The 57671-nt window shown below is 61.8% G+C and carries 49 protein-coding genes, 1 rRNA gene and 1 other RNA gene; 10 read left to right on the top strand and 41 right to left on the bottom strand.

Going from position 1 to position 57671, the window contains the following annotated elements:
- Positions 1-308 precede the first annotated feature (308 nt).
- The 14 genes from VJ923_RS11220 to VJ923_RS11155 form a co-directional block, all read right to left on the bottom strand.
- Positions 309-2021 carry a helix-turn-helix transcriptional regulator gene (locus VJ923_RS11220; RefSeq protein ID WP_326441510.1) on the bottom strand — a complete coding sequence of 571 codons (1713 nt, stop codon included), beginning with the start codon at positions 2019-2021 and terminating at the stop codon, positions 309-311.
- A gap of 175 nt (positions 2022-2196) precedes the next feature.
- Positions 2197-3066 carry a 4Fe-4S binding protein gene (locus VJ923_RS11215; protein ID WP_326441509.1) on the bottom strand — a complete coding sequence of 290 codons (870 nt, stop codon included), beginning with the start codon at positions 3064-3066 and terminating at the stop codon, positions 2197-2199.
- 3 nt (positions 3067-3069) lie between these two features.
- Positions 3070-3696 (bottom strand): 4Fe-4S dicluster domain-containing protein, encoded by a 627-nt coding sequence (locus VJ923_RS11210; RefSeq protein ID WP_326441507.1) that lies wholly within the window; start codon positions 3694-3696, stop codon positions 3070-3072.
- Entirely contained in the window at positions 3696-4472 is a 777-nt protein-coding gene (locus VJ923_RS11205) for a TorD/DmsD family molecular chaperone (RefSeq protein WP_326441505.1), read from the bottom strand. The genes VJ923_RS11210 and VJ923_RS11205 overlap by 1 nt, the downstream gene beginning before the upstream one ends.
- A 66-nt stretch (positions 4473-4538) precedes the next feature.
- Complete coding sequence (locus VJ923_RS11200) at positions 4539-5351, bottom strand: DmsC/YnfH family molybdoenzyme membrane anchor subunit (RefSeq protein ID WP_326441504.1); 813 nt, start codon at positions 5349-5351, stop codon at positions 4539-4541.
- Between the two features lie 9 nt (positions 5352-5360).
- Positions 5361-5987, bottom strand: coding sequence for a 4Fe-4S dicluster domain-containing protein (locus VJ923_RS11195; protein ID WP_326441502.1), 627 nt, complete (start codon positions 5985-5987; stop codon positions 5361-5363).
- A complete protein-coding gene (locus tag VJ923_RS11190; protein WP_326441500.1) occupies positions 5977-8688 on the bottom strand; it encodes a molybdopterin-dependent oxidoreductase in 2712 nt (903 codons plus the stop codon). Before VJ923_RS11190 ends, VJ923_RS11195 begins: the two co-directional genes overlap by 11 nt.
- A gap of 65 nt (positions 8689-8753) precedes the next feature.
- Entirely contained in the window at positions 8754-9458 is a 705-nt protein-coding gene (locus VJ923_RS11185) for a hypothetical protein (protein ID WP_326441498.1), read from the bottom strand.
- Between the two features lie 290 nt (positions 9459-9748).
- Complete coding sequence (locus VJ923_RS11180; RefSeq protein ID WP_326441496.1) at positions 9749-11677, bottom strand: MDR family MFS transporter; 1929 nt, start codon at positions 11675-11677, stop codon at positions 9749-9751.
- A 536-nt stretch (positions 11678-12213) separates the two neighbouring features.
- On the bottom strand, positions 12214-13203 hold the full coding sequence (locus tag VJ923_RS11175; RefSeq protein WP_326441494.1) for an acyl-CoA dehydratase activase: 990 nt from the start codon (positions 13201-13203) through the stop codon (positions 12214-12216).
- Positions 13200-14399: a hypothetical protein gene (locus tag VJ923_RS11170; RefSeq protein WP_326441492.1), complete on the bottom strand. Its 1200-nt coding sequence runs from the start codon at positions 14397-14399 to the stop codon at positions 13200-13202. Before VJ923_RS11170 ends, VJ923_RS11175 begins: the two co-directional genes overlap by 4 nt.
- Positions 14392-15408 carry an acyl-CoA dehydratase activase-related protein gene (locus tag VJ923_RS11165; RefSeq protein ID WP_326441490.1) on the bottom strand — a complete coding sequence of 339 codons (1017 nt, stop codon included), beginning with the start codon at positions 15406-15408 and terminating at the stop codon, positions 14392-14394. Before VJ923_RS11165 ends, VJ923_RS11170 begins: the two co-directional genes overlap by 8 nt.
- Positions 15409-15550: 142 nt before the next feature.
- Positions 15551-16891: a hypothetical protein gene (locus tag VJ923_RS11160; RefSeq protein WP_326441488.1), complete on the bottom strand. Its 1341-nt coding sequence runs from the start codon at positions 16889-16891 to the stop codon at positions 15551-15553.
- Between the two features lie 91 nt (positions 16892-16982).
- Positions 16983-17399, bottom strand: a complete 417-nt coding sequence (locus tag VJ923_RS11155) for a hypothetical protein (RefSeq protein WP_326441486.1) — start codon at positions 17397-17399, stop codon at positions 16983-16985.
- A gap of 142 nt (positions 17400-17541) precedes the next feature.
- On the opposite strand from VJ923_RS11155, the gene VJ923_RS11150 reads away from it, so the two are divergent.
- Entirely contained in the window at positions 17542-18726 is a 1185-nt protein-coding gene (locus VJ923_RS11150; RefSeq protein WP_326441484.1) for a putative ABC transporter permease, read from the top strand.
- 9 nt (positions 18727-18735) lie between these two features.
- Positions 18736-19515, top strand: coding sequence for a DnaJ domain-containing protein (locus VJ923_RS11145; protein WP_326441482.1), 780 nt, complete (start codon positions 18736-18738; stop codon positions 19513-19515).
- A 248-nt stretch (positions 19516-19763) separates the two neighbouring features.
- On the opposite strand, the gene VJ923_RS11140 is transcribed toward VJ923_RS11145, so the two are convergent.
- Complete coding sequence (locus VJ923_RS11140; protein WP_326441479.1) at positions 19764-20591, bottom strand: DUF4013 domain-containing protein; 828 nt, start codon at positions 20589-20591, stop codon at positions 19764-19766.
- Positions 20592-20764: 173 nt separating this feature from the next.
- A complete protein-coding gene (locus VJ923_RS11135) occupies positions 20765-22099 on the bottom strand; it encodes an MFS transporter (RefSeq protein ID WP_326441477.1) in 1335 nt (444 codons plus the stop codon).
- Between the two features lie 235 nt (positions 22100-22334).
- Between VJ923_RS11135 and VJ923_RS11130 the strand changes: the two genes are divergently transcribed.
- From VJ923_RS11130 to nrdD, 3 genes are all read left to right on the top strand, one after another.
- Complete coding sequence (locus VJ923_RS11130) at positions 22335-23219, top strand: methionyl aminopeptidase (RefSeq protein ID WP_326441476.1); 885 nt, start codon at positions 22335-22337, stop codon at positions 23217-23219.
- 148 nt (positions 23220-23367) lie between these two features.
- Positions 23368-24153 carry a hypothetical protein gene (locus VJ923_RS11125; RefSeq protein WP_326441474.1) on the top strand — a complete coding sequence of 262 codons (786 nt, stop codon included), beginning with the start codon at positions 23368-23370 and terminating at the stop codon, positions 24151-24153.
- A gap of 305 nt (positions 24154-24458) precedes the next feature.
- Complete coding sequence (nrdD, locus tag VJ923_RS11120) at positions 24459-24779, top strand: anaerobic ribonucleoside-triphosphate reductase (RefSeq protein WP_326441472.1); 321 nt, start codon at positions 24459-24461, stop codon at positions 24777-24779.
- A 299-nt stretch (positions 24780-25078) separates the two neighbouring features.
- Here the strand turns inward: nrdD and recR are convergent, their stop codons facing one another.
- The 5 genes from recR to ffs all read right to left on the bottom strand — a co-directional run bounded on the left by recR (position 25079) and on the right by ffs (position 29531).
- Positions 25079-25675 carry a recombination mediator RecR gene (recR, locus tag VJ923_RS11115; protein ID WP_326441470.1) on the bottom strand — a complete coding sequence of 199 codons (597 nt, stop codon included), beginning with the start codon at positions 25673-25675 and terminating at the stop codon, positions 25079-25081.
- A 33-nt stretch (positions 25676-25708) separates the two neighbouring features.
- Positions 25709-26017: a YbaB/EbfC family nucleoid-associated protein gene (locus VJ923_RS11110; protein ID WP_326441468.1), complete on the bottom strand. Its 309-nt coding sequence runs from the start codon at positions 26015-26017 to the stop codon at positions 25709-25711.
- Between the two features lie 55 nt (positions 26018-26072).
- A complete protein-coding gene (gene dnaX, locus VJ923_RS11105) occupies positions 26073-28598 on the bottom strand; it encodes a DNA polymerase III subunit gamma/tau (RefSeq protein WP_326441466.1) in 2526 nt (841 codons plus the stop codon).
- 3 nt (positions 28599-28601) lie between these two features.
- Entirely contained in the window at positions 28602-29402 is an 801-nt protein-coding gene (locus tag VJ923_RS11100) for a VTT domain-containing protein (protein WP_326441464.1), read from the bottom strand.
- Between the two features lie 35 nt (positions 29403-29437).
- An RNA gene (gene ffs, locus VJ923_RS11095) (signal recognition particle sRNA small type) lies at positions 29438-29531 on the bottom strand.
- 238 nt (positions 29532-29769) lie between these two features.
- Here ffs and VJ923_RS11090 point away from each other — a divergent pair.
- Complete coding sequence (locus tag VJ923_RS11090; RefSeq protein WP_326441462.1) at positions 29770-31449, top strand: serine hydrolase; 1680 nt, start codon at positions 29770-29772, stop codon at positions 31447-31449.
- Positions 31450-31571: 122 nt separating this feature from the next.
- On the opposite strand, the gene VJ923_RS11085 is transcribed toward VJ923_RS11090, so the two are convergent.
- The 10 genes from VJ923_RS11085 to VJ923_RS11040 form a co-directional block, all read right to left on the bottom strand.
- Positions 31572-31853, bottom strand: coding sequence for a molybdopterin-binding protein (locus tag VJ923_RS11085; RefSeq protein WP_326441460.1), 282 nt, complete (start codon positions 31851-31853; stop codon positions 31572-31574).
- 62 nt (positions 31854-31915) lie between these two features.
- On the bottom strand, positions 31916-32653 hold the full coding sequence (locus VJ923_RS11080) for a hypothetical protein (RefSeq protein ID WP_326441458.1): 738 nt from the start codon (positions 32651-32653) through the stop codon (positions 31916-31918).
- Positions 32650-33495, bottom strand: coding sequence for a cysteine hydrolase family protein (locus tag VJ923_RS11075; protein ID WP_326441456.1), 846 nt, complete (start codon positions 33493-33495; stop codon positions 32650-32652). The genes VJ923_RS11080 and VJ923_RS11075 overlap by 4 nt, the downstream gene beginning before the upstream one ends.
- Positions 33496-33519: 24 nt before the next feature.
- Positions 33520-34062, bottom strand: a complete 543-nt coding sequence (locus VJ923_RS11070; protein ID WP_326441454.1) for a rhodanese-like domain-containing protein — start codon at positions 34060-34062, stop codon at positions 33520-33522.
- A 216-nt stretch (positions 34063-34278) separates the two neighbouring features.
- Positions 34279-35292 (bottom strand): NrfD/PsrC family molybdoenzyme membrane anchor subunit, encoded by a 1014-nt coding sequence (nrfD, locus tag VJ923_RS11065; RefSeq protein WP_326441452.1) that lies wholly within the window; start codon positions 35290-35292, stop codon positions 34279-34281.
- A 4-nt stretch (positions 35293-35296) separates the two neighbouring features.
- Positions 35297-35953, bottom strand: a complete 657-nt coding sequence (locus VJ923_RS11060) for a 4Fe-4S dicluster domain-containing protein (protein ID WP_326441450.1) — start codon at positions 35951-35953, stop codon at positions 35297-35299.
- 67 nt (positions 35954-36020) lie between these two features.
- Positions 36021-36830 (bottom strand): molybdopterin-dependent oxidoreductase, encoded by an 810-nt coding sequence (locus VJ923_RS11055; protein ID WP_326441448.1) that lies wholly within the window; start codon positions 36828-36830, stop codon positions 36021-36023.
- 43 nt (positions 36831-36873) lie between these two features.
- Complete coding sequence (locus VJ923_RS11050; RefSeq protein WP_326441446.1) at positions 36874-38472, bottom strand: molybdopterin-dependent oxidoreductase; 1599 nt, start codon at positions 38470-38472, stop codon at positions 36874-36876.
- Positions 38473-38642: 170 nt separating this feature from the next.
- Entirely contained in the window at positions 38643-39575 is a 933-nt protein-coding gene (locus VJ923_RS11045) for a slipin family protein (protein WP_326441444.1), read from the bottom strand.
- 61 nt (positions 39576-39636) lie between these two features.
- Positions 39637-40017, bottom strand: a complete 381-nt coding sequence (locus VJ923_RS11040; protein WP_326441442.1) for a GntR family transcriptional regulator — start codon at positions 40015-40017, stop codon at positions 39637-39639.
- 184 nt (positions 40018-40201) lie between these two features.
- Between VJ923_RS11040 and VJ923_RS11035 the strand changes: the two genes are divergently transcribed.
- A complete protein-coding gene (locus tag VJ923_RS11035; RefSeq protein ID WP_326441440.1) occupies positions 40202-42280 on the top strand; it encodes an FAD-dependent oxidoreductase in 2079 nt (692 codons plus the stop codon).
- 126 nt (positions 42281-42406) lie between these two features.
- Here the strand turns inward: VJ923_RS11035 and VJ923_RS11030 are convergent, their stop codons facing one another.
- From VJ923_RS11030 to VJ923_RS11010, 5 genes are read right to left on the bottom strand one after another with little or no spacing between them, the layout of a single operon-like run.
- Positions 42407-42688, bottom strand: coding sequence for a molybdopterin-binding protein (locus tag VJ923_RS11030; RefSeq protein WP_326441438.1), 282 nt, complete (start codon positions 42686-42688; stop codon positions 42407-42409).
- Positions 42689-43498, bottom strand: coding sequence for a molybdopterin-dependent oxidoreductase (locus VJ923_RS11025; protein WP_326441436.1), 810 nt, complete (start codon positions 43496-43498; stop codon positions 42689-42691).
- Positions 43499-43523: 25 nt separating this feature from the next.
- Entirely contained in the window at positions 43524-45098 is a 1575-nt protein-coding gene (locus tag VJ923_RS11020; protein ID WP_326441434.1) for a molybdopterin-dependent oxidoreductase, read from the bottom strand.
- 52 nt (positions 45099-45150) lie between these two features.
- Positions 45151-46152 carry an NrfD/PsrC family molybdoenzyme membrane anchor subunit gene (gene nrfD, locus VJ923_RS11015; protein WP_326441432.1) on the bottom strand — a complete coding sequence of 334 codons (1002 nt, stop codon included), beginning with the start codon at positions 46150-46152 and terminating at the stop codon, positions 45151-45153.
- A gap of 36 nt (positions 46153-46188) precedes the next feature.
- Positions 46189-46524: a 4Fe-4S dicluster domain-containing protein gene (locus tag VJ923_RS11010; protein WP_326441525.1), complete on the bottom strand. Its 336-nt coding sequence runs from the start codon at positions 46522-46524 to the stop codon at positions 46189-46191.
- A gap of 465 nt (positions 46525-46989) precedes the next feature.
- Here VJ923_RS11010 and VJ923_RS11005 point away from each other — a divergent pair, with 465 nt between their 5' ends.
- From VJ923_RS11005 to VJ923_RS10995, 3 genes are all read left to right on the top strand, one after another.
- On the top strand, positions 46990-47937 hold the full coding sequence (locus VJ923_RS11005) for a MerR family transcriptional regulator (RefSeq protein ID WP_326441430.1): 948 nt from the start codon (positions 46990-46992) through the stop codon (positions 47935-47937).
- A gap of 223 nt (positions 47938-48160) precedes the next feature.
- Positions 48161-49579: an ATP-binding protein gene (locus VJ923_RS11000; protein WP_326441428.1), complete on the top strand. Its 1419-nt coding sequence runs from the start codon at positions 48161-48163 to the stop codon at positions 49577-49579.
- Between the two features lie 21 nt (positions 49580-49600).
- Complete coding sequence (locus VJ923_RS10995; RefSeq protein ID WP_326441426.1) at positions 49601-50638, top strand: tyrosine-protein phosphatase; 1038 nt, start codon at positions 49601-49603, stop codon at positions 50636-50638.
- 37 nt (positions 50639-50675) lie between these two features.
- Here VJ923_RS10995 and VJ923_RS10990 read toward each other — a convergent pair whose 3' ends face one another.
- The 5 genes from VJ923_RS10990 to rrf all read right to left on the bottom strand — a co-directional run.
- Positions 50676-52076 carry an ATP-binding protein gene (locus tag VJ923_RS10990; RefSeq protein WP_326441424.1) on the bottom strand — a complete coding sequence of 467 codons (1401 nt, stop codon included), beginning with the start codon at positions 52074-52076 and terminating at the stop codon, positions 50676-50678.
- Positions 52077-52292: 216 nt separating this feature from the next.
- Positions 52293-54074 carry an aspartate--tRNA ligase gene (gene aspS / locus VJ923_RS10985; protein WP_326441422.1) on the bottom strand — a complete coding sequence of 594 codons (1782 nt, stop codon included), beginning with the start codon at positions 54072-54074 and terminating at the stop codon, positions 52293-52295.
- Between the two features lie 16 nt (positions 54075-54090).
- The gene (acnA, locus tag VJ923_RS10980; RefSeq protein ID WP_326441420.1) at positions 54091-56748 is read right to left on the bottom strand and encodes an aconitate hydratase AcnA; all 2658 of its coding nucleotides are present in this window, start codon (positions 56746-56748) and stop codon (positions 54091-54093) included.
- 19 nt (positions 56749-56767) lie between these two features.
- The gene (locus tag VJ923_RS10975) at positions 56768-57367 is read right to left on the bottom strand and encodes a HEAT repeat domain-containing protein (protein WP_326441418.1); all 600 of its coding nucleotides are present in this window, start codon (positions 57365-57367) and stop codon (positions 56768-56770) included.
- A gap of 202 nt (positions 57368-57569) precedes the next feature.
- A 5S ribosomal RNA gene (gene rrf / locus VJ923_RS10970) occupies positions 57570-57671 on the bottom strand; the annotation flags it as partial.

Genomic DNA, 57671 nt, shown 5'->3' with positions numbered 1-57671 from the left:
GAATACTCCGCCACCATGCTAGATACTCACGCGTATTTGCCGGCACAACTCCCCTCTCCGTCCTAAAGCTGAACCTCGCCTTAGTCGAGGCCGCGCTCTTCGCGCATGATGTTAAGCCACGCATCCGGGGACACCGCCGGATGCGTTGACCGCGCGAACCCCTTGGCGTCGCGGGTGATGAGATGGTCGGCCCCCTCCCTCTCGACAGCAAGGGCACTCAGACAATCCTCGAAGTCATCCCAGCCGAGACGTGCCGCCCTCTCAAGGGAGGCGCCAGGGTCAAATCACTAGCCTGCAAGACCCAGCGCCTAGCGCTCGCGGTCGATGAGATCGAGGAGCTCCTGACGGGAGTGGACGTCGGTTTTCACGTAGATATGACGGATATGAGATTTTGCGGTATTGAAGGAGATGGTGAGACTCTGGGCGATGTAGTCGATGGAGCGGCCGCGCACCAGAAGATCAAACACTTCGCGTTCCCGGGGCGAGAGCTCGTAGCGCTCGGCCACCGCATCGCAGCGCATCCGATAGGGACCGGGACGCCGCTCCCCCATCGCAGCATCTCCCGAGCTGTCACCGACAAGGGAGGCGCCAGCCTCCCCCATCTTGCTGGACCTATCCATTTCGCCGATTTCGCCGCAGCCGACTCCGCCATCCAAGGAGACCTCGCCGTCAACCGCCACGTTCCTGCGATCCTCGGCGCCTTGCCGGCCGGCGAACGCCGCCTCCCCTGCCGACTTCGCACCTTGCGCCGGCATCCCCGCGGCATCGCCGAGAATTTGCTCCCCCGGACGCAGCGCGTCGCCGATCAGACGGTCGTTCAGCACCAGCATCGATACCACCAGAAGTGCGAAGACCATGGCAACCGAGATAACCTCGAGCGACAAGCTGCCGCCACCCTGAGTCCGCACGATCCCCAGACCGCCAAGCCATCCGAAGGTCGTTCCCAATGCTGACGCCCCACGCCCCAGTCCGAACACTAGAATTGGAGAAAGGCGCGACGAGTAGGCAACGTAGGCCAACAGGCACCAGATTACCAGCATGAAGCAGTTGTAGGCCACGGTGACGAACTGACTGCCGAAGCCCGTTCCGCCCACAAGCGGCGTAACAAGGATGCCAGCCGCCACAGCGATGATGATAGGATAGTACAGGCGGCTCACATCGAACTGCCGGCGCAGCAGCCCTATGACGGCGAACAGCACCGCAGCCACCACCGCCGTGCTGAAGATGATGAGCGCGCCATCGTCGTTGAGCGAGCTGATGGAGGAATGGGGCACCGAAAACCCGCGGGATACCCCCACCACCGTAGAGAAAACCACCACGGCCACCAGCAGTCGCACGAAAAATTCCCGCATCGATGAAGGCCCTTCGGGGCGCGGCGCCTCATCTTCGGACGACCACTCGGGATTGGTAAGCGTAGAGGCCACGGCCAGGACCGGGAGAAGGGCCGTGAACACCATGCCCACCGGATCGGGCAGGCCCACGGCCATGAAGTAGATCATGGCGGCAAATACGAAGGAGGCCGCCGTGTACATAGCCGCCTCGCGTGCCGGCACCTTCGAATACACGACGCCGAACCTCAGCACGACAACCGACGTCCCCACGCCAGTCAGCGCGGCACTCGCGATGAGGAACAGGTTCGCATCGGCTCCCAGACTCGACGATGCGTAGGTGCCCACGGTGGCCAGACCCACCACTGTCGCTGCCGCGATAAGAAACCCGTTGCTGCCCATGAGCCGCCGCGTAAACGCACGCACCAAAGACAGCAGCACCAAAGCGATACCTAAGGCGAGCGTCGAAACCAGATAGGTAAGGGAGATGGTATCGGGAGGCAAATCGTAGGCAGCCGAGGGAAAGACGAGCACGTTGCTGTTGTAGGACACCCAAATCCAGGCGTAGTAAAAGCCGAAGCCCACCAACTTAAAGGCGGGCCACTGCTCTTCTATGGTCATGCCGAGACGCGTCGGCGCCAACTCGCTGTTGGACGCGAAAGCCTCTTGATTGTCGCCGAACCGCTTGCGCATGCGCTCCCCCCATGATTGACGGTCCACGCTCCGCATGGCCGCATTCTCAGCTGAACGGGTGCCAACGCCCCGTTCGCCCCACGGCCCATATTGTATACCCTCAGCTATCGGCACAAGCCTTCCCCCTGTTCGAATTCCCATGGCGACAAAGCTCGTCGCCCGTTGTAGCGACGCTCTAGCGCTCGACGATAGCAACCGCATCCTCGGCGCAGCCGATGGACGGCGCGACGGACGGTTCGGGCTTCCCCGCCCGCCTGAGGAACGGGAAGCTGATGGCGTGCGCGGGGCAGACATCCTTGCACTCGCCGCACTTCGTGCACTCGGCCAGGGAAACTGATTGCTCGGGATGGTGAAGATCGATCCCCTCGGGGCACACATCGGCGCAGCGCGAGCAGCTACCCCCTGAGCACTGCAGACAGGACTCGGGAGCCACCTTTGGCCGAAACGTGCGATTCAGCCGCGACATAAGCCCGAGCAGAGCGCCGAGCGGGCAAAAGCGATGGCACCATTTTCGCAGAAGCACGATCTCCAGCACGAGAATGACGGGGAACACTACCAGCGACAGCGTGGCCTCGCTGAACTGGAACAGGCGCCAAAGCGCGATGAACGTGGCGACCGACAGACCAACAGGACAAATCAGGCAGAACACCGGGAAGCCAAAGGCGGCCGTGGTGAGCACCGTGGCTCCCAACACCCAGTTGCGCGAGTCGTTGGCCCCGTCACGCTCGGCCAACGTCGGCTTGTCGGCCTTCCGCTCCTTGATACCGAACACACGGCGCAGAAGCGGCACGGGGCAGCCCCAGGCGCAGAAAGCTCGGCCCGCCAGGGCCACCAAGGCCACGACAATGGCCAAGCCAATCAGCAGCGGCGGCACAATGGTGCGCGAGGCGATGGCCGCCTCGATGCCGCCCAGCGGACAGATGGCAGCGATATCGCCGATGCCCCACGCCGAGGGCGTGCCGGTACCCGTATGCACGGCCAGCCCGACGCCGACCAGACCCAGCACGCCAACGGCAGCCAGGGTTCGCTTCGTCTTCAACTTCATGGGCTATACCCCCATCTCGCTGCCGTCTTCAACCACCGTGCTCCCGAGGCGCTCAGCGGTCTTCGGAGGCACCACTACGATGCCCCGTCGCGTGCCGCCAGCAAAGGTGCCGTACACCAGCGCCGTACACTCGAACTCGCACTGGCCGCAGCCGTTGCACAGCTCGGCATCTACCACCGGATGGCCGTCGACAAAGGTCAGCGCCTCGAAGGCGCAGGAGTCCTCGCACACGGTGCATCCCTGGAAATAGGACAGGCAGCGGTCCTTCTGCACCACCGCCACGCCCAGCTTCTCAATCGATTCATCGAAGGGCCGCAGGGCGCCGGTAGGGCACACCTCGATGCACTTGTCGCAGAAATCGCAGTAGCCCTTGTGAAAATCGAGCACCGGGGTGCGTGCCCGCAGAAAGCCATCGCCCACCGAGGCGAGAGCCACCGCGCCGGTGGGGCACGCGCTGCGACAACGATCGCATTTGAGGCACGCGGCGGCAAGGGCGCGCTCGTCTTGGCCGCCCGGAGGACGCAGGAGCTCGGTCTCTCCGGCGAAAGCCACTCCGGCCCCGCCCACGCCCACGCCTACCGCGCAAATGGCAGCCAAGCCGACAAAGCCGCGGCGCGTCAGCGCGGCCATTACGCCACCGCGCCTTCTGCTGCCAGAGTGCCCGTATCGTCAACATCCCAGGCAGGACGAATCTCGGCCACCTCATCGCCCAAGGAAAGCACCGGGGCCACCTCGTCGAAGAACGCCGCCTCGGATTCCACGTAACCGCGGGTCATGCGCGCAACTCCGCGATAGAAATCTGTCTCGGCGAACTCGTCCACCGCATCGCACAGGGCAGAAAGCCAGTTCTGCTGATGACGGGCGAAGAAGCTGCGCGCCAGGGCCATCGTCTCGGCGAGGACTGCCTTATCGCCCCCATCAAGGGCCTCGTTTGCGCGCTCGGCCAGCGCGGCGACGAATTGCAGCTCGAAACCGAGGTGGTCTTCGGGGGTTGTGTTGTCGGCGGGCAAATCGAGACCGGCACGACGGTAGTAGGTCACCGCGCCATCGCGGGCATCCTGCATGAGGATGCGCTCTTCGCTGGTAAACACCGACTCGTAGGGCGGCGCCAGAATGCGGTCGTAGCTGCCGGCGCCGAGAAACACGCGGGCGTAATCGACGGCCAGCTCCTGGCGGGTGCCGCCATGGCGATGGCGGAGGTATTCCTTAATCGTGCTCAGCCCCTCGTCGATGGCCGTGCCGTCGCCAGCGACATCGATATGGGCGAAGGCCTCGATCTGCTCGTCAGTGAGCTCGTACAGATACAGGCTGGCAAGAAACCGGCAGAAGGCGGCCCGGACCTCGTTGGCCTCGCGCATCTCCTGCGCCTCGGCCCCAGTGAGGGCGATACGGTTGGTCTGATCCATAAGACAACTCCTTGAAGAGGGGCCGCCCGGCCGGAAGGGGAAGCCGGGCGGCGGAAAACGGTGAAACTAGATGCTCACACCGAACAGCGACATCAAAGCGATGGACGCGGTCCACATGAGCACGCGATAGGCGACCGACCCGATGAACGCGCCGACCACAGCCACGATGGCCAGGGAAAGCGCCCCATCGGTCTTCTTCATGCCGACGACGCCGCAGGCCAGGGGCACCACGCCCCCGCAGATGACGACTCCGACCCAGAACAGGATTGCGGAATCACCGCCCACGATGCCGGCCATAAGGCCGTAGGCAAGAGAGGTCACCAGAGCTACAGCGGCACCGACAAGCGTCTCGGTGGCCGCGAAGGACAAGGCAGCGGCCTCCTCCTTGAGCACAGCGCACAGCAGGTACCACAGGGCCGTGCCCGCAGCGAGCGCCGTGCCGAGATAACCCAGCGGCAGCGCAATGGTGTTCCAAGCCAGCTGCGAGGACATCATGTAGGAGGAGCCGCAGGCGTAGCTGAAGATGGCGGCCATGGCCACAGCGGCAATGCCCAAGCCCTTGAGCACGCCCTCCGAGGCGTTGCGCTTGTACAGCACGAGGAATACGGCGGCCACTACCACATCGATGCCGAGGAGCAGCGCCTCCAGGAAGATGCCCGGCGCCGGGTGAGCCAGCACGGCCATGATGCGGTCGACGTGGGACAGATGGGTCGCCGAGGCGATGCCGCCCACGACGATGAGGACGATGCCCACGATGACCGCCGGCACAACCGTCTTTTTGGCCAGGCCCTTAAAGGCATCGAGACCGGCGCAGGCGACAAGCCACGCCCCCGCCCCGGACAGAGCGGTGAACAAAACAAGGGACCATTGAATTTCCATGGGGGCTCCTTACTCGGCCACCGGATAGGCGGCGGTGTGCGGATGGTCGGTCGGCGTGACGCGATCCTGCCACTGGCCGATCATGCTGGTCATGATGTAGCGGGTCGCCGGCGCATTGCCCACGTCCTGCAGCGTGTGGATGTCTCCCTCGGCGTACTTGGCCAGCTCTTTGGACGCATCGGAATTGGGGTCGTCCAAATCACCGTAGAAGCGGGCGCCGGCCGCGCAGCTCTTCACGCAGGCGGGAAGCTTTCCCTGGGAGGTGAGGTGTCCGCACAGCGTGCATTTCTCGGCGCACTTCTCGGCCACATTCCACGAGCGTACGCCGTAGGGGCAGGCCATCATGCAGTACTTGCAGCCGATGCACTTCTCCTTGTCCACCAGCACAACGCCGTTCTCGTCGCGATAGCTGGCACCGGTAGGGCACACCGAGACACAGGGGGCGTTCTCGCACTGCTGGCACATGGTGGGCAGCGCGTAGCGGGTCATGTCGGGGTACTCCCCCACCGGGCCCACGGTGAACACCTTCGACCAGCGCTCGCCCAAGGCCACGCCGTTTTCCATCTTGCAAGCCACTTCGCACCCGAAGCATCCGGTGCAGCGGTCCAGGTTCACAACAATGCAATTACGCGCCATAGTCAAACACATCCTCGGTCTTCTCGCTGGGAGCGGGCATCCAGGGCTGGAACTGCTCGGGCTCGATCCACACGCTCTTCAGGATCTCGTCGTCGCTGGGGCTTACCTTCACCTGGAAGCCGCGCAGGGTGTAGGTGCCGTACTCGGGGTTGTAGGGCGGGTCGTTCTTGGTGAGCACGTTGATATTCATCACCTTGTAGGCCTGGGCCGGATCATCGGAATCCAAAAGCTCGGGGGCCCAGAAGCGCTCCTGGTACACAACGCCCTTGGCGATGGCGGTAGTGACGCGGGCCTTGCCGTGGGTCTTGCCGCGGCGGCTCTCGATGTTCACCCACTGGCCGTCGGCGATGCCGTACTTCTCGGCGTCCTCGGGATGGATCCACATCTCGGGCACGGGGTAGATCTCGCGCAGGTAGGGGATGTTGCGCAGGGTGCCGTGGTGATACATGGGCAGACGGCCCTCGGTGAGCACGAGCGGATACTCGGTATCGGTCAGGGGCGACTCGGCCGGCTCCACGTAGTAGCACAACGGCTCGTAGTCGGCGCTGGCCGGCGGAAGCACGAGCGGCTTCTCCTCGGCGCACTGGGACCAGGGAGCGCCCGTGCGGCCCAGGATGATATTGGACTCGCAGTACACTTCCAGCTTCTTGGAGGGGGTGCCGAAGCCCTTGGGCTTGCCGGGGTTCTCCTCGTCATCCGCCAGGTAGGTCTGATAGGTGCGGTACTCCTCAGGCGTGGCCCACTCGATAACGCCCTTCTCGCAGGCCTCGTCCCAGCTCATCTCCAGCTTGTTCAGGTGCTGCAGCTGCTTCTCGTACTCGTTCTTGTAGAACGGGGTGGTCATGCAGGCCTCTTCGTCGAAGGCCTTGGGGCAGTGCTCGTTGCCCAGCTCGGCGCACTTCTGAACGATCTGGGTCCAGATGATGCCCTCTTCCACGGTCTCGAACAGGTGGGTGACCGCCTGGCGCATGACGATGGTGTTCAGCTGCGGGATGGTAAGGTTCGTCTCGAGCCACTCGGTGGTGGGCAGAAGCAGGTCGGCGCAGAGCACCGAGAACGCGGTCGGGTACATGAAGCACTGCACCACGTAGTCGAGGTTCGGCACGATCTCATCGAGACAGGACGAGTTGCCGAGCACCACGTGCTTGTTGCCGGAGCGCTCGATCCACATGTGAATCTGATAGGGGTCGCCGTCCTTCATGGCCTGGAACACTGAAGGGATGTGCGCCATGTCCCAGCACAGAATGCCCTTGTGCTCGATGGTGCCGCAGCGCTTCATGACCTTTTCCTTGGAGAGCAGGCGCGGCGTGTTGCCCAGCTGGTCCTTGCAGGGGGCCGGGGCGAACTTCTGCAGCATGGTGCCGGGCTTCTCCACGTTGCCCATGAGGAACTCGAGGTTCAAAGCGCCCAGAGCGCACTGCTGGGACTGCACGTACTGGTCGATGCACACGCCCTGCATGATGCCGGACTGGCCGTTGGGGTCGGTGTAAATCTCCAGAGCGCGCTCGATCTGCACGGGATCGAGCCAGCAAACCTCGGCGCCCTTCTCGAGGGTCCACTCCTCGCAGGATTCCTTCAGGAGCTGGCCGCCCGTGGAGCACTGCATGCCGTTGACCTCGTAGGTGCCGAACAGCGCGGGTGAGAGCCCCTCGTTCATGGGGAACTCCACGACCACCGGGGCGTTCTTCTCCGGATCCCACACGACGTAGTCGGCGTCGGTGCCGGGAAGGCCAGCCTCGGTCGCCTTCAGAGTAAGGCGCGTCTCGGGGTTGATGAGATAGGGCATGTTCGTCCAGGTACGGCAGAACTCCTCGTCGAACTTCTCATTGTCGAGAATCCACTTCGTCCAGGTGAGCAGCAGGGCCGCGTCGGTACCGGGCCGGATGGGCAGCCACACCTCGGCCTTGGCGGCGTCCAGAGTGTAGCGAGGGTCGATGACCACGGTGCGCAGGCCCTCGGGACGGTTGCGCAGCTCGGCCAGGGCACGACCGCCGGTGGCCACCGAAGAGTTCGACGGATCGGTTCCCCACAGCACGAGCGAGGTCACCGGGCTGTCGGTGTAGTAGTAGTCCCAGCCGTTGGAGTCGGAGAACGACAGGTTGTTGGGCTTGCCGGCGCCGTAGGCCAGAAGAGAGGCGCCCATACGGGGAAGATAGCACTGCGAGCAGCCCGGCTCCCACACGTTGGGGGTGTTGATGGCCTCGCCGAAGCGCTTCACGTTCGAGAAGTGCGGGTTGCCGCCACCGCCCGTAGAAACGGAGATGGCCTCGGAGCCGTACTTGTCGGACACCTCGTTGATCTTGGTCGCCACCTCGGTGAGCGCCTCTTCCCAGGAGATGCGCTCCCACTGGTTGGTGCCGCGCTCGCCTACGCGGCGCATGGGGTACTTGTTACGGTTCGGATGATACAGCGCCTGAATGCCCGCCAGGCCCTTGGCGCATACGCCGCCCTGAGACATAGGGCTTTCCGGGTTGCCCTCGATCTTCACGACGCGGCCGTCGCGTACGTGGGCCAGCACCGCGCAGCTGGCAATGCAGGCACGGCACGACGTCTTGACGATTTTCACATCGGACGCCTCATCGGCATGGGCCGGATCGACCGCCGTGAGGCTGTCAGCCGCACTGATGCCCAGCGCCGTCACCGCTCCCATGGCCGCCGTGGATTTCAGGAATCCTCGACGCGTCATAGTGGCTCGACTCATAAGCCTTCTCCTTCTTTCCTCTCGATTAGCTTGTATGTCCCTGGAACAGCAAGCAAACCTGCGCGCTAGGCCAGCAGTGCGCGCATGCGCCGGCCTGCTTCGGTGGTTCGCCACACACCGTTCCATGAGATACCGTCTACGGTCTCCAGCTTGGAGATGAAATATCCGGGATAGATTTGCTTGGGATTAAACAGGGCCTCGTGATCGGCGAGGGCCGTCTCGATGGCGCTTTTGGAAGCACCCTTCTCGCACAGGGCCAGCACGGCGTCGTAGGCGCTGCGATACAGCACGGGCTCGCCGGCAATCAGCTCGGCGAAGCGCTTGGTGGGCTCGAATTCGTCCAACGCGCTGCGGCCGAGGTCGGTAGTGTGCAGCAGATAGTCCACGGGCTGGTCGGGAAGCTCAGTCGAATCGGCGTCCTCGGCCGGGATGGCGAGCCCCGTTGCATCGTCGGCAGAACAGGCAGCCGCCTCTTCGGGCACTTCGATAGATTCCACGGCGCCGCACTTTATAAGAATGCCGTAGAGGGCATGGGGGCCCTGCATTGTAAGGCCCATGGCCTCGGAATCGGCAACGGCCGCCTCAGCCTCGCGGAACGGACGCTCTTCGAGGGTCTCGCGCAGACAGGCGAGCAATGCCAGGGTGTTAGCGCGGTTGGCCAGCAGCGCCTTGCGCACGTCTTCGTAGACTGGCGCGGCTTCTTCTTGCGTCTGGTCGACCTCAGCAATCTCGTTGTGGGAGGCGGTTTCGTTCAGCAGTTCCGTTTCCATCAGGCTCTCTCCTCGCTCGTCTTGCGATAAGAGCACTGTACGAGCGCGCGGAGCGTCGCGAAACGCCCGCAATTGATGAATTAGAGCCGTGGGATTGGTGAAAAGAGCACGGGTCACCCCCTCACCAACCATGGGTGATTAGCTCAAGAAATGCCAGTTCAATCGCTTGGTTAAAGATGATAACCACCCTGAGAAACGACACGCGGGCGCCTTTGGCTCTCCCAATGAAAAAAGCCCGCAACGAACGTACGTTGCGGGCTTTGCACCGAAAACGTTGGGGCTTTACTGCGCTATTTTTCCAGCAGCTCGATGCCCTCGGCGAGGGAGCGGATGATGTTGCGGCGCGAGAGGGCGCCCACGAGCTTGCCGTCGCGGACCACCGGCACCTTCTTGATGCGCTTGGTGGCGAACAGCTGGCACACCTCGTCGACCGGCGTATCCCAGGCCACCGAGATCACGCGCTTGGTAGCCACGTTCATGACATTCAGGGCCGCCAGCTCGCGCAGGCGTGTCATTTCCGCCTCGTCATCGACGTAGCGGTAGGTGTTCAGCATGGCGTCGGTGAGCGAGATTTCCGCACGACCCAGATACGCCGCCACATCGCCGTCGGACACGAAGCCCACCAAGTCGCCAGCCCCGTTCACCACGGGCACGCCGCTGGTCTGACCGGCATCCATCAGGCGAATGACGGCGGCCATGGTATCGGTGTCGCGGGCGCACACCGGCTCGCGGTTCATGACGTCCACCGCGCGGTAGACGCGGTTCTCGTCGAAGCCCTCGTCGGCGGTGCCGTCAACGGTCACGCCGGAAATGCCGGCACTGTAATCTACAGGCTCGCCACCAGCGGCCTCGGCCCCCGCGGCCGCGACCCCCTTGCGATCGCGGACGAGGAAGATGATGACGAGCGCCGCCACGCACATAAGGGCAAAGGTGGTCATGTAGGCCATATGCTCGCCCAGGTAGGCCTGCTCGAAGGCAGGAGCCTCGGGTGCCACCATAGGCGAGAGGGCCGATACCGACACAAGCACCGCCGTGCCGAACGATCCCGCCACCTGGTTCATAGTGTTGGAAAGCCCCTGGGCATGCTGGATAACGCGGTTGTCCAGCGAGTTCACACCCCAGGTGTTCAGCGGCGTCATCGTGAACTGCAGACCGATGACGAGCGTCGTATAGGTGAGCACCACGGTGATGAAGTTCGCATCAATGCCCAGCCGCGCAAGCCCCGATGCGCCCAGCGCCGCCACGATAACACCAGGCACCGCCACCTTGCGCACGCCGAAGCGGTCGAACAAGCGGCCGGACAGCAGTCCCGTGAACGCACCGATAACCGCGCCGGGCAACATGGCCACACCGGACATGGTGGCTGTGAAGCCGAGCGTGCCCTGAATGTAGAGCGGCGTGATGACCTCGGTACCCAGAAGCGACGCCTGCACGATGATGATGACGCAGGCCGCCGTCGCATAGGGGCGCGTCTTTAGAATACGCACGTTAAGCATGGGCTCGGGCAGCTTCAGTTGGCGACGGACGTACAGCGCCACCAGCACGATGCCCACTGCAATGAGCGCCAGAGTGAGAGCCATGTTGCTCGTCGACGCAAAGGTGGAAAGCCCGTACAGCAGGCACACAAGACCCACTGTGGAAAGCGCCACCGACAGCTTGTCGAAAGTGGTGCGAGCAAAGTTGCCGTAGTTGCGCAGCAGGAAGAACGCCAGCACCACGACCACCACGCCCAGCGTCGTCACGATGGCGAAGAGCGCCCGCCAACCCACCGAGTCAACGAGCAGACCGGAAAGCGACGGGCCCACAGCCGGCGCGAAGCCGATGATGAGTCCGATAACGCCCATGGCCGTGCCGCGCTTCTCTCGCGGGAACACGAGCAGAATCACCGTGAACACCATGGGCATGACCGCGCCCGTGCAGGCCGCCTGCAGGATGCGGCCGAGCAGCAGCGCCCAGAAGTTCGGCGCGATGGCCGCAAGAAAGCTACCCACAGTGAACACCGACAGGGACGTGACGAAGAGCTGCCGGGTGGTGAACCGCCCCACCAAATAGGCCGAAAGCGGAATGATCACGGCCTCTACCAGGGCGTACACCGACGTGAGCCACTGTGCCGTGGTGGCGTCCACGCCCAAGTCCGCCATGATCGCCGGCAGCGCCGGCGACAACATCGTCAGGTTCAGCACCGCCAACAGCGTACCTGTCAGTAGTACGCCCACCATCACCAGTTCTTTTCTTCCAACGCCCAACGCCATACCGCATCAGCCTCGCTCTCGTATCGCATCCGTGAAAAAGTCGAATGCTCGAATGCTATCAGAGACAGCTTTGTCCAAACCCCTGTTTTTTGGCAGGCGGAGGAACAAACTGGTCAATTTCCTCCGTTATGGACACTCAATTCGCCAAACGCAACGAAGGCGGATGCTGTGACCAGGCATTTTGCTGTCGAAGGGAACACGAGTCGAGCGTTTCCCTGTCCAAATCGGCCTTTTTTGCCCAATTTCCATCGCGAGGTCCCACTCCCCGCCGATCCGTACGCTCTCTGCGCCCAACTGAGTCGCAGCGGCACGCCTCAACCCCGTCAATACAGCGCGGGAGGGCGGCGGGGTCGTCGGCCGAGACCTCTGAACACCAAAAAAGAGGGTGGTCGAAGACCACCCCAGTAAATGCATGAAGGAGCGAAGCGCCTGAGCCCGAAGGGCGAATAGCGTAGCGGGGGCTCGGCCGACGACCCCGCCGCCCTCCCGCGCGGACGCACCCGCTACGCCGTCGTCTTCACCGCACCGCGGTCGCAGCGGTTGCCCCAGCTGTCGATGATATCTTTGTCGCGGTAGACGCAGATGACCTCGCAGTGGTTGGCGCACTTCTGGCACTCGATCTCGCGCGTCTTGAAATCGAAGTCGAGCATGGCCTCGAAGTCGAAGGTGCCGCTGACGAAGGGGCCCGATTCCGCCTGCACAATGGGACCCGCATCGGCAGCAAGCAGTGCCACACCGTAGGCGCCCATGAGGTGCCCGTCCGGATCCACCGCCACGGGCATGCCCAGCTGCTCTTCGAAGGCATGCACCACGCCGGCATTCTTGGATACGCCGCCCTGGAACACCACGGGTGCGGCGATCTTCTTGCCCTTGCCCACGTTGTTCAGATAGTTTGACGCCACAGCATTGCACAAACCCGCGATGATATCCTCGCGAGCATAGCCCACCTGAATCTTGTGCACCAGATCGCTCTCGGCGAATACCGTGCAACGAGCGGCGATATTCGCCGGCTTCTTCGAGGTGAGGGCCACTTCCCCGAACTCTTCCACCTCAACGCCCAAGCGATGGGCCTGGGACGACAGGAACGAGCCGGTGCCCGCAGCGCACAGCGTGTTCATGGCGTAGTCCACGGCAATGCCATCGGACACGCAGATGATCTTCGAGTCCTGACCGCCAATCTCCAAAATGGTGCGCACGTCCGGGTGCAGATGGGTGGTGCCCACCGCATGAGCCGTAATCTCGTTCTTGATAACCGACGCCCCCAGCATGGCGCCCACCAAACGGCGCGCGCTGCCCGTGGTGCCGGCGCCGACAATCCGCACGTCTTGGCCTTCCACCTGGCTTTCCAGCTCGCGCACGACGTTCTTCGACGCCTCGGTGGGATTACCCTCGGTCCACAAATAGGAACGAGCGATGATGGTGCGATTCTCGTCGATGATCACGCCCTTGGTGGAAATGGATCCGATGTCGATACCGAGATAAGCCTTCGTCATTTGTTCTTCTCCTTCTTCATGGCAAGCATGTCGTAGAACGCCTCGAGGCGCGTGTCCAGGCCCGTGTCCGAGGTCTGGGAATCGTAGGTGAGGTACAGGATGGGCATGCGGTAGTCCTCGCTCACCTTCTGCAGCACCGGGATGCAGTCGATCTCCGGCGTGCAGCCGGCCGACTTCGCGTGAATGACGCCGTCGAAGCCCTCGGCAGCGTACTTCTTCGCCGCCGCAATGGTGAGGGTGGACGTGGGACCCATGTCGTAGGTGAGGTAGTCCTTGGCGCCCACGCGTAAATTCGGCTCGTTATAACGCAAGTAGCGATTCGTGAAGTTCAGCATGCGATGTACTTCCACGCCCATGCGGATGAGCTTCTGGTCCAAATCCAGATTGCTGCGACTGTCGATGGCCGTGAACATCTCGCCCACGACGCCGATGCGAATAGGGTCGGCGGGCTTGTCCAGCGGAATGGCGCGGAAGGCGGCCATGGCCTCGCGATAGACCTGGTTGATATCGCGCTCGTCCAGACAGGTGCGCATGGCGTCCATAGTCGACACCCAGGCGGCGTCGAAGGCCCCGCGCTCCACCTCGAAACCGGCATTGGCCAGGTAGTAGTCGCGCAGGGTGTCCAAATGCTCGATCATCTTCGCCACGGCCTTCAGCTTCACCACGCCGTGAGGCACATCGATGTTCGGGTTCACCGTCTTCAGCACTTCCTTGGCCCAGCCGAGATACCCCTTCTCGATGCCATGGGCGAAGTTCAGCATGATGAAGTCGTAGCCCATATCGCGCAGAATAGACTCCTGCAGCTCGCCGTAGTAGCCCAGACGACACGGGCCGCCGAATTGGATGAGAATGTCGGCGCCCAGATCGAGCGCTTCGGCGAAGTCGCCCAGGATGTGCTTGAAGGGGGTGCACACGTAATCGCTCGAGTTCTGCACGCCCACCTCGCCGTAGGCGCGGGTGGCCTCGGGCAGCGGCAGGTAATCCACATCGAGCACCTGCTCGCAGAAGAACTTGAACGCCGGGTCGTAGTAGCAGTAGCGGAAGAAGGCCGCCTTGGTGTACTTGTGGTGCTTGGCCTTGTGGCGGGCCGCCTTGGCCGCCTTGCGGTCGGCGATGAGCGTGGGTGCGTGGCGGCGCTCGAATTCTACGGCCACCGACGAGCGCACCTGTTCGATAAGAGCCTGGGGCTTAGCCATGAACGTAGCCTCCCTTCTGCTGGAAGCGCAGGATGTCCACAAAGCTTTCCACGCGGGTCTCCACGCCGGCGGTGCCCGACTGCGCGTCAATCATGAGGTTCAGAATGGGCGTGCCCTGAATGCAGCGCATGATGGCGTCGTCGGTCATGGAATCGGGGCCGCAGGGAAACGCGCTGATGAGCACGATGCCGTCGATGCGGTCTTGGGCCAGAAGGATGGCGCCGATGAGCTCGCGGTTGATGAGCCAGGGCATAGTGCCGGAGAAATCGAAGCTCTTCTTGTAAGAGCGCTCGTGATCCATGGCGTCAGCGTAGATTACCGTGGCGCCCATGTCGGTAAGAGAGTCGATAACCGCACTGGAGAGATAGGGGTCGTGGGTAATGTAGGGGTGCGCCACCACGAGAATGCCCAGAGGAAACGCCACATCCTCGCCCGCCGCCACAGCGGCCCTGGCAACCTTGCGCTGCTCGTCGACGCGGCGCAGGGTGCGATCTTGAGCATCGGCCTGAGCCTCGTCGTGGGCGCGCTGGGCATCCCAGGCGGCCTTGAAGGCTGCGCGAGCGTCCTTCAGGCTCACGCCCATGCGCAAGGCCATCTCCTCGAAGGCGCGACGCACGTCCTTCATCTTGCGGGCGCTGCTCACCTCGCAGGATATAACGCGCAGCTTCTGATCGCGAAACGTGTTGCGCACCATGTCGGTAGCGGACTGGAACTTCGTGCAAAAGCCGGTGCGCGGCTCGCCCGTGGGATAGCAGGGCACGAAAACCGCGTCGCAGCGCCCCACGAGGCTTTCCACATGGCCCACGAACACCTTCGAGGCCAGGCAGCACTCGTCTACCGAGAGATGGTCGCCCTCATCGGCGATGGCCTTGTCCGTTGGGTCGCTCACTACCACGGTACGACCAATGCTCTCGAAGAAAGTGGTCCACAGCACGCCGAACCGGTAGAACAGCAAAGCGCGCGGAATGCCCACCACCTTCACATCGGCCCAATCTGTTGCTTGGAGCACGCATACCTCCTCAGCTCATAAGGGCGCGAACCGCAGGGGTCAGCGCAAAAAATGCAGTGCCTGCCATCATAGCACAGCGCCCCTTGAACCTCCGTCCAAGGGGCGCCGCATGCACAGTTTAAAGGGGGCAACCGCTGCCGGGCTACTCCACGTGAATCTCGAGGGCCTTGATGCCAGCCGGCGACCAGCTCGTGGCAAAGGACTCCTCCAGCGGGCCCTTCACGTCGGCTTTGCGGCCGATGAGGCTCTTTCCATTGTCGTCGAGGCCCGAGGTGGCAACAGCGATGGTGGTAAGGCGGTACTGGGTGCCGTTCAGGCTCATGTCCACCGGACGGTTGAGCTTCAGCACCAGCTGCACGCTGCCGTTGGCGTTTTCCGTGGCGCCGTTGTTGGTGTAATTGTTGCCAGCCGAAAGGTCGGCTGCGCCTTCCACGGCCTGCAGCGTGCCGGCCAAGGTGACCGTGTCGCCGTACTTCACCGTACCGAGGTTCTCAGGATCGGCATTGGCCGGGTCCACGCTGGCGGGAGTGTCGGAACTGGAGCCAGCGGCGGGAATCTGATTGGTCTGCTCCTCGATCTGGCCGGCATCAGCCACCGAGACAATCCAGCCCTCGGTGTTCGACCATGCCACGTTCAGCGTCACCGTGGAGGTGCGCAGCTCGCTGGTCGTCACGCCATCGGCCTCGGATTCCACCGTCTTGGAAAGCGCCGCCGTGATAGGGCCGCCGTCGATGGTGAGGTCCGATGTGGTCTTCACGATAGAGGCATCGGCCATGGCCTCGCCGTAGGTGGGGTCGTTGGCGGCCAGAATGTCGTTCAAGTTGGCCAGAATATCGCTGGCGTTTGCGCTGGCCAGTGGAGTAGCCGTGGCCTCGCCGCGCGTCAGCTCGCCGGGAACCCAGGTCTCGCCGGCATCGGAGTATTCGAAGGGCAGGGTTACGGGCACGTTGATCTCGATGCCCTTGTTCTTGAACGTGGCCGTAGCCGTCGCCTCGCAGGTGACGATCTGGTTGCCCGGCGCGCCCAGGTTCGTAGGCTCGTTCAAAACGATATCGCTGAACTTCGGGCCAATGAGGGCATCTTGGGACACGTAGGCGTACTGGGTTATATCCGGCGCGTCCATAGTCACCTCGTCGAAGGCGGCCAGCACGCGGGCATCGGACAGCGGCACGCGCTGGGTTTCCTCGGCGACGGGCTCATCGTTGAAGAACCCGGAGGTGAACAGGTAGGCAAGCCCGGCGGCGGCCACGAGCACGCAGATGACGAGCCCGATGATAATGGCCGTGCGGTGGCCCTTCTTCACATCACGGGGCTGCGCAGCCTCAACGGTGCCGTACTCGTCCTCGGCGCTCTGGATGAACGCAGCGGCGGCGGCCTTGGCGGCGGCGGCTTTCTTGGCCTCAGCGGCGGCGCGGGGCGAGAGGCCCTCGTCGACAGCGGACTCGGCCGGAGAGACGCTGTTCTGCGAATCGAGTTCAGTCATGTTTCCTCCTGAGATAGTGCGGTCGGCACAATGCGACCCTAACCTCGCATTGTACTGTATTTGACCCGTTGTCGGCTAGGCCGCAGGGGAACTACTGCTCCGATTGAGCCAGGTTACCGGCAATGACCACGCAGGCGGCCATGAGAAGCAGGTTGAAGATAAGCGAGGTGGGCAGCTCTCCGCCTGCGGCGTAGCACAGCCCCAAGCCCAGCACCGAGGCGACGACGCCAGCAAGGGCCAGGCTGCGCAGGGCCCCCGCGCGCTGAGGGCTGCGCGCGGCCAAGCGCCCCAAAAGACCCGTTGCCACCGTGATGCCATTGGCCGCTGCGGCGGCAACGCCCAAAACAAGGTCGCCCAGGGGAAGGCTCCCGGCAGACGAGAAGCCGTCGGCAATGGCCCCATAAATCACCACGGCGCCCACGACGAAACCGACCAGGCCGCAGATGATGAGCAAGTAGGAGAACATGCGCAGGTACCACGAGATGGTGCTTGTCTGCTCGGCTTCCACCGGCGCTCCTTTCGACCTGCGGTTGTGGCGGCACTGTGGCGCGCAGGCGGTTAGCTTGCGGGCTTGTTGTGGGCTTGCCGTCCGAAGATGGGGGTCATGATACCATAGCCCCATGGATCCGACGGTTCTTCAACAAACCCCCTTGCAGCCCGATCCCGGCATCGGGAGCGGCAAGGTCAGCGAGCGCACGCCGCTGGCGCTGCGCGTGTTTGGCGCCCTGCTCATGCTCGGCGGCGTGGCCGTCGTGCCAGAAGTCGTGGGCGTTCTCATGCAGACGGGCTCGGTGTTCGTGGAAGGCTCCTACGCCGACGAGTCCCCGCTCACTGTAATCCTCTACGTTGCGCTCGTTTCGGCCGGGTGCTTCTGCGTCCTGGCTTCCGGCGTGCTCGGCTTCCGCCTTCTGCGCGGGAACCGCCGTCGCGCCCGTCTCATTGCCGAGGCCGTGGCCATTGGGCTCGTGGTGGCGTTCATGGCCGACTTGCTCCTGTTCGGCGTGAACCCGGGCCTGTGGTTCCTCGGCGCCAGCGCGCTCATCCTCATCGTCGCCCACGTGTGGGTCGACCCCTCCCTCTCCGACGAGCGCGAGCTGCAGCGCCGCCTCCGCCTCATGGAAACCCGCGAGGAAGCCGAGGAGGGCACGCTCGGCCTCGACAAAACCGGGCGCGGCTACATCGAGCTCGACTTCTTCAATCTGTTCTGGATCTTCGTCATCGCCTCTATTGCCGGCGTGGTCATCGAGTCCATCTATCACGTGCTCGTAGTTGATTTCGGCCACTACGAGGACCGCGCGGGCCTGCTGTGGGGGCCCTTCTCCCCTATCTACGGGTTCGGCGCCGTGCTCATGACGCTGGCTCTCAACCGCTTCCACAGCGCGCCGCTGCCTGTGGTGTTCATCGTGAGCGCCGTCATCGGCGGGGCCTTCGAGTACTTCGTCAGCTGGTTTATGGAATACGCCTTCGGTGCTATCGCCTGGGACTACACGGGCACCTTCCTCAACATCAACGGGCGCACGAACTTCATGTTCATGTGCATGTGGGGCGCCCTCGGCGTTGTCTGGGTGAAGCTTGCCCTGCCGGCGTTGCTGCACACGGTGAACCTCATCCCCTGGCGCTGGCGCTACTCCATCACGGCGCTGTGCGCGGCGCTCATGATCTTCAACGGCGTCATGACGCTGGTGGCCATGGATTGCTGGTACTCGCGCCTGGCCGGCGCCGCGCCCGACAACGCCCTGGAGCAATTTTGCGCCGACCACTTCGACAACCAGTGGATGGAAAACCGCTTCGAATCGATGAGTATCCATCCCGATGCCGCCCATCGCTCGTCTTAAGGAACGCCCGTGATTGAAGACCCCTACGAGATTCTGGGCGTGCCCCGGACAGCCACCGCCGACGAGGTGAAGAAGGCCTACCGCAAGAAGGCTCGGGAGAACCATCCCGACCTGAACCCGGGCGACCCCGATGCCGAGGAGCGCTTGAAGAAGATCAACGAGGCCTACGATCGCATCACCAACCCCGAGAAGTACGCCCGCGAAGACGCGCGGCGCTATCGTTCCCCTTACAACCCCAGCTACACCGGCTACGGCACGCCCGGTGCAGGCAACCCCTTCGGTGGCGGCGCCGGGAGCCCCTATGCCGGCGGCGGAACGGGACCGGGCGGCTACCAATACCAGTGGGTGGAAATCAACTGGGAAGATTTGTTCAACAATTGGCAGCAGACCTCGTCGGTGCCGCGCCCCGAGGTTTCGGCCACCGATTCAGCGGAGCTGCGCCAGGCGGTGCTGTTCATCGACGGCGGCAACTACAGGGCGGCGCTTTCCGTGCTGGCCGCTTTGCCCATGAAAGAGCGCTCGGCCCGCTGGTACTACCTGGCGGCGCTCGCGAACTACGGGGCGGGCAACGCCGTGGCCGCCGTGGACCAGATTCGCGCGGCCCGCAAGGCCGACCCCACCAACGGCGACTACCGTCAGGCCGAGGCGGTCATTGGCGCTCGCGCCCGCACGTATCAGCAGGAAACCGAGCGCCGCGGCTTCTCCGGCGGCTGCGTGGACCCCAGCTCCCTTTGCTGCTGTCTTCTGTGCGGCCCCACGCTCTGCCAGCCCTTCCTCTTCTGCCTGTAGCTTCTGGGCGAAAACGCGCCCGCTTCCGCTCCTCGCCCCTCAACGGCCAGGTTCCGGGGGCGGGAACGCGCCCGCTTCCGCCCCACGCCCCTCAACGGCCAGGTTCCGGGGGCGGGAACGCGCCCGCTTCCGCCCCTCCAGGCCAGAACGAACAGCCCGTGGGCGGGAACGCACTCGTTTCCGCCCACGGGCCACAAAAGAAGTCTTGATTTGCCGAGAATTAGTGTAGTCGCAGAACGTCACACACCTTAATAGCGCGGAACGCTGAGAGTCGTCCACTCAGGGGCGTAGCGGGCCACCCAGTGGGCGACGCCGCGAATGGCGACGGCCTGGGCGAACGTCTCCAGCACCGAGAGCACCACATAGAGCACCAGCGAGCAAAGAAGCACCGGCACGGCAATGGCGCCGAACACGGACATAATCTGCACGAGAGAGGGGTCGGCCGCGCCGCCCATGGCGGCAATAGCCGGCACCGCGCCCATGCAGCAGATGAACATGATAGAAAAGACGACGATGCTCAGAACCACGGTAACGCCGATGATGATGGCCATGGGCACCAGCGTCGCCAACAACAGCTGGCCCCAGTTGCGCTTGGCCTTCTCCCAAATGTCCTTCACATTGAAACCCTCGCCCAAGCTCATGCCCATAATCATGCGCATTTCCATGATGGCCACAGCCACGTAGGTGGCCAGCGAGATGGCAAGGGCCACTATCCAGCCGAGGAGGGGCACCCAGCCGAGAATGCCGCCGACCACGCCGCCGGCAAGCCCAACCACCAAAGAGATGACAAAAGCATAGAACCCGAACTCGAAGTTCTTGCCTGTGACTATTTTCTGAGGCAGAGCGCTTCGCCCGCCGAAGGGCACCTCGCGGGACCAGAACAGCAGATAGCCGGCCACGACGAAATTCAGAACGGGCACGCACATAATGAGGCCGAGCACGAGCAGGCGGCCCACATAGTTCGGCGTCGCCCGCACATCGTCCCAAGCGGCGCGCAGGCAGCTCGTAGCGTAAACCGGCTGAGCCGGGGGCACGGAAACGGGCGGCACCGGGGCGGTATAGTTCATCTGATCCATGGTAAAGCTCCTCTTCTCATCGGAGCCGAGACGCCTGCACCTTGCGCGCCACGCGGTGCAAACCAGAGGCGCTCCGGCTCGCAACATACTGGGCCCATTGTGACACCAACGCCCTACTGACGACCAATCAGATGGAAAATTGTCATCTTATTCCGCAATCATTAAGCGGAATTTTAAGATTGCCCGAGCTTGCGCTCTTCCACTACCGTGCACCCGGCAACGGCCAGGTGCTTTTTCACCACGCGATAGGTGAGCAGCCCGGTAACCGCGAGGCCCAAGGCAAGCACCGATCCCACCTTGAACGACGCCAACGTCCCCAAGCTGTCGATGACCGCGCCTCCCAGCGAGGGACCGACGGCGCATCCGCAGGTAAAGCCGGCGTTCAGCCAGGTGATGGCCTCAGTGAGCCGACGCTGGGGCACCGCTCGCTCGCAGACGGTGTTGGCCACAATGAGCAGCGGCGCATAGGTGGCCGCGCCGATAAGTCCCACGATAGCCAGCGACAAAGCCGAGTCGATGAAAAACATGGTGCCGAAACCCAGACCGCAGGCGACCGCCGCCACCGCCAGCTGCTTGGGCAGCGGCGCGCGCAGGCGGACCATGCCGAAGGAAAAGCCCATCACCATGGACATGATGCCCTGGATGATCAGCACGAAACTGGCGATATCCGGGTTGCCCAGATCTTCGGCCAACGAGACCGTGGCCGTATCGATGAGCCCGAGGAAGGCACCCATGAACATATAGATAATGAAGAGCACCTGCACGACGACCGACATGCGTATGACGCTCATGTGGCCTCGGCGCTCCTCGGCGCCAGCTAGCTGCGCCGCTTCAAGCTCGGCGCTCGCCCCGACTTCTTCTTCCGGCGCAGCGCCATCGACCCAGCCCACCTCCGGCGCCGTGGAGCGGGCCGCGCAAAGGATGACCGCCCCTGTGGCAAAGGCGACGCCGCCGGCCACCATGCCCGCCACCGGATGGATAGAAGCGGCCAGGGCAATGGAAATCGAGGGGCTGAAGATGAACGCCATGTCGTCCAGTACGCTTTCGTAAGAGAACATGGTGCGCAGCTCCGGCGCGCGATCGCCAAGCTTTCCCGAACGGATAAGGTATGTCCAGCGCGTGCGAGCCATAGCGTGGGGGCTCGGATAGAATCCGACGAGCACAGCACCCAAGAACAGCGGCCAAATGCTCGCTTGGGCCAGCACGGTTCCTATGAGCACCGCCTGGCCGACAAGGGACATGGCCGCGGCCTGCGGCACCACCGCGCACTGGCCACGCTCATCGATGCGCTTGGATACGCGCGGCCCCACCAGAAACGTGGAAAGCGCGATAGTAGACGATACGAGCCCTGCCGTGAAGAACGAATAGCCCGACAGCGTGATCATGGTGACCACGCCGATGTTGAGCATGCCCGTGTAAAAGCGCATGAGCAGGCAGGCGATATCGAAGGGGTAGGCCTGGCGCACGCTCAGCACCTGCTTGTAAACTCCCGGATTAACCGACGCCACGACCTCACCTCCTCACACCAGCTTCCCAACGCAGCGCACACCCGGTGGAGCCGAGCGCAAAGCCCAGCATAGCATGACCAACGACAAACGCAACCCCGGAGAAGTCCAACGTCAGGCCCGATTCGTTGGACTTCTTCACAAGCCGACGCGCGCAGGGCGCACGGGGGAACTTGTAGTACCATAGGCGCAGACCAACGCGGCGCCCACAGGCGCCCAGAACAAAGGAGCGAACCTCATGTACGACGGCCTGACGAGCCCGGGACGCAACGACGAGTGCTGGTGCGGCAGCGGCAAGAAATACAAGAAGTGCCATCTTGATTTCGATGAGCGCCTGGAGCAGCTAGCCGAGTCTGGCGAGGAAGTGCCGCCGCGTGATTTGCTGAAGACCCCGGCCGAAATCGAGGGCATCAAGCGCAGCGCCGCGGTGAATATCGGCGCGCTCGATTTCGTGGCCGAGCGCATCGCAGCGGGAGCCACCACCGAGCAGGTCGACCAGTGGGTGCATGGCTACACCGTCGAACATGACGCCATTCCCGCTCCGCTGAACTACGAGGGGTTCCCCAAGAGCGTGTGCACGTCAACCAACGAAGTGGTCTGCCACGGCATTCCGTCCGCCGACGAGGTGCTCAAGGAGGGCGATATCGTGAATGTGGACTGCTCCACCATCAAAGATGGATTCTTCTCCGATTCCTCCCGCATGTTCTGCATCGGCGAGGTGTCGCCCGAAGCAGCCGATTTGGTGCGCGTGACCAAGGAGGCCGTGCAAGTGGGCCTGGACGCCATCAAGCCCTGGGGGCATTTGGGAGACATCGGCGCGGCCGTAAACGCCTACGCCCGCGAGCACGGCTATACGGTCGTGCGCGAGTTCGGCGGCCACGGCATCGGCCTGGAGTTCCACGAGGATCCCTTCGTGAGCTTCGTTTCCGAAGCGGGCACGGGGCCCATCTTGGTGCCGGGACTGTGCTTCACTATCGAGCCCATGATCAACGCCGGCGCCCAAGAGATCGACATGTCCGACCCCGACGGCTGGACAGTGCGCACCGCCGACAAGTCGCTCACGGCCCAATGGGAAGTGCAGCTGGTCATCACCGAGGACGGCTACGAGCTGCTCAGCTGGTAGCGGGACGCCTCCTGTGCCACCGTTTCCGAAACAGTGGCGGCAACTTTACGTTCCCCATACGCTTAGCGGGCCGCTTCGATTACGAGGCGGCCCGCCTCTATGATGGCGGTATTCACGTAAGAACCCTTTCTTTGAGAGGAGCTTTCCCATGACTGAGAACACCAGCCAAACCCCCGGTACCGAAGCCGGTCACGGGCCCGAAGGCCGCGAGCTCGAGCGCGAGTCCCTCGCCTTTGGCGAGCCGGCCCGCACCGCCGGCGATATCGAGACCGCCTCGGCGGGAGATGACAGCGAAATGCTCGGCGAGGTGCTGCAATCCCAGGCGTTGAACCCGAACGAGCCGGCCGTCACCAACAACCCCGTGCCTCTGGAGGGCGCTGCCCCTGCAGGGGCAGCAGCCCCGGCGCCGACCGCATCGGCCGCGGGCTACGCCGCCGATGGCCGCGCCCTGGAGCAGCACGCCGTAAGCACGGCCTACCCCAGCCAGCCTGGCGCCCCCGCGCCCCAGCAACCGGCCCCCCAAGCTGCTGCCCACCAGGCCGCCTACCAGGCGACCTACGGCGCGCCGCAGCAGGCCGTCGCGCCCCGCGTCACCGCCACGGCCTCGCCCCACGCTGCCGCCACGGCCGCAGCCGTGCGGAATGTGCGCAAGCCCCTCGATCCCGCGCAGATCTTCTCTATCTGCGGCATGGTCGTCGGCGCCATCATTATGGTCTTCGGACTGTGCATGCTCGCCTACTATACGCCCGATGCGGCCGGCTCGATGTTCGATAGCTATCAGATGAACGGCTCGGCCGGGTTCTCCAGCACCGGCGCTACCTCGGCCCAGGTGATAAAGGGCGGCTTCGCCATGCTGCTCATCGGCTTCGGCGCCACCGACATCTGCGCCTTCGGCGCCAAGTGCATGAAGACCAGAGGGCACGGGCAAAAGTAACAGATTTCGGCGACGTTTTGCATTTTCTGTGAGGGTTGCTATAATGTTCTGCGATTTACGCCGAAGCCCACAAGCTTCGAACGATGAGGGCTCTGTTTTTGGAGGGGACAGGGCCCTTTGTCATTCTCTGGACTCATTTCCCGCAGAGCTCCCATGCCACTCGCGCGTTTTTTCATACATCTTGGAAACATGGGCGCAACGGTCAATATCTTGTGTTAGTATTCCAAATCGCTAACTAGATATGGTAATCGATACGGCTACTGCTTCCCTCATGCGGTAGCTCGAATGCGGAAAAGGAGCTCGCCATGGAGAACAAGACGATTGACGGCGTGAAGGTGGCCGTGAACTATGCCAAAGCCGACGACGCCCCGGTGTCCGAGGGTGAGATCAAGGCCTACATCAAGCGCGCCCACGATAAGTACCCCCATGGCCAGCTGGAGTCCCTCACCCTGGATGTGGACGGCGAGGACGTGGGCATCCATTACGGCCTGGCCCCGGTGAAGTTCGACCGCATTCGTCGCATCACTGGCTATCTGGTGGGCACGCTGGATCGCTTCAACGACGCCAAGCGTGCCGAAGAGCACGACCGCGTCAAGCACGAGGTGCCTTCCTGCTGCATCAAGTAGCTCGCAGCTGAACCGCCGCACGGCAAAGCAAAGGCCGCTTTCGGAATGCCCGAAAGCGGCCTTTCATTCATGGTAAGAACGCTTTATTCCCTGCTGGTGGCAAAAAAGTGCGTTTGGAGGCGCACAAATTCGCTTCATTCTGCTCATATTGCCCGAAAAATGCGATTATCGCTAGTTTCAGCAAGCAAAATCGCTCTTTTTTAGAATGACTGCGCCTCAAAACGAAATTTTTTGCCAGACGCAGTACAACTTAATGCAATCAGCAGAATAAGGGAGCTTCGGGTAACGACTTTATTGCCTTACAGCGGCAGGCGACCTTCCAGGGCGCGGCCCAAGGTCACCTCGTCGGCGAACTCAAGGTCGCCGCCGACGGGCAGGCCGCTGGCAGGACGCGTCACCTTCACGCCCAAGGGCTTGATGAGGCGCGCCAGGTACGCCGCCGTGGTCTCCCCTTCTATGTTGGGATTCATGGCGAGCACCACCTCGGTCACATCTTCGCGGCCAAGGCGCACCATAAGCTCGGCGATGCGCAAATCGCCCGGCCCCACGCCCTCCATGGGCGCAAGCACGCCCCCGAGCACGTGATAGACGCCGTTGAAGACGGCCGTGCGCTCGATGGGCGGAATGTCGCGCGGCTCGCTCACCACGCAGATGACCGAGCCATCGCGCTTGGGGCTCGCGCATATCTCGCACAGTTCGCCCTCGGCGTAGTTGAAGCAGCGGGCGCAGAAACGCACGCCCGCCTTCACCTCGCGGATGGCATCGGCCAGGCGCAGGGCCTCGGCCGTATCGGTGTTCAGAATCCAGTAGGCCATGCGCTGGGCCGATTTCGGCCCCACGCCCGGCAAGCGCTCGAGCTCGTCGAGCAGCTTCTGGATGGAAGGTGCCGCTTGCACAGGTATCGCTCGCTTCGCTACGAAGTCCGCGGCCTACATCAGGCCCGGAATCTTCATGCCGCCCATGACGGCGTTCATGCGGGCGTTGGCAGCCTCGCTGGCAGAGCGCAGCGCCTCGTTCACGGCGGCCACGACCATGTCCTGAAGCATATCCACGTCCTCGGGGTCCACCGCGGCCGGGTCGATGACGATGTCGGTGATGGCCATTTCGCCCGTAGCCGTAGCCTTCACCATACCGCCGCCGGCAGAGGCCTCGAAGGTCATGGCGGCAATCTCTTGCTGAGCCGCAGCGGCATCGCGCTGCATCTTCTGGGCCTGCTTCATCATTTTCTTCATGTCCATGGGAAACTCCTTAAATGGTCTTTAGGGGCTGCTAACGTATTCTAGGGCAAGACGCCTAGACGACTTCCTCGAAGCTGACGCCATCGCCGAATCCGAAGGCGAGCGAGGCGGCCAAGTCGGGCTCCTCCACCGGATTCGGCGAAGGGCCGGACACCGCATCGGGCTCGGGGGGCAAGCCGGCAGCGCTCGTATTCGTTTGAGGAGCGACGGAAGGCTCGGGGGCGGCTGGCGAGACTGCGGAAGGCGCCGCGTTGGAAGCTGCAGGCGCGGGCTGCGCAGATGCAGAGGTCGCAGGCGCTACCGTGGGTGCCGCCTCCCAGGGCGGCACTTCCTCGGGCGCTACGGGGGCAGAGGCGGCCTGGGGCCGCTGAGGCGCACGCGAGGCGAAGGGGTCCTCGAAGGGGATGTCGACATCATCGTAGGGAACGTAGTCGTCGTAAGGAGGCCGATCGTCGTCGGGCGCTGCGGAGGACGCGACAGCCTGGGGCTGGGGCTGGGGCCGGGGCGCCACCGACGATGCCGCGGGCTCGGAAGAGACCACAGGCTGCGGAGCCGGCTGCGGCTGCGCGACGGGTTGGGACTGCGGCTGTTGAATCGGCTGCGCCGTCACTGGCGCAGCGGCTGCCACGACAGCGGGTGCCGCCGCAACGGCAGCTGACGCCGTCGAGCCGGCTTTGCGCAGCTCGAAGGGAATATCGCCGTGGGCCTCCTGGCGCAGAGCTGCGGCCAGCTCGGCCTGGACCTCTGCCTTTTGCACGGCGCGGAAAGCGAAGTCGTTCTCGGCGGGGAACTCGACGAGCAGGGTGCCCGTCGCCCCATCGAACACCGCCTTGGTATTCATGAACAGCACGCCGTAGGCCGCCTTCGACTTCTTAAGAGAGGCCAGCACGCCCGCCCACAAGCGCTGCAGCGAGGCCAAATTGGAAAGCGTCGCGACCATCTCGGCAGAAAGCGAACCGACCGGCGCAGCGGCAGGCTGTACGGGTTGCGCTTGGGGCGCCGCCGCAGAGGCGGGTTGCGATGCGGGGACGGATGCGAGCGCGGATGCCGCTGCGGGCTGCGGCGCAGCTGCGGGCTGCGGCGCAGCTGCGGCCATCGTTGCGGGCGCGGTGTTTGCCGAAGGCGTTGCGGCGCCCGGGATGGCGGGGCGACTGAAGTCGTCCCTTACGTGGTTTGAGCCCAAAGCTGTCGCGGCGGCCCCATCCGTAGCAACCCCATTCGCAGCACCCTCTTCCGTAGGGGCCCCTCCCGTAGCGGCGGGCTTCAGTCCGCCCTTCTCCGGAGCGGCTCCCGCCATCGGCGCAGCGTCCGCGGTCCCAGCAGGCGCTGTCGCTGCCGGCACCGCCGTCGTGGGCGTCGCCGCGGGCGCAACCGTCGCAGCTGTCGCCGCCGGCGCGGGCGTCGGCGCGCTCGCCGTCGGGGCAACCACGGCAGCGCCGGCCAGCCGGCGCTCCAGGGTTTCCACCCGCTCAGCCAGGGCGGCCAGGGTAAGATCGGCATCGGGCCGTACCATGCGGGTCAGGGCGATCTCGAAGGACAGCCGCGGATTGGTGGAAGTCTTCAACTCGCCGGCCACATCGCCCAGCACCCCAAGCAGACGGGACAAGCGATCGGCGCCAAACAGCGGCAGCTCCTCAGCCAGCTCGCGCCGCGTCGCCTCGGACACGTCGAGCACCACATCGGGACCAGCTACGGCCATGACGTACATGTTGCGCATATGCTCGGCCAAGTTCCCCACGAACTGGGCCATATCGGCACCGGTTTCCACGTACTCGGCCACCCAGCGGAAGCACGCCGCCGCATCGCGCGCGCCCACGGCCCGCACGATATCGGCCAAGTCGGTCGAATCCACCGCGCCCAGCATGCGCTCGGCCACTTCCATGGTAACCGCGCCGTCGCCGAAGGCGATCAGCTGCTCGAGCGACGTGAGCGCGTTGCGCATGCCGCCCTCGGCCCTGTGCGCGATAAGGTCAAGCGCGTCGCCCTCGAATTCCACGCCCTCTTCCACGCAGATGGCGCCCAGACGCGACACCATGGCCTCGGTGGAGATGCGACGAAAATCGAAGCGCTGGCAACGCGAGTGGATGGTCTCGGGCACCTTCTGGGGATCGGTGGTGGCCAGAATGAACACCACATGGCTCGGCGGCTCTTCCAGCGTCTTCAGCAACGCGTTGAAGGCGGCCGTGGAAAGCATATGCACCTCGTCGATGATGTACACCTTGTAGCGCCCACGGGTGGGCGCGAACTGGACGCGGCCGATGATTTCCTCGCGGACGTTTTCCACGCCGGTGCGCGAGGCGGCGTCCAGCTCGTACACATCGGGATGCTCGCCGGCGGCAATCATCTCGCAGTCTTCGCAGGTGCCGTCAGGCTCGGCCGTAGGGCCGTTCTCGCACAAAAGCGCCTTTGCGAGCAGACGGGCCGTGGTGGTCTTGCCCGTGCCGCGCGGGCCCGTGAACAGGTAGGCGTGACTCACCTTGTCCTGGGCGATGGCGTTTTTCAGCGTGCGCTCGATATGCTCCTGCCCGACGACATCCTCGAAGATCTGCGGGCGGTACTTGCGGTAGAGGGCCTCGGCCATGGACTAGCGCTCCTTGCTCTCGTCGGCTACGCGCCGGCGCGCCTCCGCCTTGGCCTCGGCCTCGGCGCGCATCACCTTCTCCTCAGTGAGCTCGCGCTCGTATTCGGCCTCGTTCACGCGCTCCTCGGCCTGGGCGACCGGATCACCCTTCTTGGCCCGGCGCGAGGTCGTGACCGCCTTGATGGCGCCGATGAACGCCGGCGCCACAGACACCGCCACAATGCCGAGCACAATAATCTCGAAGTGCTCCTGCACGAAGGGCACGCCGCCGAAGAAGTAGCCCACCAGCACAAACAGGCTCACCCAGGCAACGCCGCCGATGGCGTTGAACAGCGTGAACTTCCCGAAGTTCATATGGCCCGTGCCCGCGATGAAGGGTGCGAAGGTGCGGAAGAACGGCATGAAGCGCGTGATGATAATGGTAAGCCCGCCGTAGCGCTCGAAGAAGTGGTCGAGCTTGGCCATGCGCTCGGGAGTGAGCGCACGCACCTTGCCCGAGTCGATGATGCGGCTGCCGAACAGACGCGCGATCCAGTAGTTCGAGGTGTTGCCCAAAATGGCAGCGCACCAGAACACGATGAGCGTCGCCCACAGGTTCAGGCCGCCGCCCTCGGCGGAGAACACGCCGGCCGCGAACAGCAGCGAATCGCCGGGCAGAAACGGGAAGAACACCAGGCCCGTTTCCACGAACACGATGAGAAACAGCGGCGTGTACACCCACACCGGGCCAAGCGCGATAATCCAGCCCGCGATGAAGCCGCGCGGGTCTTTCAACAGATTGACGAAAAAGTCGATGATACCCATGAGGGAGCCTTTCGAAATCGCGATACGAAAAGTGCCCCGAATAGGTATGGGCGCTCGTCAGCGGTCCCTTATGGCTGCTTCCTCCCGGACCTGACCAGGTTCGGAACTTGGCGCCGCCCATACCCATTCGAGGCACTCGAACTCGTGAGGCATAAGTATAGGGGAAACCGTGTCCCCACGCGACTTGCGAGGGGGCGCGGTAACCAAAAGTCCACAGGGCATGGCGGGATTCGCAACCGCCCGCGGGCGTTTTCTCTACGGGATTCGTGTTAAGGTCTTCGTAAGGTCTTCGCAAAGCCCCTGGGAATTGGTACCATTTGAGTTACCTTTAACCGCAGTTCGAGCATACCAGCACCAAAGGAACCCCATGGCCCGACCCGACCGCAGCCCCTACGACGACGAACCGAGACGCCCGCAAGGCGGGCTTTCGCTTTCCACGGGCCGCTTCGCTGGACGCTCCGCCGCCAGCTCGCGCTCCGCCTCCCGCTCGAACTCGCGCTCTTCTGGCACCCGCCACAATCCCTTGCGCGACGAATACCCCTCAAGCCGCGACCGCCGTCGCGAGCCCGCGCCCGACCGTCGCCACTCCGGCACCGGCCGCTCTTCGCGCGTCGAAGGCCGCCGCAACGATTTCGACGATCGCGGCGGGCGACGCCCGCGCAGTTCGAGCAACCAAGGGCGCAGCGGCGCGGGGCGCTCCGGACGCGCCAACCACGCGGTCGACGCCTTCTCACCCAAGATGCACACCCTTGCGCCCCAGGGCATAGCGCTCGGGCAGTTCAACATTGCCCGCATGGCCATGGGCGTCATCGTCGTCTTTCTCGTCGTGGTCTTCGCCATGGCGCTGTTCCACATCGGCCCCTTCGCCGCCGCTTCCGCCAAAGACGGCAGCAAGCACGTCGGCGTGGCCGGAGCCAACGCCATAGGCGGGAACGCCTCGAATATTGCCCAGAACATCGCCTCCCAGGTGAGTCTCGCCCAGCCGGTCGAGCCGGAGCTCGCGAAGCTGCCGGCGCACGCCCCTACCCGCGACGATCTTACGAACTTGGCCGGGCAGAAGGCCCCCTTCGCCTTCGCCCTCGACAACACCGCGGACGAGAACGGCGAGCAGCCCTCAGCGCCCGTGCTTTCCGATCGCTCGCTCGTGAGCCTCAACAACGCGCTTTCCTACTACGACAACAACGGCTACGAGGCAAGCTACCTGCTTTTGGACCTGGGCACCGGGCGCGGCATCGCCGGCAACCTGGATTCGCCTATTTACGGAGCCAGCTCCTTCAAGGGCCCTTACTGCGCCTACGTGGTGAACAAGGAGTTCCCCAACGACATCAACAACGCGCGCTCGTCGCGGCTGACCCAGGTGGAGAACACCATCGTGTGGTCGGACAACTCCTCCTACGGCAAACTGCGCCGCACCTATGGCACCGAGGGCATGGAGGCCTGGCTGGCCGAGGCCGGCGTCGACACGTCGCTGGTAAACGACACCTACTTCCCCACCTACACGGCGCGCCAGTCGGCCCTCATGTGGCTGAAGATCTACGAGTACCTTACCACGGCAGACACATCGGCGGCCCAGTGGCTCTCCGACACCTTCGCCAAAACCGAGGTATCGTTTTTGCGTAACGGCGCTCTGGGCACCACGAGCGCCGGGCACACCGACTACCTGCCCGAAGAAGGCTCAGGTGGCGAAGAGGGCGTGGAAGAGGAGCAGGGTGACGAAGGTACCGAGAGCGAAGAGGCCGCCGAAGGGGGCAGCGAGGGTGAGACGGAATCCGCCACAGCTGCCGAGGGTGAGACGGAGACCGCCGCAGCCGACGCCGAGGCCGACAAGACCGTGGCCTCCATCGGCACCAATATCACCGTGCGCAACAAAGCCGGCTGGATCGACGGCCAGGAAGACGACGCCGTGTGCGACTCCGGAATCGTCACCATCAACGGGCGGGACTACCTCATGGTCATCATGACAAGCGCCCCCGACTGCGCCGAGGGCGAGCAGGCCTTCGCCCGCCTGGCCCACACCCTCTTCGAAATCCGAGGAGACCTGGTGTAGGTCGACTGTCGCCGACGATTTCCCGCGAATCCAGGAAACGCAGACCATCGGCCTCCTCATAATAGTCTCAAGAAGTCTCACTAGTATGAGACTTCTTGAGACTATTTGCAACCCCTATGAGACTATTCGGAAACCTCGAGCTCGGCAAAAGCGCTTTCGGGGCTCACATCGCCGGCATCGTTCACCGAGCGAATGCGCAGCACGTAGAAGCCGGCCTTCTCGGGCGTATAGTCGAACGTCCAAGTGAGGTTCTGATAATCGTTCGTGTCGGGCGTCTCGTAGCGCGTCCAATGCTCGCCATCATCAAGGGAGAACTCAATCGCCGAAATCGCGTGGCCAAAATCGTAGGCCGTCCCCTTGAAGCGAACCGGCTTGCCCACCTGCCCGTAGGTTCGTGGAATCATAGACCCTCCTGCTGTCTGCTCGTCGTGCTACGACCTCCGCGCCGACACGCCGATGAAGAGTGTCAAAATGAGCGCAGCGGCGTTAAATGCTCAAATCCGAAATCCACGATGTCGCCGCGCCACAGCATGTAACGGGTCTCCCCGCCTTCGTGGCGAACGAGCTCCACCGGATAGCGTCCTACATAATCCCAGGCGCCTCCCAAATTATACAGACGGCTCTCATTCCAGCCAAGATAACTCAGAAGCTGCCGCATCATGAACGCATAGCCCGCTCCGCCGCACATGATGAAAATCGCCTTGTCTTTCGGAAACAACTCCTCCAAGATCTGCATCGACTCCTCATAGCGCGGCTGGACAGATGCCACATCGGCGCCGTCCCACTCCACGTCAAATAGGCAGTCTCCCTCATAAGCCCCCGCCACTGGCAGCGCCTGCAGCGTTCCTATGAAGGGAAAGGGCGTGATGCGGAAACCCTCTATGGTGATAGAGAGCTCCGAATCGCCGCCTATGGCCTCGTAGTCTGCCGGATCGTGAATCATACGCATATCCCGATAGACCGCATCCGGACGCCCGAGCCAATCGTCCACCGTATCCATAGCGATGTTCCGATCGATGAGAAACGGGTTCTCCAAATCGGGCTGAGCTGGAGGAAGCGGAGGCAGGGCCGCCACCTCTTCCAAAGGCTCCCCGTCAGCGGTAGTCGGCACAACGCCATCAGTCCTTGCGCATCCAAACGCAAGCAACGATGCCTCTGCCGCCGTCACCCAAAAAAAGGCACGTCGGGAAAGTTGGCCGCTCATGTTCGCGCCCCTTTCACGCCTCTCAATCGTTCGTTGGTTCGCCGCACCACAAAACCCCAGCTCTCCAGCTCATCGAGCTGTCCTACCGTGCGCGCGTCTTCATAACTTGCCGTAGTCGAGTCGTCGAAGATCATCGGCAGCTCCGGAAAGGCGTTGAAGACGATGATGGCATTGTGCAAAACGCGGCATGTCGTAGACACTCCCGCGAACTCGATAGACTCAAGCGAGACGCCTTGCCGACGAATGGCCTCTATGATCGTTGGCAAATCACGACTGCCATAGGTGCCCTTCATCACCATGAGAGCCCGCTCGGGCGTCAGCAGCTCCCCCACGCGGCCATAGACTTCCCAACCTGGCGTACCCGGGATGCAATGGGGCTCGTTCACCTGACCCTCCCGGGTGTCTGCATAGTTATCGGAAGGGTGCGTATCCATGGTATAGATAACGATGTCCCCCGCCTCCTGATGGGCGCGGATCTTCTCGTACAGCGCCTCCTCCACGGCCACAGCCGGCTCGATACGCCCGAACACGCCGCCGTCAACGAAGTCGACCTGATAGTCCACCACCACGAGCACCCGGCGCAAGGACGCCTCAAGCTCGGCCGTTCCCGCCATCGCCGGCATCGCGTAGGGCGCGACGGCGCGGCGCCCGGAACGCGCATTTCCACTGACGCCCGAACCCGCAACAGGGAGAATTGAGGATGCGGCCCGCTCGTCCCCGTAGGCCTTCGAACCCGCCGGCGATCCCACGGCGCCGCTAGCCCACAGAGCCGCAGCCCCCGTCGCTACCATGCCTACGAAGGCGCGACGAGAGCAGACGCGCCCGTTTGCCGCGCTTTCCATAATACGTCTCCTTTCCCGTCGCCCTCAGCAGTGGAGCTGAACGTCCTTCTTCATAAGAGCGTAACCGCCTTCCTGCCATGCTGTCATTCCGCCCGACAGCACCACGACATCTTCCGGACGATGGCCGGCGTCCACCAACGTCTGCCAGGCAGCGCCCATCGCATCATCTTCGCTAGCCACGATCGCCACAGGAGAACCTGCGTCAACCTCATCGATGCGTATATCGAATTGGCCGCCCGCCGGTATGTTCTTCGACCCAGGAATATAGCCCTCCGCAAAGTCGCGCACAGACCGAACGTCGATCACCTGCAGGGAAGCGTCTTGCGCGATCACCTCGGAGAGTTCTGCGGCGCTTATGCGCTGCGCGTCGGGCACAACTCCAATGCCTACTCCCTCGTTGTCTTTCCAAGTGGCGCCCGTCCCGCCGCCGACACTCGCATCGGCATTCGCATCATATCCGGTGTCGGCAGCTGCCGCCGGTGAGGCCTCCGTATCCTCGACCGCACCCGAATCCTTCGGGCCTTGCGCAGAAAGAGCCTGCTCTTCTTCGCCAGAGGAATTCGTCACAGCGCATCCGCCCAGGCCCATTGCGGCGCAAAGTGCGACAGCACAAAGGGTCCGCGGCAGCACCCGAGGAACTTTTTCCCAATTCGGCATCAATGTCGCACTCCGTTCTCTTCCAAAATTGGCAACAACCAAGGTGTCCGGCAGCTACAGCCAGCTGCCAGACACCGATTACAGGCTTGCCGGGAAGAAGAGCGGCAAGCTCCGAAATGAACCGATCTAGAGAATGAGCCCCATCACTGTCGAGGCCAGCACATCGGCGTGCACGCCGGCGGCCAGAACGAGAAACCTCAACTCGCAGCCGCCAATGAGGGCGCCGATGGCGCCCAGGGCCATGAGCGGCTTGGTGTCACGCTTGCGCAGCGCCAGACCGAGCGCTGCCATCACGAGCGGCAGCACCAGCCCGCAGGCCACCACCATGCCCCAGAACACCGTGGACAAGCCGCCCGTGGCCAGCAGCTCCGCCGAAGCGGTTCCGGCCGCAGCGTACGGCGTAGTTGGGTCGGCGCCGAGCAAACCACCCAGGAAAACCCCTAGAACAATCATCTCAAGCACAACGAGCACTATCACGATACGCTCCATCAGCATAGCGGCGCGATGGGCCAACGGATCCCTCTTCGTCAGCAAGACCGCGATAACCTCCACGAGCGCGACACCGGTGTCTAGCGCCGAAACGGTAAACAGGCACGGCAGCAACGGCGAGTCCCACAAAGGCACTCCCCCTGCAGTCATGAGCAGCATGCCCGTATACACCGCCACAAAGGCAGCCAGGGCGATGCCAATTACCGCCAGCACCGTCCGCAACTTCACGCCATTGGGAACAGCTTTCGTCGCACCTTTCGCAGCATCGTCTGCCTTCGTGGTCGTCTTGCCGAACCACTTCCACTTCTTCGCAAGCCAGTTCCCCACCGGGCGCATGGCCAGAAGAGCCGAGAGGGCGAACACCGCCAGAGCGCCGAATGCTCCCCAGGCACCATAGGTCATCCACGAGGCGAAGTTGCTGAAGCTCTGCCACATGAGCATACCGCGCACAGGAGTAATGAGCTCGGAGAGCAAGAGCATCAGCCCAACGGCCAGACAGGCAAAGCCCGCCCACATCGATACGCACACAATCAGGCGATGCCTTGTTCGATCGATCAGGAACAACACGGCGGCCATGATGAATGCGCCTGCGCCCATGCCTCCCAGGAAGAGATAGAGGGCAGGTTGCCAGCTCCACGTCAATTGCAACATAACCCTATCCCCTCTCGCCTATAAGCAGACAGGACGGATTCCCCGCATCGCCCACCGGCACGGGACGAGCACCGCAGCTCTCGGCCTCTGCGCGCAGATCGTCCAGCGGCCCGTACTGCAGAGCCCCGAATTTGCATGCTTGCACGCAATGGGGCGTCTCCCCCGGAGCCACGCCGGCCCCCAGACAGCAGTCGCACTTGTCCATGGCCACCTCGTTGTATCGGGGAACACCATAGGGGCACGCTTGGAAGCAATACTTGCAGCCGATGCACCGGTCGACATCAACCGACACGATACCCGCGTCCCCCTTCTTTATGGCACCGGCGGGGCAGACGCGCAGGCAATTGGGGTCGGCGCAATGCATGCAAGAGGTCGAAACATATACGTTGTTGCTCCGTGAGTTCATGTATACCTCGACGCGCCGACGATCTGCCGTACGCTCGGAAAGATGATTCGCGTCGCGACAGGCATCAACGCAGTTCTTGCATCCGGCACACTTATTCATGTCGCACAGAAACCCATACTGGCGCCGTCCATCCGAGGAAGCCTCCTCGACCGCCGATGCGTCATCTACCGAGGCAATACCGATGACAAGCGTTCCCGTCGCCGCAGCGCAGCCCGCGAGAAAGCCCCGCCGGGTAAGTGCGGTCCCATCGATCATAATCGCTCCTCCTTTCATCTCCTCTAACGAGCGGGGCATTCCCAGCGCTGAGTGCCCCGAAGATCGTTTACCGCACCTCACCGCCATAAAGAACACCGATGTTGGGAAGGGTCGCCAGCTCCGCACGAGCCTCTTCACTGGCGGGGCTCGGCGGGGGCGTCTGGCGCTCCTGAACCTCGATGGCCACGATGTCGCGCGCGAAGTAGCTCGCCGGCGTCGATCCGAGCCACAGCTGGTTTACACCGCCAACTGACTCCACAAGCGGGGAATCGTTCACGGCGAAAACCATGGCGGCGTTACGCTGCACGACATAGGTCAAGGGAAGCGCCACTTCATAGCCGTCGGCCGAGGTGAACACGATAGTGTTGGCCCGCTCTTCAGGCTCGACCACTTCCAACAGATCGACCAGGGGAATGCCCGTTATCTGAGCATTGGCCGAAGCACGACCGTCCACCGGGTTGCCCATACAGCTGCATCCCATTACCAAGGTCTTCGCATACCCGGAATCACGGAACTCGGCCAGCGACATAATCTCGGGATTTTTCACAGCTCCACGCACGGAAAACATCCATTCGTCGGCGCTCGCATCCTCGTTGACCGCCATCGCCTGGGCATTGCAGAGGTACTTCGACGCCTCTCCAATAAGGCGCCCCAGATCATCGTTGGTGGCCACCTCCGTCTGGGTGAAGCTGAAGGAGCCTTGGACCTGCGCCGGCCGCACGATAGCCGTCTCAGCGCTCACGACATGGGAAACCGCTGTCACGTCGTCAGGTTGCTGCGCCGAGGCCGTCGTCGCCGCGACGAAGGTGGCGCCCACTCCGCCTAGTGCCACCAGTGCGCTGGCCCCAAGAGCGGCGGTTTTCTTCAAGGTAGTCATGGAATATCTCCTCACTCTCATCTACGTTATCAAACAGCCGCCACTACTTCGCGTTCACCATAAGCTTGTCCCAGCGATTCGCAGCGCCAAGCCCGTCGGAGACGGCGCGCACTGAGAGCACATAGGCGCCCTTCTCCTGAGGAGTGAAGCCAAAGTGCCAGTACACCCACTTGTCTTTCTCGGTATTGGGGGTCTCGTAGCGCGTCCACGTCTTCCCATTGTCCATCGAAAACTCGACGGCCACGATGTCCTCGTCATCGCCATTGGCATAACCCTCGAACACGTACTCTTCGCCAACCTTGATGATCTCGCCCTCGTAAGTGTTGCAGATGCCCGCCGTAGGCTTGTTGACGAATTCGCCGGCAAAGGCTTCCTCCTGCTCCGGCGTGTAGGCACGGCGCAAGCTGCCGTCCTCGTACTCTGCCGGCTCGTCGGTGACAATCATCTCGGTGAGCCAACGGGTAGATGCAGAAATGGAATGGGTCGGAGCCCAGAGGCGAACGGGGAAACCGGTGCCGTTGCTCAGACGCTCTCCGTTAATCTCGTAGACAAGCCACGCTCCCTCTTCGGCAATGTCCTCGAGAGAATGCTTGAAGGCAAAGCCGCTCACGTCAGTGCAAAAGCCGTCAGAACCAACCGGCGTCAACGACACCGCACCATCCTGGACGCCAGCCTTATCGAGAACCCAGGATAGCGGAACGCCCGTGACCTCGACGTTGCAGATGTACTCACCGCCCACGGAATTAATGCAGCAGCTGCCTTTGCTGATGAAAGTCTCGCTCGGAGCTTGCTCGACGAGATCTTTCAGCGTGATCGTGAACGGATTGTCCACCATGCCGGAAATGGAAATCTCCCATGTATCGAACATTTCATCGGAGGGTTCAGGACCGCTGTTGGCAGCCGTGAGATTTTGCGCCACCACATCGCCCGAGAACGACGGATAGGTGAAGATAGGCTCCCCGGCAAGAGTGTCCTGGTCGAACGTGAAGTTGCCCTGCACGTTCTCAATCTTGTTCACACCCATAAAAGCATCGTACTTGCCGTTCTCCCACAACTCGAAGCCCTCGCCATCAAGCGACTCGATATGGCACGACATGCAGTCCCCGTCGAAAGAATCGCGCTCGTGAATCCCGTGGATAATCTGGGACAGAGGGCGCAAGGAGCCAGCCGTCGCTACTTGCTCCCGATGACAGCTCACGCAATCGTTAACGTCAATTTTGGTGCCCAGGCCCCAATCGAGCGGGTAGTGGGTACGGCTCAAATGGTTGTCCACCAAATCGGCCAGACCATTGGTGTGGCAGGACTCGCACCCGCGCTCATCGGCATTCAGATAAAGAATGTTGTATGCGCTGGGCATATCGCGCGTCGAGCGCCAGGTAAGAGAATCGGGCGTCAGCTGAACCTGACGGCCATCCTCCTTCGTCACAACGCGGGGAGCGTAGTCCTCCGCCAGCTGCTCATGGAAAGCATACTCCTCCTGCATGGTGGAACCGCGCTGCGCCGGGGCCGTGGGGATGGAACTGTTGAGCATGGGCTCGCCGCCCGTCTCCTCCGCAGCTTTCTCGACATCCGGCACGCATGCCACAAGCGACAGCCCCATGGCGCCACAAATGGCAACGGCGATAAGAGCCTGTTTCCTCATAACTTCCTCCTCCTATCGAGTCGAATACTACTCTCTGGAAGGAAGAGTATCACAAATCTCTATGATTTAGAATAACTATCTTAGACTTTTATGATTCTTTTTTAGAAGGGCCCCGATTTTCGACAGCCAAAGAAAGCTACGGCACCCCCACACGTCAAGCAGCGCAGCTTCTATCCTCTCGCGATTTTCTGCAAACCATCGAAGGCTTCTGAAAGTGCGCTCGGCACCACCACAAGACCGCCCTTCTCTTTAACCGAGTCAGCCACAAAGCTCATGGCCCGCAGCTGCAGCGCTGCCGATGGGTCGCCATACGTATCGGCAGCTTCCACGAACATCTCGGAGACCTCTTTCTCCACCTCGGCCAGCATGATGCGTGCATTGCTCTCTCGTTCGGCGCGAGCCTCAGCCGACAGGGCCTCTTGCAAATCGGATGGCACCTCGATATCGCGAATCTCCACCGACAGCACGGTGATACCGTACTCGTTGGTCTTCTGCTCCAAGATGTCGGCCACCTCCTTGTCTATCTGCGTGCGACGGGTGGAGAGCTGGGCAATAGTCACGGCTCCCATTACATCGCGCAAGGTGGTTTGGGCCACCCAATACACCAACCGAACGTAGTTCTTCACTTCGGCACAAGCCTTCTCAGCATCCCACACCGTCCAGAACAACACAGCGTCCACGTCCACTGGCACCAAGTCGGCCGTCAACACATGCTCGGCCTTGAAGGCTGTCGAGCGCATGCGCATATCCACCGTAGCCGTCACCGAGTCAACGATCGGACACATGAAGACGAGGCCCGGCCCCGCTACACGGTGGAATTTGCCGAAACGCAATACTACAGCGCGCTCCCATTCCAACACCACATGAGTGCAGCTAAACAACACGAGCGCCGCCAGTAGTCCTACAATGACAGACCAACCCGATCCGGTGAACCACGACAGAGCGGCGAATAGCGCAAACAGCAGCACCGCCAGCACGATGCGGATGACAGCAGCACCGGTGCGGCTCGTCGTCGTCTCGTCAAAACTCGCTTCGGTAGCAATAGTCGTATCGTCGGACGTGATGTCGCCCGGCTCATCAAAGTAAGATTTCTGATCAGCCATGAGAAGCCCTTTCATTCAGCATAGGTGATGGGCCACCGCCCTGCACCTCAGCTCTGCCGCTTTATCCCAAGTTGGCGAGCGCCTCTTCCACTCGCGTCATGACGTCCTGCTTCGTAATGCCCGATTCGCGAGCAACACGGACCAGCTCTTCGATTACCGCGTCGATGGGCGACTCGGGCAAGTCCAGCGAATCACGATCAATGTCAGCAATCGTGGAGCGCCTTCCTCGCCCTGAGTTGATGAGTCCGTCGGTTTCCAAGTCCTGGTACACCTTGTGGATGGTGTTGTAGTTCACGCCCAAATCAACTGCCAGCTGCCGCACCGTGGGCAGCGTGTCCCCCGGACGCAGCTGGCCCGAACGAATGAGGAAAATCATGTAGTTGCGAATCTGAACCCACACGGGAACGCCGGACTTGTCATCCACTTTTAAGCTGTCGAACACAGGCGTCTTCCCATCAGTCAAAGTATCATTGAGCTGTATGATAGCATACCGCATCTCTTCACATGCCATTCACAATCCTAGCAGAACCTATTGAAGACTCCCTAAGGGGAGGATTTAGCTTTTTTTGCGCCCCGCCGCCTCCCCCGTGCGGGGCGCAAAGGCTATCCCAGAAGAAGGAGTGGTTATGGGTAAAATCAATAGGCGCCAGCTCATCGTTGGCAGCGCTGCAGCCGTAGCGGCCATCGCGCTCTCGAGCTGTTCTCCATCGAACGGCCACGGCAAAGGAAGCGCCGAAGCGCCCTCTGCAGCAGCCGAAGGCGTGATTCCGGGTACGCACGCCGGCACCGCTCAAGGATGTGGGGGGCCGGTAACAGCACAGGTAGACATCTCCCCAAATGGAGCCATTCAATCTATTGTTTTCGAGCAAAACTTCGAGACCCCCGGCTTCGCCGTGCCCGCTATGGAGCAGGTGGCGTCGCACATCCTTTCCGGCCAGACCCTGAATGTCGACATCGTGACAGGCGCCACCTATTCCAGCCGAGCGGCCCTTGATGCCGTAGGGAACGCCCTGGAAGAAGCCGGGGTACGTCAGCGCTTCGAAAGCGCCCCTACATTCCAACCGGCCACCTCTCCTATTGAGGATCTCTCAGCTGATGTGGCGATAGTCGGCGGCGGCGTAGCCGGACTCATGTGCGCCATAACGGCAGCCCGAGACGGCCTTTCGGTAGCGCTTCTCGAGAAGACTCCGAACCTCGGCGGGTCCATGCTGCGCTGCGATAGCACCTGGTTGTGCGCTGGAGGCATGAAAGACGGACTCAGACTCGGCGGCGAGGCCTGGGTTCCCTACTACGATTATTCCACACCCATCTCAAACCGCGAGTACATTCGCATCGGCGAAGCCATGAATGACCTGCTGGATATGGGCGTGCTGTTCGTCCCCTACGAGGACGATCCGTTCGCGCCCATCTACATGGACGCGTCGCGCCTCGCGGCACCTCGGTGGCGCGAGGGAAATGCCCAGGTAGCAGCGCGCATGGCCCAAGCTGCTCGCGAGGCGGGCGTCCAAATCTTCACCTCAGTGGCCGCAACTTCCCTGATAACCGACGCGAGCAATACAGTTATCGGTATAACGGCCGAGCAGGATGACGGTCACGAGTTCACGGTGCAGGCAAAGAATGTGGTCCTCGCCACGGGCAATTACACGAACAATCTCGAGGCTTTGCAAAAGTACCTGCCCGATTTCGCGAATGTAGTAAACTCCTTCTGCAACGGCGACACTGGCGACCATCTGGAATGGGTAGAAGAACTCGGCGGCACTTTCCACAGCATGGACGTTGCGCCCTCTATGCTCTCTCTCGAGAAAAGCGGCCGCAACATCCCCTTTTTCACTTGTTTCTACAGCATCGTAGTCGATAAGAGCGGGCGCCGCTTCGTGAGCGAAGGCGACGGCTCTTACGCCGATTATGGCTTCGTTCCCAAAACAGCCGCGCTCCACAGCCCAGAAGACTCCACCCATTATTACATCATGGACAAGAACGGCTGGGATCTATACCCGGCACGCCTCGAACTCGTCGATCTTGTCGAGAAAGGCTATGCCACCAAACACGATACGCTGAGCGACATTATCGAGACCTACGAACTGGCAGAGCTGGCCGAAGAAGTGGCCCATTACAACCAGATGGTCGCCACAGGAGAAGATACCGACTTTGGACGATTGCTGAACTTCATGCATTTTTCCGAGGAAGGACCTTACTACGTCATCGAGACCAAGCCCGGCATGATCATGAACTACGGCGGCGTGGTCGTGAATCGCGATTTCGCCGTCACCGACAGCGCCGGCGCGCCCATTCCCGGCCTGTACGCCATCGGGCAGACCGTGGGCGCCACGCCGCTTATGGAAGGCATGGATTCGCTCAATGGCGGCGTCGGCCCCTTCACCGCCTCGGGCTGGATATTGGGGCATCAACTAGCCGGCACCTATGTCGGAGGCACGTACACCGCTGCCGCCCAAACCAACGCCGGCGAGCTGCAAGTGCGCGTCACCGTCGAAGATGACACGCGCAGAGTCGCGGCCATCGATTTTCCCGTAAGGCAAGAAGCCGACACGGCAGTCCTCGATGATCTCGCCCGCGAGGTCATCGAGTCCCAGTCAATGCCCGCAACTTCGGAACCCGCCGACATTGTAGCCGCCTTCAACGAGGCCTTGTCCGTGGGCCTGCAAAAGGCAGATACCTACTTCGAATTCACCAACGGCACGAAATAGCAGCTTTCCCTCCTTCCCTCCCCTCCACAAAGAGGCCGCTCCCCAACCCGGGGAGCGGCCTCTCTCGTTGTCTCCAACCAACCAGACAAATCGCTATCGGCTTGCGTCGCAAAGCAGCATGCTGGTCTAAGGCTCTATCGTAATTGGCACCGAAGCGCTCTCCTTCGAAACGGCGCCATCGATACGCACTGAACGCACCAGCAATCGATACTGGCCCGGGCGAGGCAGCGTGAAGGAAAAGCTCCAATTCACGACGCGCTCAACCCGAGCGTCAGCGATATCAAACTGCGTCCAAGTGGCACCATCGTCGCAGGAGAAGCGCACACCTACAATGGGTAGTTCAAAATCCTGAGCGTAGCCAGACACTTTCACGGGCATCCCCACGCGACCAAATAGCGGGGCAATCATCTAATCAGCCGCACCTTCAAGAAGCCCCACCGATGGGGCAGTTGGCGCAGCAGGCACTATCGGAGCTTCCTCTCGGGTCTCAAAGGTAATCGCCACCACATCTTGCAAAAAATTGCGAGCGCCGGACGTACTGAGCCATAGCTGATTCTCGCACCCGGCTACATCGGCAAGAGGCTCACCGTTCAACGTCGTGACGATAACGCTGTAGCGCTGAGTAACGTAGCTCAACGGCAAAGCCAAGCTCGTTCCGTCAGCGCTGGTAAAAACAATGGTGTTCACATCCTCGTGAAGACTCGCTTCTTCGATAAGAGCACTCAGCCTGAAACCCTCGACAAGCGCATTGCCCGTAGCGTGGCCGTCGTGAGGATTTCCCGAGCATGTGCAGCCGAGAATGGATCGGATGGGTGCTTTTTCCTGGAACTCACCCACATCGGCAACGAACTCATGCGCTACGTCGCCGGACACCTTGATGGCATCTACCGCACCTCCAAATCCAACGTTTGGCGCTACGGGCTCCGTATCGCTTGTCTGGCCGCAAAGATGTCTCGCGGCACCGTAAATATGGCGAACAAGGTAGTCGTTGGAGACGACTGTGTTTTGACCCCATTGGAACTCGCCCTGGATATCAGCTATTTCCTGAAAGACGCAGTCGGCTGCCTCAGCAGCAACCGACACCTTGCTGACAGGAGCGCCCTGCCCGCCAACAGCCTCCGGAGCAGACACCGCCACAGCCTGAGCTAACGGCGCGGAAGCAAGGAGCAGCGCGCCTCCCGTAAGCAAACAGGCGGAAGTTTTACGAGATAGTGTCATGATAAGTACCTTCCTTTCCAGTTCCCTAAATCTCGTCGACCGGAGCAGCGCCATTGCCTAAAGCAATCGAATCGGGATCGGCGGTGGCAGTGAGCATGCAGTCAACGGTGAGATCGGAGGTCACGCCTTCGTCCGAGGTGGCCCGAGCCATCACGTAGTAGGTGCCGTCCTCCTCGGGCGTAAAGTCATAGCTCCACTTCACCCAGCGAGCGTTGTCGGTTCCCGGCGTAGGCAGCGTTTTCCACGTGGTTCCTCGATCAAAGGACAGTTCTATGCTTGTGATAACGCGGTCGAAAGCGTCGGCATAGCCGCCAATAGAGACCGTCTCACCAGTTCTCACTACCTGTCCATCCTTCAAACCGATAATGCCAATGTTGGGATTGTTGAAATTGCTGTGGTCGTCCACCGATTTATCCCATCCGGCCGGATCCCACAGCGGGCCATCGGGCCCCTGAAACACGATGTCACCCACTTCTTTGACAAAGCAGCCGGTGCCCACTCCGGTCATCATGAATGTAGCGGGATAACCGTTATTCCACGTCAAAGGCTCTCCATTCATCTCGTAGGCAATTATGGACACGTTGCTCTCGTAGTGGGATATATCGACACCGCCAACGTCCTGAAAACCATCTGCACCGATAGGCAAAATGGAGGCCGCGTCCCCCGTCAATCCGCCGCATTGCTCTACCAAATAAGATACGGGGATGCCCGTGGCCTCAACCTGACCGATACCGTTACCGCCAAATGGATTCAAGACGCAATGCCACTTCATTTTCTGGGTTACCTTGGGCACGCTTGGGTCATCGATGAGTTCTTTGAGGTTGAAGGTCTTTTCCTGGCTCACCTCGCCCGACACCGTCACAGTCCACTCCTCGAGCATTTTCTCGTCCAATGGCTCGTTGTTGCGCGTTTTCTCAGCGCGCATATAGTCGTTCTCGTAGAACTGGGGGGTAAGATTGAACAGCGTCTCAGGATCGACAACCTCCTCCTGATCAAAGGAGAAGGCGCTCTCGTCCACCGCGTCGGCTGCTATATCGATGAACCCTCGCAGAGCATTCGCGCGGGCATCCTCCCACAGGAGCATTTTGCCATCATCGTCGGTAAAATGCCCTGTCATAGAGGTAGAGGACGTTGCATGGCAATTCCAGCATTCCGTTTCCACGTCCATGTGAGTAGCGTGCATAAGATCGCCGAAAAGACCGCTTTCAGTGAAATAGTCTTCGTTATTGGAGCTGCTGTGACAGCCGCGGCACGTCTTAACCGTCCACTCAGTGTCCACCCCGTCACGGCCGGGATGGTTGTAGGCCGACTCCATGAGCATTGCTTTCAAATCAGCGTGGCACGATTTGCAACCGCGCTCATCAGCATGCAGGTAGTTGGTGTTGTACTGCACGTAGGGATCCTGCTGAAAATACACCGAATCGCTCGCATCATCGTCGGGCGCGAGCTGAATAAGATCTCCGTCGTCGTCCACAAACACCGCCGGCGTCGTCAAGATGGCGTCGGGCGCAACTTCATCCTCCGGCGCCAGCGCCCCGGCCCCACTGCAGCCTGTTGCGACTGCGAGCGTGCCGATGAGGGCCCAGCACCCCAATGCCATGGTCCATTTTCTCCGCATAAGTTTCTCATCTCCTAAGTAAATCGCGGCTGTCCTACCCAAGCACAGCCAAGAAAGCGTCAGCTACGTAGTCAACATGAAGCCCAGCCAGTAAAACCAGAAAGCGCAGCGCACAGCCGCCGACGAGCACGCTCACTGCCCCGCAAGCAGAAGCACCATGGCCGCCCTTGCCGACCAGCGCCAACGCAGAGCTCACCCCCGGGACGACCAACGCGCAGAGCACGAAGGCGACCCAAAACCAGGGAGCCAAAGGCCCTCCGACAAGCAGTGCCGCGGATAGCGCCGCTGTTTCGGCGAACGATACCGACTCGACACCACCCAAAGGGTTGCCCATATATGCCAGCACCATAAAAGCCGCCAATACAGCCGTCTCGATAACGACAAGCACGAGAACGGCAACCGTCAGCTGCCTCCCGAGAGAGGAGGGAGCAGATCCGCGACGGACGCCAAGCACTACCATGAGCTCTACGGCAGCAACGCCGGTATCGAGGGCGGACACCGTAAACAGGCAGGGCAAGAGGGGCGTGTTCCACAAGGGCACGCCCGGAGCGCTCATAAGCAAGATGCCCGTATAGGCCGCCACCCCTATTCCCAACACAACGGAAAGCACGGCAAGCGCCGCGCGGACGCGATCATATGGCTCGTTTGCGCCAGGAAGCAAGCAGCTCGGCGGACGTTTCGAGCTGCGAACAATCCCGCGCATCACCGCAGGCGTCGTGAGCAGGGCCAAGCAGCCAAACACCACCACGGCAGCGAACACCACCCAAGCGCCGAACGTCATCCACGACGTGAAGTGGCTGAAACTCTGCCACAGCATCAAACCACGCAAGGGGGCAATTAGCTCGGTGACCAACAGCAACAGACCCGCGCACAAACACGCAACTGCCACCCACATAGCCCCATTCACAAGCGAGCGAGCCGCATTGCGGTACTTCAAGTACGCAATCCCCGCAACTACCGCAGTTCCGGCCCCCAAACCGCCCAAAAACAAGTACAGCGCAGGTTGCCAGCCCCAGATTAATTGCAATTCCTCCATCTAATAAACTCCTTACTGAAGTGCAGCATCGTGCGCCTAAACCAGCGCCGCGCTGGGCTTCGTCGGACCTTCAATGCGCTGGACCCTCTCGGACAATTCCAGCAAATCGTTCAATTGCCCATAGCGCAAGGCCTGGGTCTTGCAAGCCCGGACACAGTAAGGTGTGTCGCCCACCTGCACGCCAGCCGAGCGACAACAGTCGCATTTATACATACTTACCTCATCGTAGCGGGGCGCCTCGAAGGGGCACGCCTCGTAGCAATACTTGCATCCGATGCAGCGCGTTTCGTCAACCGTCACAATGCCGCCAGGCCCTTTGCTAATGGCCGCCGCAGGACAAACCGTCGCACAAGAAGGGCTTTCGCAGTGCATGCACGAAAGCGAGACCGGGTGAGCACGGTCCGCCCGATCGCGATAAACCACAATCCGCCGACGAGCCTCGAACCGCAGGGGTGTCTGATTGGCGCTCCGACATGCCTCAACGCATTTTCCGCAGTTGGCGCAGCGCTGCACGTTCATAAGAAAGCCGCACTGTCGCGCCTCCGCGCTCTTGCCGTCGTCATCGGGCTCTCGCGCGTTGGCGCGAACCGGGGGTAAAACCAACCCCGCAGTCGCAGCAGCAGCGCCCAGGGCGCATCCCGCAACAAGCTCACGCCTGGTGACCGCATCTCTCCTCATAGGTCCCTCCAATCTCATTGGTCCCGCGACTTGGCACGCGGTTTTGAGTAGGATAGAATGCTCCCCTAGGTAGCTTTCAAGGGATTTCCACGAACCGTTATTGCGTGAGTTTTTGGGCGAATGCGATTGATTTGATCGAAATTGGGGCAGGAACAAGACATGGTCAACCGGGACACACCCAACAAAGAGGCTCGCAAGCTCACTATCGGTCAAATGGCTGAGAGCAATTGCGTCAGCAAGAAGACCCTTCGTCTTTATCACGACAAGGGCCTCCTCGTTCCCGATATCGTGGACGAGCTGAACGGTCGACGCTATTACTCGTCTGACCAGCGCTATGTGCTTGACCTCATCCAACGTCTCCAGGCTATAGGTATGAGCCTCGATAGCATTCGGGCGGTACTTGCCTCGAACAACGACGAACTGCTTGAAGAGAAGATTCGGCAACGCATCGAAGCGCTTGACCAGGAGCAGGCCGTGCTTGCCTCGGCGCGTGACACAGCCCAAGAGCTAGAAGCCGGCCTTCGGTCACGACGAGTTTTGGGGAAAGAGCGCAACGTCCTACCCTCGGTGCAAATTACCCACCAGCATGCCGCGCCCATAATTGTTTTCTCCTGCGACGAGCTGGGGCTTCCTCCGCTGGAACTTCGACACCATCCCTGCGATGTTCAGTGGCAAGAGATTCTCTTAAAGGCCAAGCACGCTGTCGTGCGCCTTTTAAATGAGAAGGAGCTCGACATTCCTATCTCCATCGCCTTTCGTAATGTCGGCGTCATCGGCACACGCAACGATCACATCAGAAAACGCGGCCTGTACCGCCATGTGTATCTTGGCATCGACCATCATCTTGCCTCAATAATCGACCGGAGCGAAGAGATTCCGGCAGGCAACTTTCTCACCGTTATGGGCGAGTGCCTGCGCAACGTAGGCGCCTGCCACGGAAAATGCGTCACTACCTGGGCCACTGAGCGCCTCTTTTCCTACGCCGCGCAGCACAACTTCACAACTGACTACCTTTGCTACACCAGCTGCCTGGCCGACCCCGTCGCTCTGCGCAACCGATCCGTGGAATCCCTTTACCAAACGCGCCTGCGCATCATAGGGGAATAGCGAAGTGCGCAACATCCGCACCTATGTAAAATTTCATGAGCAAAAACGAGAAGGCTTAGGCTTTTGAGAAGTCGATTTCCTTGTCGCGTGCTCAGGGGCATTTCCAATCAAAGCGTATCTGCGACGAAGTTGTTGCTTTATTCAAAACACGATTTGACAAATCTAGATTTGAATAGCATACTCTGGGCGTTCATTCGATGTTGAGAATTCAGGAGCACATCTTATGCGCTTTATCGGACGGCAGCACGAGCTTTCGTTCCTCAACGATTGCTATAACTCCTCCAAAGCCCAGCTCGTATTCCTCTACGGGCGTCGCCGCGTGGGAAAAACCGAAACGCTCTTCGAGTTCGCGAAAGACAAGCCGCATATTTTCTTCGCCTCGCCCGAGGCCACACGCGAGGAACAGCTCGCGCTTTTCTCTCGGCGCCTCTTCGAGGCCGGCTCCCCCGCATCGCGCTACGTGTCCCGCTTCGAAAGCTGGACCGACGCCCTTGGCGAGATAACCGCCCTACCCACCGAGGGACGAACGCTGCTCATCATCGACGAGTTCCCCTATCTCGTGAAATCAGACCCGTCGCTGCCCTCGGTTCTTCAGAATCTGTGGGACGCCGCCTTGAAGTCGGAAAACCTCATGATCGTGCTCTGCGGCAGCGCCATGAGCTATATCGAAAACGAGTTGCTCGCCGAGAAAAATCCCCTTTACGGGCGCGCGACGGGAATACTCAAGATGGAGCCCATGGACTACCTTACAGCCGCGGAGTTCTTTCCCTCGTTCTCGGCGACTGACCAGGTGCTCGCCTACTCCGTCCTCGGCGGCATTCCGCACTATCTGGCGCAATTCGAAGACCGTCTTAGCCTTGCCGACAATATCAAGCGCCATGTGCTCACCAAAGGATGCGCCCTCTACAGCGAGGTCGAGTTCCTCCTGCATCAGGAGTTGCGTGAAACGGCTGTCTACAACAGCATCATCCAAGCCGTCGCCTTGGGCGCGGCATCGCTGAGCGAAATCGCTAGCCGTTCCATGGTAGATGCGCAAAAGGCGAGCGTCTATCTGAAATACCTCATCGAGCTCGGCATCATCGAACGTGAGTTTTCCGTGGACGCAAGCCTCAAGGAAACCTCGAAGGGCGGACGCGGGCTCTACCGCATGGCCGATGAGTTCTTCCGCTTCTGGTACGCCTTCGTTTTCCCCAACAAATCTGACTTGGAAATGCTCGACATGGACGGCGTCTATCAGTTCGACGTCGAGCCGGCTCTGACGCAATTCGCCGCAGCGTCCTTTGAGGACATTTGCCGCTCGTGGTTGCGCAGTCAGAACCGCCAAGGCGCGCTGCCTGCCCGGTTCGCCGACATCGGGCGCTTCTGGAACAAACAGGTCGAGATTGATGCCATGGGTCTTTCGAAGCCGGCGGGCAACCGCCCGAAGGGAGCTTTCAAGCTTTTCGGAGAATGCAAATTCGGAAGCGGCGTAGTTGGCGAAAAGGTGCTTGGCGAACTTGACGAGAAGATCGCACGCATGAAATTCGACGGCCAGATTGACCGATACCTCTTCGCGAGAGAGGGTTTTTCGGATGACTTGGAACAACGTGCAGAGCGTGACGCTACGCTGCATCTCGTCACCGCGGCTCAGCTCTATCGGTAAGATTGGCACAGGAGGGACCCCATGACCGGCAGCTCAGAAAAACCGCTTGCACCCAGCACGCGGCCGCCCTACTACGTGGGATGCCCCATCGAGCTCTCGGGGTACGTGGACGACTTCGACCGCACCATCTGCGCTATGGAGTTCTCGTTGGACGACGGCACCTCGTGGACGGCCTACCCCACGACCGCTGTGGACAAGAGCCGTGGCGTGAACTGGCGGTTCGTCTATACACCGCAGTCGCCTGGCCGCTACCTGCTGAAGGTGCGACCTGTGACCGAAGACGGCGAGCCCTCGAGTCTCGTAGCCGGCTTCGCCTTCGAGGCGCTGCCCGCCGGAGGCACCTTCGGCAACGCGCGCATTCGCGCCGTGGGCGGCTCGTTCAAAGACGCGCGCATCTTTCGCTCGCGCGAGCTGACGAACCTCACCGGCGAGGAAGCGGCCTTCCTCTCTCAGGCCTTGGGCATCGCCACCATCTACGACCTGCGCACTGCCGCCGAGGTGGCGGCGCACCCGGAGCCCTACATCGTGGGCATGCGCACTGTGGCCCTGGAGCCTTCCACGGAGCACCGCCGCAAAGATTCTGACAAGCGCCTCATCGCCGGCGTCATCGGAAAGTACGGCGAGCCGGAGGAGCGCATGTGCGCGAACTACCGCCGCTACGTGCGCGAGTACCCGCTTGTGGGCCAGGCGCTGCGCTCCATGGCCGCCGAGGGGCGTCCGGCGCTCATCCACTGTGTGAACGGCAAGGACCGCACCGGTGTGCTGTGCGCCACCCTGCTGCGCGTCACCGGCGCCGACGAGGATGCCATCATGGAAGACTACCTGCGCGTGAACGAGGACCACGCCGACCTCATCGCCGAAGAGGCGAGCCGTCTCGATGCGGGCATGACCGACCGCGAGCGCGCCATGCTCATGTCGTTTTTGGAGGCCCGCCCCGCCTACCTGCGCGCCTACTTCGACGAGATCGACCGTATCTACGGCACCTTCGAAACCTACATGGCCGCCGGCCTTCACCTCACCCCCGAAGCGGTACAACACCTGAAAGCCCTCGTCGCCTAGCAAAAAAGGGCGCCCGCAAATGCGGACGCCCTTGTGGCTATTCGAGAAGTAACACGTCCCCCCGTCGGAGAGCCACTTCTCTCAGCTCAGCGGTAAATCCAGAAATGCTGAAAAGAACGTACTGCGGCGAATCTCGATAGGGCCCAAACGCGGAGGTTTTCAAAGCTTTGCTCGCTTGCTCTTCCAAATGGTTGAGAACATTCACGCCTACCGGGCTTTTCCAAAACTTACACTCTCCAAAAACGGCCCTTCCCTCCTCCGTCGAAAGACCAACAACGTCAAGCTCAACATCCGCTGCCCCCCACCACGATCCGACGCGATTTACCTTAAAAGGAAGGAGGCCCTGCAGGCTCGCGTCCCACAAGCGATCGCGGCAAATATCCTCATAGGCGAAAGCCACCTGTTGATCGATGAAGCTCTTCTCGATGATGGAAAGCACCTCCGAGCTCCGACCCGTTTCCAACAATCCCCTATTCGGAAAAAGGAAGCTGAACCAGAACTTGAGGTAGTTGTCGGTTATGCGGTAAAGCCCCTTCTTGCTTTTCTCGGGATTCAGCTCCGTCACCGGCACGTCTCGCGTTAGCACATCCAGCCTCTCGAGGACTTTCAAATACTTCGACAGATTCGTTTGCTTGACCCTAAGGGCCGAAGCAATCTCGCCGCCCTTTCGGCGTCCTGCAGCAATAGCTTTCAAGATGGAAAAATACGATCCCGCTTCAACAACTTCCTTGGAAAGCAGAAAGTTCGGCTCGTCGAAGAGATAGCTGTTGGGGTTCAGCACCTTGTTGGCTATGGCCTGGTAAATATCCGTGGGCTCTTTAAAGCTTTCGATGTATTTGGGGACACCGCCTGTCACGCTATAGCGCTCCACCAGCGCGCGGCGATCAAGATTCTGCGAGAAGAACTCATGGTAGAAGCGAAAGGGAATTTGCTTCATGCGAATCTGCGCTGTCCGACGTCCATAAAGAGGGCTGCTGTAAGAAAGGGTTTGGCTCTCCATAAGCGAGATGAGCGACCCGCAAAGGATTACCATCACATTGCGCTTCGAGAGCATGGTGTCCCAAATTCGTTGAAAGATAGAAGGGAAGGCGGGATTTGCCTTTCCAAGATACTGAAACTCATCGAGGGCGATCACTGTTTTCTGGCTGCCTTGGGTAAGGCGATCGAACAAAATGTCCCAGTTATCCACCGTCACCTGGGCAAGCAGGTCGTCTTCGCAAAAGGCCGCGGCCTCTTTTTGAAAGGCAAACCGATTCTGCTCTTCCGATTCTTCGGTCGCCAGGAAGTACAGCCCTCGTCTTTCTTTTAGAAACTCAGTGATGAGCGCCGTTTTGCCCACTCGGCGCCGCCCGTAGATTATTACCATTGAGGCTTCATCCGAGACGAACTGCTCTTCAAGCGTTGCCAGCTCATCGGCCCTGTCAACAAAAGTACCCATAGCACCTCCCAACCCTGCTGATTGCTCGTATTATACTTCAAAGTATAATACTTTGAAGTATAATTTTTCGAACAGATTCATCTTGAGCATACCTGCGAACGAAAGATCGGGCAGCAAGGCGCTGACGGCCTGTCGGGCAAGATGACGCAAAAAGCAATCGACCCCGGCGAAGCACCAGGGTCGATTGTTGAAAGCAGTATGAAACCCATCCCATCCTTACAGGATGCGCAGGTTCACGTCTTTCAGCTGACGGCCGGTGACGGCGGAGGGGGCGCCAGTCATGGGGTCAGAAGCGCTGCTCGTCTTCGGGAAGGCGATGACGTCGCGGATGGAGTCCTTGCCTGCCAGAAGCATCACGAGGCGGTCGAGACCCAGCGCGATGCCGCCGTGGGGCGGAGCGCCCAGCTCGAGTGCGCGGATGAGGTGGCCGAACTTCTCGTCGATCTGCTCGTCGGTAAGGCCCACGACGCGCAGGATGCGACGCTGCTCCTCGGCGCTGTGGATACGGATAGTACCGCCGCCCACCTCGAAGCCGTCCATGACCAAGTCGTAGGAGTAGCTGCCGCACGCCAGCGGATCGCTCTCGATCTTGTCGAGGTCCTCCTTCAGCACATGGGTGAAGGGATGGTGCTCGGCGGCGTACTTCTTCTCGTCCTCGTCGTAGCGGAACATGGGGAAGTTCACGACCCACAGAAGCGCGTGGCCCTCGCGGGGGATGTTCAGCGCCTCGGCCATATGCAGGCGCAGGGCGGAAAGCACGGCGTTGGCCACTTCGGGCTTATCGGCCGCGAACAGCAGCAGATCGCCGGGCTCCACTTCCATCTCGGATTTCAGAGCCGCCCACTCCTCGTCGGTGAAGAACTTCTTAATGGGGCTCTTCTCCTGGCCGTCGGTGGTGAACGCCACCCAGGCCATACCCTTGGCGCCGTTGGCCTCGGCGATGGAGGCGAGCTTCTCCACCTCGCCGCGGGACCAGTCGCCAGCACCCTTGGCGTTGATGGCCTTCACGATGCCGCCGGACTGAGCCACCGAGGCGAACACCTTGAAGCCGGTGTCCTTCACGATGTCGGTGATGTCGTGCAAAAGCATGCCGAAGCGCACATCGGGGCGGTCGCAGCCGTACAGGCGCATGGCCTCGGAGTACTGCATCTTTTGCAGCGGGAAGGTGACGTCATCCACGCCCACGGCCTTCAAAGTCTCGGCCATGACGCCTTCCATCATATCGGTGACGTCGTAGCCCTCCACAAAGGACATCTCGATATCCACCTGGGTGAACTCCGGCTGGCGATCGGCGCGCAAATCCTCGTCGCGGAAGCAGCGGGCGATCTGGTAGTAGCGCTCCACGCCGGCCACCATGAGCATCTGCTTGAACTGCTGGGGGCTCTGGGGCAGGGCGTAGAACTTGCCCGGGTTGGGGCGGGACGGCACAATGTAGTCGCGGGCGCCCTCGGGCGTGGAGTTCGCGAGAATGGGCGTCTCAATCTCCAGGAAGCCGCGTTCGTCCAGGGCCCGACGCATGGCCTGGGTCACTGTGTGGCGCAGCTTCAGGTTGGCGAGCATCTCCGGACGGCGAATGTCCAGATAGCGCCACTTCATGCGAGTGGTCTCGTCGGTCTCGATGCCGTCTTCAATGGAGAACGGCGGCGTGACCGAAGTGTTCAGCACCTCCACGGCATCGGCCAGGACCTCAATGGTGCCGGTAACCATGTTCGGATTCACGGCCTCCGGCGCACGCTCGCGCACGCGGCCGGTGATCTTCAGCACATACTCGCGGCCCAAATGCTCAGCCTTTTGGAAGTCCTCGGCGCTCACGCAATCCGGGTCCACCACGATCTGGGTGTAGCCGTCGCGGTCGCGCAGGTCGATGAAGATGAGGCCGCCGTGGTCGCGGGTATGCCACGCCCAACCGGTGAGCGTCACCTCTTGGTTCACATCGTCGGCACTCAGCTGCCCGCAGGTAGCCGTGTGCATGCAATACTCGTTGCGGAAGTCTTCCATAGTGCTTTCTATTCTCCTAATCAATCAGGTCGCGAAGGACGTATTGCAGGATACCACCATTCTCGTAATAGCGGCCCTCCGTGGGCGTATCGATACGCACCGTGGCGTCGAACTCCACCGTATCGCCATCGGCCTTCTCAGCCGTCACCTTCACCTGCGCCGGGTTGGGCAGGCCTGCGGAAAAGTCGATGGGGGCCACGGTGATGGTCTCGGAGCCGTCAAGGCCGAGCCATTCGGCGTTCTGGCCTTCGATAAACTGCAGCGGCAGAATGCCCATACCGATGAGGTTGGAGCGATGGATGCGCTCGAAGCTCTCGGCGATGGCCACGCGCACGCCAAGCAGCATCGGGCCCTTGGCGGCCCAGTCGCGCGACGAGCCGCTTCCGTACATCTTGCCCGCGAGCACCGCCGCCGGTGTGTCCGCAGCCGCGTAGTTCTCGGCGGCGTAGTACAGAGGCGTAATCTCGCCGGTGGTGAAGTCGCGGGTCCAACCGCCCTTGCGTCCCTCGGCCAGCTTGTTCTGCAGCTTCACGTTAGCGAAGGTACCGCGCATCATCACCTCGTGGTTGCCACGACGGCTGCCGTAGGTGTTGAAATCAGCCGGGGCCACACCGTGGGCCTGAAGATACTCGGCTGCCGGCATGTCCGGCGCGATGGCGCCAGCCGGGGAGATATGGTCGGTGGTGATGAAGTCGCCGAAGTTGCCGAGCACACGGGCACCCTCGATGGGCTCCTGGCCGGCCACCTCGCGAGTCATGCCGTCGAAGTACGGGGGACGACGCACGTAGGTGGAAGCCTCGTCCCAGGCAAAGGTATCGCTCGGCTCGGCGCCCAGGTCTTGCCAGGCGGCGTCGCCTTCGAACATACCGGCCGCACCCTGCTCGTACAAATCGGCGGTCACGTAGCGCTCCACCAGCTCGGCCACCTCTGCGGCGGCGGGGACGATATCAGCGTAGTAGACCGGCTTGCCCTCACCATCCAACCCGAGCGGCTCGCTGGCCAGATCGATATCCATGGTGCCGGCAATGGCGTAGGCAATCACGTTGGCCGGCTGCATCAGGTAGTTCTGAGACACGTCGGGAGAAATACGGCCCTCGAAGTTGCGATTGCCGGAAAGCACGCTGGCCAGTTCGATGTCGTCGGCGATGGCGTGCATGGCCTCAGACAGGGGGCCCGAGTTGCCGATGCAGCTCATGCAGCCGAAACCGCAGGTGAAGAAACCGAGCTGACGCAGCGGCTCAGTGAGGCCCGCACGCTCGAGCAGCAGCTCGGTGGCGCGACTACCGGGAGCCAGGATGGTCTTCACCCAGGGAGCCGGCGCAAGGCCGCGCTCGGCAGCGTTTTTCGCCATAAGGCCCGTGGCGAGCATCATGGCCTGGTCGGTAGCCGTGGTGCAGCTCGTCACCGCGGCAATGGCAATGGCGCCGTGAGTGAGCTCGTGGTCCTCGCCGGCGATTTCCACATGGACCGTCGCATCGTCCAGACCGCGCTCGGCGCAGATGGCACGGAAGCGCTCGCCGGCCTCGGCCAGCGGAATGCGGTCGTGAGGACGGGAGGGGCCGGCCAGCGAGGGCTCCACCGTAGACAGGTCGAGCTCGATAACCTCGGCATAGGTGCGCGGCGCCGCCTCGGGGTCGTTCCAATAGCCCTGGGCCTTGGCGTAGGCCTCAACGAGCGCCACCTGCGCATCGCTGCGGCCGGTAAGACGCAGGTAATCCAGGGTGCGGTCGTCTACGGGGAACAAGGTGCAGGTGCTGCCGTACTCCGGCGTCATATTCGAAATGCAGGCACGCTGAGTGGCCGTGAGCTCCGCCACGCCGGGGCCGAAGCACTCGACGAAGCAGCCGACCACGCCACGAGCGCGCAGCATCTGAGCGAAAGCGAGCGACACGTCCATGGCCGACACGCCCTCGGAAAGCTCGCCAGTGAGCTTCACGCCGATAACCTGGGGCACCAACGTGGTAATGGGCTGACCGAGCGCCGCAGCCTCGGCCTCGATGCCGCCCACGCCCCAACCGAGCACGCCGATGCCGTTGGCCGTAGGCGTATGGGAGTCGGTGCCCACCAAGGTGTCGAAGTACACCACCGGCGTGCCATCGGCGCCAGTTGCGCCCGAGGGCGACTCCATGACGACGCTCGCGAACTTCTCGATATTTAGCTGATGGCAGATGCCCTGTCCGGGCGGCACGATGCGCACGTTCTCGAAGGATTCCTGGGACCACTTCAGAAAGTCGTAGCGCTCGCTGTTGCGCTGGAACTCAAGGGCCATATTCTCGTCCATGCACCCGGCGCACCCGGCCACATCAGCAATGACCGAGTGGTCGATGACCAAGTCGCACGGCACCTGGGGATTGATTTTCTTGGGATCGCCGCCCAGCTCCGCACAGGCCTCACGCATCACCGCGAAGTCTACGAACACCGGCACGCCGGTGAAGTCCTGGAACAGCACGCGCGCCGGCGAGAACTCCACTTCCTCACCCGTCCGACCGGAGTTGCCCGCCGCCACAATGCGCTCAGCCATAGCGCAAGCCTCGTCGGCCGTACGCCCGCAGCGCAGCGCGTTTTCTAGCAGCACCGTTAGCGAATACGGCAGCGTCTGCGCGCCGTCGACGGCGCTGACCGGGAAATAGGTGTAGGCGGCATCGCCCACCTTCAAAGATGCCTCAAAGCTCATGTATGAATCTCCTTGGAACTTAAGATACGTTCTCGACGATTTGCGTTGCACGACGCTTCAGCATGCCGCGTCCGTTCTCCGCATCGAAGCGCATGCGATCGGCCAGGGCCGTCTTCACGCTGCCGTCGAGCTTTCCCTGAGAGAAGTCGATGACAGCCAGAAGCATATCCTGGAACTCCAGATCACCGTGATAGCACTGGATGCCCTCATCGAGCAGCGGCCACACTTTCTCGGAACGCTTCTCGGTCGTTGCACCCAGCTTGCAAAGAAAACGCACGGCAGCCAAGCGCAGAGGGCCGCTATCCTCATCGAAAAGCGCCGTCTCAGCACCGGGAATGGCCTTATCGCATACACGGGAATCGAAAGGCACGATCTGCGCCAGCGCGTCGAGGCACTCCCAGCGGGTCTGAGCCTCAGGGCGCTCGAGAGCGTCCACCAAAGCCGCCGCATGCGGCACGAGCGCCTCGGGGTCGGCCGCTGCCACCCCAGCGAGCACCTTAGCAGCCTGCTGACGACCACGACGGCTTCCATCGGAAAGCGCATCGACAAGCTCCTGCAGCTTCGCCGGCTTCTTAAGAGCCTCTTCAATCTTCTTATCCTCGGGGATCTCTGAACTCAAGGGAAACCATCCTCTCTTAAAAGACCGCTGTGTTCGCAGAACACTGGTTTTCCAGGAAACATTATACGCGCCCTCAGGTTTCCACTGGAATACGCAAAGGCCAATTCACGGTCGAAGGTGGCGTCCGCAAAGAAAAAGACACCCTCTCGGGTGTCTCGATAGTAAATTGGGTACTTGCTGCCGCATAGAAAAGCGCCCCCTGCGAGCGGAACGACCTGTCCTCCCGCGGCCTGGCGCCGCAGTACTTTCGGCGAGGTGGGGCTTAACTGCCGAGTTCGGAATGGGATCGGGTGATCCCCCACTC

The organism is Adlercreutzia shanghongiae (genome assembly GCF_035830635.1).
Classification (GTDB): Bacteria; Actinomycetota; Coriobacteriia; order Coriobacteriales; family Eggerthellaceae; genus Adlercreutzia; species Adlercreutzia shanghongiae.
The sequence above is the reverse complement of the archived record's forward strand: the minus strand, read 5'-3'. Positions and strand labels throughout refer to the sequence as shown.

What these genes read in the sequence shown, in the direction of transcription:
- VJ923_RS11220 (WP_326441510.1), bottom strand. Translation starts at nt 2,021, where the DNA reads ATGCGCAAGCGGTTCGGCGACAATCAAGAGGCTTTCGCGTCCAACAGC.
- VJ923_RS11215 (WP_326441509.1), bottom strand. Translation starts at nt 3,066, where the DNA reads ATGAAGTTGAAGACGAAGCGAACCCTGGCTGCCGTTGGCGTGCTGGGT.
- VJ923_RS11210 (WP_326441507.1), bottom strand. Translation starts at nt 3,696, where the DNA reads ATGGCCGCGCTGACGCGCCGCGGCTTTGTCGGCTTGGCTGCCATTTGC.
- VJ923_RS11205 (WP_326441505.1), bottom strand. Translation starts at nt 4,472, where the DNA reads ATGGATCAGACCAACCGTATCGCCCTCACTGGGGCCGAGGCGCAGGAG.
- VJ923_RS11200 (WP_326441504.1), bottom strand. Translation starts at nt 5,351, where the DNA reads ATGGAAATTCAATGGTCCCTTGTTTTGTTCACCGCTCTGTCCGGGGCG.
- VJ923_RS11195 (WP_326441502.1), bottom strand. Translation starts at nt 5,987, where the DNA reads ATGGCGCGTAATTGCATTGTTGTGAACCTGGACCGCTGCACCGGATGC.
- VJ923_RS11190 (WP_326441500.1), bottom strand. Translation starts at nt 8,688, where the DNA reads ATGAGTCGAGCCACTATGACGCGTCGAGGATTCCTGAAATCCACGGCG.
- VJ923_RS11185 (WP_326441498.1), bottom strand. Translation starts at nt 9,458, where the DNA reads ATGGAAACGGAACTGCTGAACGAAACCGCCTCCCACAACGAGATTGCT.
- VJ923_RS11180 (WP_326441496.1), bottom strand. Translation starts at nt 11,677, where the DNA reads ATGGTGGGCGTACTACTGACAGGTACGCTGTTGGCGGTGCTGAACCTG.
- VJ923_RS11175 (WP_326441494.1), bottom strand. Translation starts at nt 13,203, where the DNA reads ATGACGAAGGCTTATCTCGGTATCGACATCGGATCCATTTCCACCAAG.
- VJ923_RS11170 (WP_326441492.1), bottom strand. Translation starts at nt 14,399, where the DNA reads ATGGCTAAGCCCCAGGCTCTTATCGAACAGGTGCGCTCGTCGGTGGCC.
- VJ923_RS11160 (WP_326441488.1), bottom strand. Translation starts at nt 16,891, where the DNA reads ATGACTGAACTCGATTCGCAGAACAGCGTCTCTCCGGCCGAGTCCGCT.
- VJ923_RS11140 (WP_326441479.1), bottom strand. Translation starts at nt 20,591, where the DNA reads ATGGATCAGATGAACTATACCGCCCCGGTGCCGCCCGTTTCCGTGCCC.
- VJ923_RS11130 (WP_326441476.1), top strand. Translation starts at nt 22,335, where the DNA reads ATGTACGACGGCCTGACGAGCCCGGGACGCAACGACGAGTGCTGGTGC.
- VJ923_RS11125 (WP_326441474.1), top strand. Translation starts at nt 23,368, where the DNA reads ATGACTGAGAACACCAGCCAAACCCCCGGTACCGAAGCCGGTCACGGG.
- nrdD (WP_326441472.1), top strand. Translation starts at nt 24,459, where the DNA reads ATGGAGAACAAGACGATTGACGGCGTGAAGGTGGCCGTGAACTATGCC.
- VJ923_RS11110 (WP_326441468.1), bottom strand. Translation starts at nt 26,017, where the DNA reads ATGGACATGAAGAAAATGATGAAGCAGGCCCAGAAGATGCAGCGCGAT.
- dnaX (WP_326441466.1), bottom strand. Translation starts at nt 28,598, where the DNA reads ATGGCCGAGGCCCTCTACCGCAAGTACCGCCCGCAGATCTTCGAGGAT.
- VJ923_RS11100 (WP_326441464.1), bottom strand. Translation starts at nt 29,402, where the DNA reads ATGGGTATCATCGACTTTTTCGTCAATCTGTTGAAAGACCCGCGCGGC.
- VJ923_RS11090 (WP_326441462.1), top strand. Translation starts at nt 29,770, where the DNA reads ATGGCCCGACCCGACCGCAGCCCCTACGACGACGAACCGAGACGCCCG.
- VJ923_RS11085 (WP_326441460.1), bottom strand. Translation starts at nt 31,853, where the DNA reads ATGATTCCACGAACCTACGGGCAGGTGGGCAAGCCGGTTCGCTTCAAG.
- VJ923_RS11080 (WP_326441458.1), bottom strand. Translation starts at nt 32,653, where the DNA reads ATGAGCGGCCAACTTTCCCGACGTGCCTTTTTTTGGGTGACGGCGGCA.
- VJ923_RS11075 (WP_326441456.1), bottom strand. Translation starts at nt 33,495, where the DNA reads ATGGAAAGCGCGGCAAACGGGCGCGTCTGCTCTCGTCGCGCCTTCGTA.
- nrfD (WP_326441452.1), bottom strand. Translation starts at nt 35,292, where the DNA reads ATGTTGCAATTGACGTGGAGCTGGCAACCTGCCCTCTATCTCTTCCTG.
- VJ923_RS11060 (WP_326441450.1), bottom strand. Translation starts at nt 35,953, where the DNA reads ATGATCGATGGGACCGCACTTACCCGGCGGGGCTTTCTCGCGGGCTGC.
- VJ923_RS11055 (WP_326441448.1), bottom strand. Translation starts at nt 36,830, where the DNA reads ATGACTACCTTGAAGAAAACCGCCGCTCTTGGGGCCAGCGCACTGGTG.
- VJ923_RS11050 (WP_326441446.1), bottom strand. Translation starts at nt 38,472, where the DNA reads ATGAGGAAACAGGCTCTTATCGCCGTTGCCATTTGTGGCGCCATGGGG.
- VJ923_RS11045 (WP_326441444.1), bottom strand. Translation starts at nt 39,575, where the DNA reads ATGGCTGATCAGAAATCTTACTTTGATGAGCCGGGCGACATCACGTCC.
- VJ923_RS11035 (WP_326441440.1), top strand. Translation starts at nt 40,202, where the DNA reads ATGGGTAAAATCAATAGGCGCCAGCTCATCGTTGGCAGCGCTGCAGCC.
- VJ923_RS11030 (WP_326441438.1), bottom strand. Translation starts at nt 42,688, where the DNA reads ATGATTGCCCCGCTATTTGGTCGCGTGGGGATGCCCGTGAAAGTGTCT.
- VJ923_RS11025 (WP_326441436.1), bottom strand. Translation starts at nt 43,498, where the DNA reads ATGACACTATCTCGTAAAACTTCCGCCTGTTTGCTTACGGGAGGCGCG.
- VJ923_RS11020 (WP_326441434.1), bottom strand. Translation starts at nt 45,098, where the DNA reads ATGGCATTGGGGTGCTGGGCCCTCATCGGCACGCTCGCAGTCGCAACA.
- nrfD (WP_326441432.1), bottom strand. Translation starts at nt 46,152, where the DNA reads ATGGAGGAATTGCAATTAATCTGGGGCTGGCAACCTGCGCTGTACTTG.
- VJ923_RS11010 (WP_326441525.1), bottom strand. Translation starts at nt 46,524, where the DNA reads ATGCACTGCGAAAGCCCTTCTTGTGCGACGGTTTGTCCTGCGGCGGCC.
- VJ923_RS11005 (WP_326441430.1), top strand. Translation starts at nt 46,990, where the DNA reads ATGGTCAACCGGGACACACCCAACAAAGAGGCTCGCAAGCTCACTATC.
- VJ923_RS11000 (WP_326441428.1), top strand. Translation starts at nt 48,161, where the DNA reads ATGCGCTTTATCGGACGGCAGCACGAGCTTTCGTTCCTCAACGATTGC.
- VJ923_RS10995 (WP_326441426.1), top strand. Translation starts at nt 49,601, where the DNA reads ATGACCGGCAGCTCAGAAAAACCGCTTGCACCCAGCACGCGGCCGCCC.
- VJ923_RS10990 (WP_326441424.1), bottom strand. Translation starts at nt 52,076, where the DNA reads ATGGGTACTTTTGTTGACAGGGCCGATGAGCTGGCAACGCTTGAAGAG.
- aspS (WP_326441422.1), bottom strand. Translation starts at nt 54,074, where the DNA reads ATGGAAGACTTCCGCAACGAGTATTGCATGCACACGGCTACCTGCGGG.
- acnA (WP_326441420.1), bottom strand. Translation starts at nt 56,748, where the DNA reads ATGAGCTTTGAGGCATCTTTGAAGGTGGGCGATGCCGCCTACACCTAT.